54 protein-coding genes and 1 tRNA gene (2 of these 55 running past the window's edge) are annotated in these 57,671 nt (G+C 45.7%); 40 read left to right on the top strand and 15 right to left on the bottom strand.

Going from position 1 to position 57,671, the window contains the following annotated elements:
• On the bottom strand, positions 1 to 555 hold the 5' portion of the coding sequence (gene trmB, locus C805_RS23100) for a tRNA (guanosine(46)-N7)-methyltransferase TrmB (RefSeq protein ID WP_016216461.1). It extends 84 nt beyond the left edge of the window; the window shows 555 of its 639 coding nt (coding positions 1-555); its start codon is at positions 553 to 555; its stop codon lies off the left edge, out of view.
• A 198-nt stretch (positions 556 to 753) separates the two neighbouring features.
• On the opposite strand from trmB, the gene C805_RS23095 reads away from it, so the two are divergent.
• The 4 genes from C805_RS23095 to C805_RS23085 all read left to right on the top strand — a co-directional run bounded on the left by C805_RS23095 (position 754) and on the right by C805_RS23085 (position 6,431).
• Positions 754 to 2,124 carry a D-alanyl-D-alanine carboxypeptidase family protein gene (locus C805_RS23095; protein WP_016216460.1) on the top strand — a complete coding sequence of 457 codons (1,371 nt, stop codon included), beginning with the start codon at positions 754 to 756 and terminating at the stop codon, positions 2,122 to 2,124.
• Between the two features lie 31 nt (positions 2,125 to 2,155).
• Complete coding sequence (locus tag C805_RS25535) at positions 2,156 to 3,754, top strand: leucine-rich repeat protein (RefSeq protein ID WP_022751453.1); 1,599 nt, start codon at positions 2,156 to 2,158, stop codon at positions 3,752 to 3,754.
• Between the two features lie 154 nt (positions 3,755 to 3,908).
• Positions 3,909 to 5,012 (top strand): hypothetical protein, encoded by a 1,104-nt coding sequence (locus C805_RS23090; protein ID WP_016216458.1) that lies wholly within the window; start codon positions 3,909 to 3,911, stop codon positions 5,010 to 5,012.
• A gap of 12 nt (positions 5,013 to 5,024) precedes the next feature.
• Positions 5,025 to 6,431 carry an alanine/glycine:cation symporter family protein gene (locus C805_RS23085; RefSeq protein WP_016216457.1) on the top strand — a complete coding sequence of 469 codons (1,407 nt, stop codon included), beginning with the start codon at positions 5,025 to 5,027 and terminating at the stop codon, positions 6,429 to 6,431.
• A 32-nt stretch (positions 6,432 to 6,463) separates the two neighbouring features.
• Here the strand turns inward: C805_RS23085 and C805_RS23080 are convergent, their stop codons facing one another.
• The gene (locus C805_RS23080; protein ID WP_016216456.1) at positions 6,464 to 6,988 is read right to left on the bottom strand and encodes a spore maturation protein; all 525 of its coding nucleotides are present in this window, start codon (positions 6,986 to 6,988) and stop codon (positions 6,464 to 6,466) included.
• A complete protein-coding gene (locus C805_RS23075) occupies positions 6,985 to 7,647 on the bottom strand; it encodes a hypothetical protein (RefSeq protein WP_016216455.1) in 663 nt (220 codons plus the stop codon). Before C805_RS23075 ends, C805_RS23080 begins: the two co-directional genes overlap by 4 nt.
• Positions 7,648 to 7,932: 285 nt before the next feature.
• On the opposite strand from C805_RS23075, the gene C805_RS23070 reads away from it, so the two are divergent.
• The 3 genes from C805_RS23070 to C805_RS23060 all read left to right on the top strand — a co-directional run bounded on the left by C805_RS23070 (position 7,933) and on the right by C805_RS23060 (position 9,014).
• Positions 7,933 to 8,181, top strand: a complete 249-nt coding sequence (locus C805_RS23070) for a type II toxin-antitoxin system Phd/YefM family antitoxin (RefSeq protein ID WP_016216454.1) — start codon at positions 7,933 to 7,935, stop codon at positions 8,179 to 8,181.
• Positions 8,182 to 8,469: a Txe/YoeB family addiction module toxin gene (locus tag C805_RS23065; protein ID WP_016216453.1), complete on the top strand. Its 288-nt coding sequence runs from the start codon at positions 8,182 to 8,184 to the stop codon at positions 8,467 to 8,469.
• 104 nt (positions 8,470 to 8,573) lie between these two features.
• The gene (locus tag C805_RS23060; RefSeq protein WP_016216452.1) at positions 8,574 to 9,014 is read left to right on the top strand and encodes a MarR family winged helix-turn-helix transcriptional regulator; all 441 of its coding nucleotides are present in this window, start codon (positions 8,574 to 8,576) and stop codon (positions 9,012 to 9,014) included.
• Positions 9,015 to 9,160: 146 nt separating this feature from the next.
• Here C805_RS23060 and mgtE read toward each other — a convergent pair whose 3' ends face one another.
• Positions 9,161 to 10,558: a magnesium transporter gene (gene mgtE, locus C805_RS23055; RefSeq protein WP_016216451.1), complete on the bottom strand. Its 1,398-nt coding sequence runs from the start codon at positions 10,556 to 10,558 to the stop codon at positions 9,161 to 9,163.
• Between the two features lie 157 nt (positions 10,559 to 10,715).
• Between mgtE and C805_RS23050 the strand changes: the two genes are divergently transcribed.
• Entirely contained in the window at positions 10,716 to 12,485 is a 1,770-nt protein-coding gene (locus C805_RS23050; protein WP_016216450.1) for a DUF885 domain-containing protein, read from the top strand.
• 247 nt (positions 12,486 to 12,732) lie between these two features.
• Here C805_RS23050 and rsmI read toward each other — a convergent pair whose 3' ends face one another.
• The 7 genes from rsmI to C805_RS23015 all read right to left on the bottom strand — a co-directional run bounded on the left by rsmI (position 12,733) and on the right by C805_RS23015 (position 19,068).
• The gene (rsmI, locus tag C805_RS23045; protein WP_016216449.1) at positions 12,733 to 13,590 is read right to left on the bottom strand and encodes a 16S rRNA (cytidine(1402)-2'-O)-methyltransferase; all 858 of its coding nucleotides are present in this window, start codon (positions 13,588 to 13,590) and stop codon (positions 12,733 to 12,735) included.
• Between the two features lie 13 nt (positions 13,591 to 13,603).
• A complete protein-coding gene (locus tag C805_RS23040; RefSeq protein WP_016216448.1) occupies positions 13,604 to 14,341 on the bottom strand; it encodes a tRNA1(Val) (adenine(37)-N6)-methyltransferase in 738 nt (245 codons plus the stop codon).
• Positions 14,342 to 14,379: 38 nt separating this feature from the next.
• Entirely contained in the window at positions 14,380 to 15,288 is a 909-nt protein-coding gene (locus tag C805_RS23035) for a PSP1 domain-containing protein (protein WP_016216447.1), read from the bottom strand.
• 2 nt (positions 15,289 to 15,290) lie between these two features.
• Positions 15,291 to 16,280, bottom strand: coding sequence for a DNA polymerase III subunit (locus C805_RS23030; RefSeq protein ID WP_016216446.1), 990 nt, complete (start codon positions 16,278 to 16,280; stop codon positions 15,291 to 15,293).
• Between the two features lie 75 nt (positions 16,281 to 16,355).
• Complete coding sequence (locus C805_RS23025) at positions 16,356 to 16,796, bottom strand: YaaR family protein (RefSeq protein WP_016216445.1); 441 nt, start codon at positions 16,794 to 16,796, stop codon at positions 16,356 to 16,358.
• An 87-nt stretch (positions 16,797 to 16,883) separates the two neighbouring features.
• Entirely contained in the window at positions 16,884 to 17,489 is a 606-nt protein-coding gene (locus C805_RS23020) for a nucleoside/nucleotide kinase family protein (RefSeq protein ID WP_016216444.1), read from the bottom strand.
• A gap of 121 nt (positions 17,490 to 17,610) precedes the next feature.
• Positions 17,611 to 19,068, bottom strand: a complete 1,458-nt coding sequence (locus tag C805_RS23015) for an aminotransferase class I/II-fold pyridoxal phosphate-dependent enzyme (RefSeq protein ID WP_016216443.1) — start codon at positions 19,066 to 19,068, stop codon at positions 17,611 to 17,613.
• Positions 19,069 to 19,219: 151 nt separating this feature from the next.
• Between C805_RS23015 and C805_RS23010 the strand changes: the two genes are divergently transcribed.
• The 7 genes from C805_RS23010 (at position 19,220) to C805_RS22980 (ending at position 25,283) form a co-directional block, all read left to right on the top strand.
• Positions 19,220 to 21,178, top strand: coding sequence for a methyl-accepting chemotaxis protein (locus tag C805_RS23010; protein WP_016216442.1), 1,959 nt, complete (start codon positions 19,220 to 19,222; stop codon positions 21,176 to 21,178).
• Position 21,179: 1 nt separating this feature from the next.
• Positions 21,180 to 21,644 (top strand): FMN-binding protein, encoded by a 465-nt coding sequence (locus C805_RS23005; protein WP_016216441.1) that lies wholly within the window; start codon positions 21,180 to 21,182, stop codon positions 21,642 to 21,644.
• 124 nt (positions 21,645 to 21,768) lie between these two features.
• Entirely contained in the window at positions 21,769 to 22,251 is a 483-nt protein-coding gene (locus C805_RS23000; protein ID WP_016216440.1) for an RNA polymerase sigma factor, read from the top strand.
• Between the two features lies 1 nt (position 22,252).
• Positions 22,253 to 22,990 (top strand): hypothetical protein, encoded by a 738-nt coding sequence (locus C805_RS22995; protein WP_016216439.1) that lies wholly within the window; start codon positions 22,253 to 22,255, stop codon positions 22,988 to 22,990.
• Positions 22,991 to 23,004: 14 nt separating this feature from the next.
• A complete protein-coding gene (locus tag C805_RS22990) occupies positions 23,005 to 23,883 on the top strand; it encodes an ABC transporter ATP-binding protein (protein WP_016216438.1) in 879 nt (292 codons plus the stop codon).
• Positions 23,880 to 25,121, top strand: coding sequence for an ABC transporter permease (locus C805_RS22985; protein WP_016216437.1), 1,242 nt, complete (start codon positions 23,880 to 23,882; stop codon positions 25,119 to 25,121). The genes C805_RS22990 and C805_RS22985 overlap by 4 nt, the downstream gene beginning before the upstream one ends.
• An 88-nt stretch (positions 25,122 to 25,209) precedes the next feature.
• A tRNA-Met gene (locus tag C805_RS22980) sits at positions 25,210 to 25,283 on the top strand.
• Between the two features lie 103 nt (positions 25,284 to 25,386).
• On the opposite strand, the gene C805_RS22975 is transcribed toward C805_RS22980, so the two are convergent.
• Complete coding sequence (locus C805_RS22975; RefSeq protein WP_022751450.1) at positions 25,387 to 26,124, bottom strand: AAA family ATPase; 738 nt, start codon at positions 26,122 to 26,124, stop codon at positions 25,387 to 25,389.
• Positions 26,125 to 26,275: 151 nt separating this feature from the next.
• Here C805_RS22975 and cysK point away from each other — a divergent pair, with 151 nt between their 5' ends.
• Complete coding sequence (gene cysK, locus C805_RS22970) at positions 26,276 to 27,202, top strand: cysteine synthase A (RefSeq protein ID WP_016216435.1); 927 nt, start codon at positions 26,276 to 26,278, stop codon at positions 27,200 to 27,202.
• Positions 27,203 to 27,206: 4 nt separating this feature from the next.
• Here cysK and C805_RS22965 read toward each other — a convergent pair whose 3' ends face one another.
• Together C805_RS22965 and C805_RS22960 are read right to left on the bottom strand one after the other, a co-directional pair.
• On the bottom strand, positions 27,207 to 28,055 hold the full coding sequence (locus C805_RS22965) for a C40 family peptidase (protein ID WP_016216434.1): 849 nt from the start codon (positions 28,053 to 28,055) through the stop codon (positions 27,207 to 27,209).
• Positions 28,056 to 28,079: 24 nt separating this feature from the next.
• Positions 28,080 to 29,054, bottom strand: a complete 975-nt coding sequence (locus C805_RS22960; protein ID WP_016216433.1) for a dipeptidase — start codon at positions 29,052 to 29,054, stop codon at positions 28,080 to 28,082.
• 340 nt (positions 29,055 to 29,394) lie between these two features.
• Here C805_RS22960 and C805_RS22955 point away from each other — a divergent pair, with 340 nt between their 5' ends.
• The 21 genes from C805_RS22955 (at position 29,395) to C805_RS22855 (ending at position 52,491) form a co-directional block, all read left to right on the top strand.
• A complete protein-coding gene (locus C805_RS22955) occupies positions 29,395 to 30,081 on the top strand; it encodes an ABC transporter ATP-binding protein (RefSeq protein WP_196811105.1) in 687 nt (228 codons plus the stop codon).
• On the top strand, positions 30,071 to 31,765 hold the full coding sequence (locus C805_RS22950) for an efflux RND transporter periplasmic adaptor subunit (protein ID WP_016216431.1): 1,695 nt from the start codon (positions 30,071 to 30,073) through the stop codon (positions 31,763 to 31,765). The genes C805_RS22955 and C805_RS22950 overlap by 11 nt, the downstream gene beginning before the upstream one ends.
• Positions 31,766 to 31,784: 19 nt before the next feature.
• Positions 31,785 to 33,020, top strand: a complete 1,236-nt coding sequence (locus C805_RS22945; protein WP_016216430.1) for an ABC transporter permease — start codon at positions 31,785 to 31,787, stop codon at positions 33,018 to 33,020.
• Between the two features lie 123 nt (positions 33,021 to 33,143).
• The gene (locus C805_RS22940; RefSeq protein WP_016216429.1) at positions 33,144 to 33,884 is read left to right on the top strand and encodes an NAD-dependent protein deacylase; all 741 of its coding nucleotides are present in this window, start codon (positions 33,144 to 33,146) and stop codon (positions 33,882 to 33,884) included.
• 18 nt (positions 33,885 to 33,902) lie between these two features.
• Positions 33,903 to 34,097 carry a DUF951 domain-containing protein gene (locus C805_RS22935; RefSeq protein ID WP_016216428.1) on the top strand — a complete coding sequence of 65 codons (195 nt, stop codon included), beginning with the start codon at positions 33,903 to 33,905 and terminating at the stop codon, positions 34,095 to 34,097.
• 84 nt (positions 34,098 to 34,181) lie between these two features.
• The gene (locus tag C805_RS22930) at positions 34,182 to 35,222 is read left to right on the top strand and encodes an alpha/beta hydrolase (protein WP_016216427.1); all 1,041 of its coding nucleotides are present in this window, start codon (positions 34,182 to 34,184) and stop codon (positions 35,220 to 35,222) included.
• A 96-nt stretch (positions 35,223 to 35,318) separates the two neighbouring features.
• On the top strand, positions 35,319 to 35,609 hold the full coding sequence (gene rpsF, locus C805_RS22925) for a 30S ribosomal protein S6 (RefSeq protein WP_016216426.1): 291 nt from the start codon (positions 35,319 to 35,321) through the stop codon (positions 35,607 to 35,609).
• A gap of 17 nt (positions 35,610 to 35,626) precedes the next feature.
• Entirely contained in the window at positions 35,627 to 36,070 is a 444-nt protein-coding gene (locus tag C805_RS22920; RefSeq protein ID WP_016216425.1) for a single-stranded DNA-binding protein, read from the top strand.
• 17 nt (positions 36,071 to 36,087) lie between these two features.
• Positions 36,088 to 36,351, top strand: coding sequence for a 30S ribosomal protein S18 (gene rpsR / locus C805_RS22915; protein WP_016216424.1), 264 nt, complete (start codon positions 36,088 to 36,090; stop codon positions 36,349 to 36,351).
• A 268-nt stretch (positions 36,352 to 36,619) separates the two neighbouring features.
• The gene (locus C805_RS22910; protein ID WP_016216423.1) at positions 36,620 to 36,973 is read left to right on the top strand and encodes a 6-carboxytetrahydropterin synthase; all 354 of its coding nucleotides are present in this window, start codon (positions 36,620 to 36,622) and stop codon (positions 36,971 to 36,973) included.
• A gap of 37 nt (positions 36,974 to 37,010) precedes the next feature.
• Positions 37,011 to 39,242, top strand: coding sequence for a Firmicu-CTERM sorting domain-containing protein (locus C805_RS22905; protein WP_016216422.1), 2,232 nt, complete (start codon positions 37,011 to 37,013; stop codon positions 39,240 to 39,242).
• An 18-nt stretch (positions 39,243 to 39,260) separates the two neighbouring features.
• Positions 39,261 to 41,720, top strand: a complete 2,460-nt coding sequence (locus C805_RS22900; protein WP_016216421.1) for a 6-pyruvoyl-tetrahydropterin synthase-related protein — start codon at positions 39,261 to 39,263, stop codon at positions 41,718 to 41,720.
• Positions 41,721 to 42,320: an exosortase family protein XrtG gene (gene xrtG / locus C805_RS22895; protein WP_016216420.1), complete on the top strand. Its 600-nt coding sequence runs from the start codon at positions 41,721 to 41,723 to the stop codon at positions 42,318 to 42,320.
• Positions 42,304 to 43,668 carry a TIGR03111 family XrtG-associated glycosyltransferase gene (locus C805_RS22890; RefSeq protein ID WP_016216419.1) on the top strand — a complete coding sequence of 455 codons (1,365 nt, stop codon included), beginning with the start codon at positions 42,304 to 42,306 and terminating at the stop codon, positions 43,666 to 43,668. Before xrtG ends, C805_RS22890 begins: the two co-directional genes overlap by 17 nt.
• A gap of 13 nt (positions 43,669 to 43,681) precedes the next feature.
• Positions 43,682 to 44,740, top strand: coding sequence for a hypothetical protein (locus C805_RS22885; RefSeq protein WP_016216418.1), 1,059 nt, complete (start codon positions 43,682 to 43,684; stop codon positions 44,738 to 44,740).
• Entirely contained in the window at positions 44,737 to 45,219 is a 483-nt protein-coding gene (locus tag C805_RS22880) for a 6-carboxytetrahydropterin synthase (RefSeq protein ID WP_016216417.1), read from the top strand. Before C805_RS22885 ends, C805_RS22880 begins: the two co-directional genes overlap by 4 nt.
• A gap of 43 nt (positions 45,220 to 45,262) precedes the next feature.
• Positions 45,263 to 47,413, top strand: a complete 2,151-nt coding sequence (locus tag C805_RS22875) for a hypothetical protein (protein WP_016216416.1) — start codon at positions 45,263 to 45,265, stop codon at positions 47,411 to 47,413.
• 254 nt (positions 47,414 to 47,667) lie between these two features.
• Positions 47,668 to 49,719, top strand: a complete 2,052-nt coding sequence (locus C805_RS22870) for a DHH family phosphoesterase (protein WP_016216415.1) — start codon at positions 47,668 to 47,670, stop codon at positions 49,717 to 49,719.
• Positions 49,716 to 50,165, top strand: a complete 450-nt coding sequence (rplI, locus tag C805_RS22865) for a 50S ribosomal protein L9 (protein ID WP_016216414.1) — start codon at positions 49,716 to 49,718, stop codon at positions 50,163 to 50,165. Before C805_RS22870 ends, rplI begins: the two co-directional genes overlap by 4 nt.
• A 60-nt stretch (positions 50,166 to 50,225) precedes the next feature.
• On the top strand, positions 50,226 to 51,557 hold the full coding sequence (dnaB, locus tag C805_RS22860; protein WP_016216413.1) for a replicative DNA helicase: 1,332 nt from the start codon (positions 50,226 to 50,228) through the stop codon (positions 51,555 to 51,557).
• A 211-nt stretch (positions 51,558 to 51,768) separates the two neighbouring features.
• The gene (locus C805_RS22855; RefSeq protein WP_016216412.1) at positions 51,769 to 52,491 is read left to right on the top strand and encodes a MerR family transcriptional regulator; all 723 of its coding nucleotides are present in this window, start codon (positions 51,769 to 51,771) and stop codon (positions 52,489 to 52,491) included.
• 220 nt (positions 52,492 to 52,711) lie between these two features.
• On the opposite strand, the gene C805_RS22850 is transcribed toward C805_RS22855, so the two are convergent.
• Positions 52,712 to 52,882, bottom strand: coding sequence for a DUF362 domain-containing protein (locus C805_RS22850; RefSeq protein ID WP_016216411.1), 171 nt, complete (start codon positions 52,880 to 52,882; stop codon positions 52,712 to 52,714).
• Positions 52,883 to 53,056: 174 nt separating this feature from the next.
• Here C805_RS22850 and C805_RS22845 point away from each other — a divergent pair, with 174 nt between their 5' ends.
• The 3 genes in view from C805_RS22845 to C805_RS22835 are tightly spaced (at most 19 nt apart) and all read left to right on the top strand, a layout consistent with a single transcriptional unit that may run on beyond the window.
• Entirely contained in the window at positions 53,057 to 56,158 is a 3,102-nt protein-coding gene (locus C805_RS22845; RefSeq protein WP_016216410.1) for a DUF6240 domain-containing protein, read from the top strand.
• A gap of 19 nt (positions 56,159 to 56,177) precedes the next feature.
• Positions 56,178 to 57,644 (top strand): flagellin N-terminal helical domain-containing protein, encoded by a 1,467-nt coding sequence (locus C805_RS22840; protein ID WP_016216409.1) that lies wholly within the window; start codon positions 56,178 to 56,180, stop codon positions 57,642 to 57,644.
• A 12-nt stretch (positions 57,645 to 57,656) separates the two neighbouring features.
• Positions 57,657 to 57,671, top strand: the 5' end (the start) of a protein-coding gene (locus C805_RS22835; RefSeq protein ID WP_016216408.1) for a flagellar export chaperone FliS. Its footprint extends 462 nt past the window's final position; only the first 15 of its 477 coding nucleotides appear in the window; the start codon lies at positions 57,657 to 57,659; its stop codon lies off the right edge, out of view.

Genomic DNA, 57,671 nt, shown 5'->3' with positions numbered 1-57,671 from the left:
CATGATTTCATCCCGGTGCAGATCTCTGGTACAGCCATCCAGTTTCCAGCCGGCTTCTTTTACTTCCTCCAGAGAGAAATCAAATAAATCCTGATTGTCCGTCTTAAATTCCACGCGGCCTTCTTTTTCCAGAATCAGGTTGTAACGGGAAAAAAACTGGCGGGAGGTCAGCCGGCGTTTGGCATGGCGGTCTTTGGGCCATGGGTCGGAAAAATTCAGATAAATCCGTTCCGTTTCTCCCGACTGGAAAATATCGGTAATTGTTTCCGCATCCATACGGATAAAGCGGATATTTTCCAGAGGTTCTTCTTCCATTTTCTGAAGTGCCCGCAGCAGAACGCTGGAGTATTTCTCAATTCCAATATAATTGATCTGTGGATTTTCTCTGGCCAGCGTCATAAGAAATCTGCCTTTTCCCATGCCGATTTCAACATGAATGGGATGGCTGTTTCCGAAAATCTGGTGCCAGTTTCCTCTGAGCTGTTCCGATTCCCGGATACACCAGCGGTTTTTCGCAATGGCTTCCCTGGAGCCGGGTATATTTCGCAATCTCATAAATACCTCCGAAAATAGTCATAATGAATATATCATATCATATTTTTATGAATTTACAACTGCCACTTTTCCATTTCCGGAATTGAACTGTACTCTGCAATATGGTATACTATACTGGAATTGTAATAAAATTGTAAAATAAATGAGATATTTTAGAAATCCCTGTAGAAGAAAAACGGTACTTAAGGAGAAAATTTCATGAAAAGAAGAAGAAAATGGACAGGTCTGGCTCTTGGGATTGTGAGTCTCCTGCAGATAAATCTGTTACCGGTTCAGGCAGAAGAATACTGGCCGGAGGGGCCTCAGATCGAAGGTGAATCAGCTATTGTAATGGAGGCATCCACAGGAACTGTCTTATATGAAAAAAATTCCCATGAGCAGTCCTATCCTGCAAGTATTACAAAAATAATGACGGCTCTGCTGGCGGTGGAAAACAGCAATCTGGATGAAGAGGTTGTATTTTCCAAAAATGCTGTTTATAAAACAGAAGGTTCCGGAATTTCCAGAGATGTGGATGAAGTTATGAGCATGGAAGAGTGTCTGTATGGTCTGATGCTGGCATCGGCCAATGAGTGCGGATATGCCATTGCGGAGCATGTGGGAAAAGATTACGAAGATTTTATCAATATGATGAATACCAGGGCAAAAGAGATGGGATGTAACGATACCCATTTCAACAATCCCCATGGACTGCCGGATGAAGAACATCTGACCAGCGCTTATGACATAGCGACTATTTCAAAAGAGGCTCTGAAAAATGATATTTTCCGTATGATTGTCAGTACAAAACGGCATACCATTCCTCCCACCAACAAGCATGAGGAAGAGACGTATCTGGTGAATCATCACAAAATGCTTACCAATTATCAGGGAGACAGCAGCCATCTGTACGAGTACTGTATCGGAGGAAAAACGGGATATACCAGCGTGGCGGGAAGTACCCTTGCCACATATGCGGAAAAAGACGGTATGACGCTGATTTGTGTGGTGACCAGAGAGCAGGCTCCCAATCATTATCTGGACACCAGAACTTTGTTTGACTATTGTTTTGAAAATTTCCAGCTGTGGAATGTGGCGGAACATGAAAATAGTTATGACAGTGAAATCAGGGAAAATAAGATATTTGAAAATGAGGAATCCTTTGTAGGACTGAACGAGGAAGGCTGTATCGTACTTCCAAAGGCGGCGGCCTTTACGGATGCGGTACCTGAGGTAGAAGAAGTGAAAGATTCCAAAGAGGTAATCGGCAATATCCGTTATACCTATGCAGGCCGTGTGGTGGGAGGCACGGAAATTGAAATTACCGGCGCAAAAGTATCAGAATTTACCTTCCGGAAGCAGAAAGAGCCGGAAACAGAAAAGACCGGAAAAGAAAAAAAAGTACTTAAAATTAATGTAAAGTATATTATTGTCGGAGTTCTCGCAGTGATACTTCTTGCAGGAATCGGATTTGGAATTTACCATTTTGTGGATAATTACTATCTGATTAAGTATAAGCTGGAGTGCAGAAGACAGCAGAAAATGAGTTTTAAGGAGATAAAATTCAGAAAAAGGAAACATCGGAAGTAACTTTCAGGAATAAATGTGATGGTGGATGACAATGAAATATAAAAAATTATGGAAATTTATGTTAATTTTGCTTATGAGTACCGTGTTACTGATTCCGGCGCCGGCAGTGTCTGCTGTGGGCCAGAAGCCTGCAGAATGGGAAAATCAGGAAAGGGCGGCAAATACAGATGGATTTGAAATAGAAAATGGAGTATTGAAAAAATATACCGGAAAAGCGGAACATGTGGAAATTCCAGGGACGGTGACCAGTATCGGAGATCTTGCATTTTCTGAATGCGAAAATCTGAAAAGTGTTGTAATTCCAGGAACGGTAAAAAGTATTGGAAATTCCGCATTTTATGGTTGTGAAACTCTTACTGATGTGGTACTGTCAGAAGGAGTGGAAAGTATCGGGAGTTTCGTTTTTTATGCTTCAGGTATCAAAAGTGTTGCCATTCCGGGAAGTCTGAAAAAAGTAACAGACAGTGCATTTATGGCGTGTAAATCTTTAAAACGGGTTACCATGGCAAAAGGAGTAAAGGAACTGGGATCTGCCGTATTTAACGGTTGCAGCTCGCTGGAGGATGTGGAGATTGCAGAAACTGTTACAGTAATTGGAAGCAAGGCCTTTAGTTCCTGTACCAGTCTGAAAAGTATTACCATTCCAAAGGGAGTCAGAACCATTGGAAACATCGCATTCCAGATGTGTACGAATCTTACGTCTGTATTCATTCCGGAAACAGTAACCGAAATGGGAAATGATGTATTTAAAAACTGCAGCAAACTGACTGTTTATGGGAAAAAGGGCTCCTATATAGAATCCTGGGCAGAAAAAAATAAAATTCCCTTTGGCAATGTAAAAAATATTTCCGGCTGTAAAATTACAGTTAATCCCGACTCCTATATCTTTGACGGGAAAGAAAAAACGCCTGAAGTTACCATAAAGGATGGAAGTGAAACCTTAAAAGAAAAAACAGACTATATGCTGGAATATCGTAATAATATCAATCCGGGGACAGCCAGAGTGATCGTTACCGGAAAAGGAAAATATACGGGTACTGCAGAGGAAACCTTTACAATCAAAGAAAAGGATAAAAAATACCAGACACTGGATTACAGAAAAAGTTATGATAAAACCTATGGAGACAAAGATTTTAAGCTGAATGTAAAAGTGAAAAGAGGAGATGGAAGTCTTACTTATAAAAGCTCCGATAAAAAGGTTGTAACAGTTGACAGCAAAGGAAAAGTTGCTGTCAGAGGAACGGGAATTGCCATCATTACAGTAAAAGCAAAAGAAACAGAAAATTACAGTGCAAAAAGCGTAAAGATTACAGTTAAAGTAAAGCCAGCGAAGGAAAGCATAAAACCTCTGAATGTTCAGAACGGGAAGAAATTAAAAGTTACCTGGAAGAAGGATAAGAGAGCGACAGGTTATGAAATCCAGTACAGTACAGACAGTAAATTCAAAGATAAAAAAGTTACGGAAAGTATTTCTGTCAAAAATAAAAATATTACGTCCAAAACCATTTCAAAGCTGAAAGAGGGCAGAAAATATTATGTAAGAGTACGGTCTTATAAGACAGTTAAAGTAAACGGAAAATCACAGAAACTGTACGGAAAATGGAGTGACAGAAAAAGCGCGAAAATATAATAAGGTAGCTGTTAAGAACAGATTTCAGACTGTGAGGAAAAAGAATCTCATTAATGGAGATTCTTTTTTATTCATAATTGACAGGGAAACTGGATAAGAATATAATAAAAACATACGTTTATCACCAGATAAGAACAGAAACAGGATGGAAAAAATGGACGAAGGAAGCAGAGTTTATCAGGTACCGGAGATGAATCTGGCTGCGGGACACGGAGCGGAAATAATAATACAGAAGATTGCAAATGCTTTACTGGGAGAAAAATTGCTTCTCAGAAATGATATTTATCTGAAAGAAGACTGGTATCAGAAGATTCTGGTGAATCATCTGGAATTTTTTTCTCCGGAGGAAGAAGTTGCAGATATAGTGGAAATACTGGAGAGTCTGTTTACTCTGGAAACTGAGGAGAACCGGCCGGCAGAAAGTGCAGCGGAATCAGAAACCTTTTTGGAATTCCAGGAGAATCTGCAGAAACCGGAGGAAGAATTTTTGGAGCCGGAAAATGGATTTGAGGAGCCGGAAAATGGATTTGGGGAGCCGGAAGAAGAATTACCGGAGTCCGAAAACAGATTTGAGGAACCGGAAGAAGAATTACCGGAGCCGGATTCTGAAATGGCTCAGGAAGAAGAAAACAGTCCGGATCATGAACAGCAGGAAGAACTTCATGTGGTTCTCTGCAGAAAGCAGGAAGAACGCTGGGAAGAAGGGGAAAAAAATCCCCGGATTCATCTGAAAATAAGAAAAAGGCCTTTTCATATTCCCTTTGAAATTGAAATTATTCCCTATAGAGGAAAAGTCAGCCAGTTTCAGGAAAAGGTATTCCAGGGGGTATTGCAGAAAGGGCAGGAAGTTACCTATTACATGTTTACACTGGAAGAATATATATCCAGAAGTTTTTATGAAATTATGGATAACCTGGAGTTAATCGGTAATTTGTCCTGGTACAGGGAAATTTATGATATTCTCATAAGGGAAGTTATCATAGGAAAAAAGGTGTCTCAGACTTTTGGACAGCTTCTGCTGGAATGTCCCATACCCTCGCTGAAGACCCGTCTGGATATCATCAACGAATATGAAGATTATGGGTACATGCAGAAAAGATGGGAAATCCAGAGCAGACGGGAAGGGATAAACTCCCCTCAGTGGAATCAGGTGATACAGCTTCTGGTGAAATTTTTCACACCTGTTCTGGAAATGGTTCTGAGAGATGAAATTTTTATCGGGGACTGGATCCCGCAGTTTGGCAGATATTTGGATTAAAGGGGAGGATTTATGTCAGTAGAGTCAGTGTTAAAAACAGTAGATGATTTGGTGTGGGGAATTCCCCTGATTGTGTTGATTCTGGTGGTGGGAATTTTTCTGACGGTTCGGCTTAAAGGCCTTCAGATCCGCCGCCTTCCTCTTGCAATACGCAACCTGGTTTCCGATGAATCATCGGGACAGGAAGGAGAGGTATCCGGTTTTGGAGCCCTGTGTACAGCTTTATCTGCCACCATTGGAACGGGAAATATTGTGGGAGTTGCCACAGCGCTGGTGGCAGGCGGGCCGGGAGCATTATTTTGGATGGTAGTAGCGGCTGTTCTTGGTACGGTTACCAAATATGCAGAATGTATGCTGGCCATTAAGTACCGTGTAACTGCAGAAGACGGACATGTGGTAGGAGGTCCCTTTTACTATATTGAACGCGGCATGGGAAAAAACTGGAAATGGCTGGGAAAGGTGTTTGCTTTTTTTGGTGTGGGCGCCGGACTTCTGGGAATTGGAACTTTTACCCAGATTAATGGAATTACCGGAGCCGTAAACAGCTTTTTTGACCCCAATAACCAGTGGACGGTATCACTGTTCGGAAGAGAATATTCCTGGACTGTGGTGATTGCAGGAGTGGTTCTGACAGTTTGTGTGGCTCTGGTGGTAATTGGCGGGATCCAAAGGATTTCCGGTGTGGCACAGGTACTGGTGCCTTTGATGGCAGCTACTTATATTACAGCAGCTTTGCTGATACTTGTCTTTCATGCCAGTGAAATTCCGGCAGCTTTTGTGACCATTGTACAGAGTGCTTTTGGAATGAAGGCCGCTGCCGGCGGCGCACTGGGCGCCATGATGACAGCCATGCAGAAAGGTGTTGCCAGAGGAATTTTTTCCAATGAGGCCGGGCTGGGAAGCGCTCCCATTGCCGCCGCCGCGGTACAGACAGAGGAGCCGGCGGCTCAGGGGCTGGTTTCCATGCTGGGCACCGTTATAGACACCGTAATTATCTGTACCATGACGGGGCTGACCATTGTGATCACTGATACATGGAATATCGGACTGGACGGAGTGGATGTCACCACAAAGGCCTTTCAGACAGGGCTGCCTTTTGCACCGGCAGTTTCCTCTTTTATCCTGATGGTATGTCTGGTATGCTTTGCATTTACCACCATTCTGGGATGGAACTATTACAGCGAAAAGTGCCTGGAGTACCTTACGGGCGGAAGCCGGCAGGCAGTGAAAACTTATCGCTGGGTTTACATACTCTGTGTGTTTATCGGACCATTTATGACCGTTTCCGCGGTGTGGACCATCGCAGACATTTTTAACGGACTGATGGCTGTTCCCAATCTGATTGCCATTATTGCCCTGAACGGCGTGGTGGCGGCAGAGACCAGACAGTATCTGAAAAAGGTGGATAAATGGGGGTAGTTTTCCATAATCCGTACAGGAACAGAAAGAGTCTACATAATCTGTGCGAGAATTACGCTGGCAATGGTGCCGATTAAGGTGGCAAACAGCGCTCCTGCCAGAGTATAACGAGTTTTCTGCACTTTGGCTGTCATAAAGTATACGCTCATGGTATAGAAAATCGTTTCGGTACAGCTCATCATAATTGAGGTTATGGTTCCATAGTAGGAATCCGGTCCGTATTCTTTAAAAATATCAATAACCAGTCCGGTAGCGGCAGAGGAAGAAAACATTTTTACCACGGAGACGGGAACAAGGGCTGCAGGAAAATGCAGAGGCTCTGTGAGGAATCCAAGACCTGCGGACAGCAGATCCAGGAACCCTGAGGCCCGCAGAATCCCAACGCCCACCATCAGGCCAATCAGGGTGGGCATAATGCCGATAACAGTCTGGAATCCGTCTTTTGCACCTTTGATAAAATCATCATATACATGGTGATGGTTTAAAATGCCGTATCCCACAATCAGAAAAATAAGAAGTGGAATCATGGCGTCTGACAGAAAAAGGAGAATTTTCAATGGAAGATTCCTCCTTTTTTCTTTTTGTGGGGAACAATTTGTTCCCGGCGGGGCGGACTGCTGTTATATGCAGAAGGCCGTTTTTCCGGCAGCAGATACATGAATTTTGCAAACACTATACCGGCCAGAGTGGAAAAACAGGTGGCGATTATGGCAGGCCCCAGGATAGCCGCAGGGTTAGTGGAACCGTACTGGCTGCGGTAGGCAATCATGTTGACGGGAATTAACTGAAAGGAAGAAACGTTCAGGATCAGAAAGGTGCACATGTCTTTACTGGCAATTTTGCTGTGATGGTTCAGTTCCCCCATTTCTTCCATGGCTTTCAGTCCCGCAGGAGTGGCGGCCCAGCCAAGTCCGAACACATTGGCAATAATATTTGTGGATATGTACTCATTTGCTTTGTGGCCCTTTGGAATTCTCGGAAACATAAAGCGAAGCAGCGGATTCAGCATACGGGTGGCGCCGGAGATAATGCCGCAGCTTTCTGCAATTCGCATCAGGCCTACCCACAGGGACATTACACCCAGCATGGTGATGCAGAGAGCCACGGCCTCTTTGGAAGAATCCAGTGCGGCATTGGTGACGTCCGGGAGATTTCCGGTGAATGCGGCATAGAGAATGCCAATGATAATCATAAAGCCCCATAAATAATTCAGCATAGTATCAGTTCTCCAGAAAATACAGTTGTTTATATCTTATGCATGGAAAAGAAAAATGTGCTGGTCCTGGGAAAATATATGAAATGGCCGGAGTTTCTATTGACGTACGCATAAACGTACGTTATAATAAATGTGACATGTAAAATCTCGTCATTACAGATAAAGTATACAATTTATATGATAAAATAAAGACATTACTTATACGAAAATGAACGAGAGATAATTAATATACAAAGGAACAATATAAAAGATTACACTGCAAAAATCAGAAAAGGAGATTTTATAATGTCAACAATAAATATTACAACAGCAAGAAAGGATCTTTATAATCTGGTAGAGAACGTGAACCTTTACAGTGAACCTGCGTTAATTGTTGGAAAAAAAGGAAATGCAGTTCTGTTATCAGAGGACGACTGGAATGCAATACAGGAGACGTTGTATCTGAATTCTGTAGAAGGTATGGCGGAATCCATTGTGAATGGAGCAAAAACGCCTGTGGAAGAATGCATTTCAGAAGATATGGTAGAATGGTAAATGTATAAGATTGTTTTTGAGAAGCAGGCATTGAAAGATCTGGAAAAATTAAAAATTTCCGGTCTTTCGGAAAAGGCCAGAAAACTGGTGGATATTATCAGAGAGAATCCATATCAGAAGCCGCCTCGATATGAAAAGCTGGTTGGAAATCTGGATGGATTATATTCCAGACGTATCAATATACAACACCGCCTGGTATATCAGGTATACAAGGGGCCAATAACAGTTGATGGTTTACAGTACCAGGGGCTTATAAAAATAATTCGTATGTGGACACATTATCAATAGGAAAACATCTGATTCCCAGTCTTAAAAAGCTGCAGGTTCTTATAATTTATACACCGGGGAGAGGCCTGTTTATACGGAATAAATCAGTTCAAAGGAGGTATCCTGTGGATAACTATAATACAATCAATGAAGTTCTGGTAAAACTTTTTAATGAAATCATGGATATAGAGGAAAAAGCAATTATCACAGAGGAATACAGGGATATCTCCAATAACGACATGCATGTGATAGAGGCCATTGGCAAAGGTGAAGCAAAAAGTATGTCCACAGTGGCCAGAGCTCTGTCGGTAACGGTGGGTACGCTGACCATTGCCATCAATAATCTGGTGAAAAAGGGATATGTCAGCCGGGTGCGCAGCGAGGAGGATCGCCGGGTTGTTCTGATTTCACTTTCCAGGAAAGGTGAAAAGGCATTTGATCATCATAAAAAATTTCATGAGGAGATGGTTCAGGCAACTTTAAAGGGTATGAAAGAGGAGCAGATTGAAGTTCTGGTGCAGGCGCTTAAGAATTTGAGCGGGTTTTTCCGGGGATATGGGAAGTAAAAAAATTTTCAAGATGCCATCCTGAAAATAAATCCATTACAGGAAAATTTCATGTAATATGATTTCCTGTAATGGATTTATATCATTATACGGATTAGGGTGTCAAAAGGGTGCGCCGCACCAAAGGTGCTTTTGACACCCTAATCTTATACGGAAATGTGCAGTACAATCGTTGCAATTTTAAAATAAATCAGGATAGAGCAGATATCCACAATGGTGGAAATCAGAGGCGCCGCCATCAGCGCAGGGTCCAGATGGATATGTTCTGCAATCAGAGGCAGGGAACAGCCAATGAATTTTGACAAAATAACAATGGCGATCAGTGCAAAAGCAATGACAAAAGCCATTTCCAGATCTCCATACTGAATGTAAATCCGCAGTCCGTTTACCACTGCCAGAACGGTACTTACCAGAATGGCAATCCGGAATTCCTTGAAGATAACTTTTGCAATATCTTTGAATTTAATCTCATCCAGCGCCAGTCCGCGGATCATCAGAGTAGAACTCTGAGAGCCGCAGTTTCCCCCTGTTCCGGTAAGCATGGGGATGAAAGAGACAAGCAGTGGATAAAGTTTGAAGGATTCCTGATAATGGGTGATAATAGAACCGCTTACGGTGGCAGACAGCATCAGCACCAGCAGCCAGGCAATACGGCTCCTGGCATGGGAAAAAGCAGAGGTGTTGAAATAACTGTCTTCCGTAGGAGTCATAGCTGCCATTTTGGTAATATCCTCGGTATTTTCTTCCTGCATAACATCCATGGCATCGTCAAAGGTGACGATGCCCACCAGACGTTCTTCTTTATCTACCACAGGGATGGCCAGAAAATCATATTTGTTGAATATTTTGGCTACGTCCTCTTTATCTTCGTGGGTGTCCACAGAAATGACGTTTGTTTCCATAATGTCCTCAATCTGCATGGAATCTTCTGCCATCAGCAGATCTTTTACGGAAACCATACCGATTAATCTGCGGTGTTCCGTAACGTAGCAGGTATAAATGGTTTCTTTGTTTACAGCTGTGTGGCGAATCCGGCTGATGGCAGCTCCCACGGTCATTTCTTTTTTGATATTTACATACTCAATGGTCATCAGGCTGCCGGCGCTGTCTTTTGGGTAGTTGAGCACCTGATTAATCATTTTCCTGGTTTCTTCATCGGTGTTGCGCAGGATTCTGGCCACCACGTTTGCAGGCATTTCTTCGATCATGTCTACGGTGTCATCCAGAAAAATATCGTCCATAACAGCCCGCAGTTCCCGGTCTGTCAGGGTGTTAATCAGCGTTTTCTGCATTTCCCGGCTCATATAGGAAAAACTGTCTGCAGCCTCCTCTTTGGGGAGCAGACGGTAGAGCAGAGGAATTTCCTTTTTGTCCATTTCGTCGAACAAAAGGGCAATATCGGCAGAATTCAGATTATCCAGCATCTGCCGCAGCAGGGAATACTTTCGTTCTTCCAGCAGCCGTTCCGCCAGGCTGTGGATTTCTTCTGTTTCCATTTCCACAAAATCCAGCTTTTCCAGGTTGATGTTATCCGTAGTTCCCATAAAAATCCCTCCTTTGCTCTGTGTGATTTTCTGTAGTATGCTTCGCTTTTCGCATATTATAACATACTCTTTTAGCGATTACCAGGCAGTTATTTGCATAACCGGGGAAATGTCCACATAAGATGAAAAGAATATACCGCAGAAAGCGTGTTTTTCTATGGAAAAAAATTTTTTCAGAAAAAAGTCTGCTGTTACGAAAACCGGAAAAAGAATACTTCTTTTTCTGCTGTCTGCTGTGTTCCTGTGTCTGCAGACAGGATGCCAGGGAGCACAGGGAACCAGAGAGGATTTTTCGGCATATCTGGAACAGATTTTTCAGTCGGAAATGACAGCAAGTACCCTGAATATGCATTACAATCTGGCCCACCCGGAAAATTATGGTATTTCCGACTATAAAGTTACATACGGCAGTGTTTCTGCGGATGACCGGGAAGAAACAGGGGCTGTGCTGGAAAACTGGAAGAAAAATCTCAAAAAATTCCGGAAAAAGGATTTGTCCGTTTCCCAGCAGATGACATACGATATTATGATGGATTATATTGAGGATGAACTTCCGGCAGGAAAATTCAGTCTGTATCGGGAAATTTTAAAACCTTCTACCGGATTTCAGTCTCAGCTTCCGGTACTGCTGGCAGAATATACTTTTTACGACGAAAAAGATGTGCAGGACTATCTGGAACTGATGTCTGCTACCCCGGATCTGTTTTTGCAGATTATGGAAGTGGAGCGCAGAAAAGCCGCACAGGGACTGTTTATGGCAGATTTTGCGGTGGAAGATATTGTAAGCCAGTGCAGGAATTTTATTCAGGAACCGGAAAACAATTATCTTCTTTCTACTTTTGACGACCGGGTGGATGAGGCAGAATTTCTGACGCCGGAGCAGGCGGAAACTTATAAAGCTGAAAATCGTCAGATTGTGACGGGAGAGCTGATACCCGCCTATGAAAAACTGGCAGAAGATTTGCTGAAATTAAAAGGTTCCGGCAAAAATACCGGCGGTTTGTGCGGCCTGGATGGGGGAAAGGAGTTTTATGAATATCTGGTAAAAGATACCACAGGGTCAGATATGTCCGTACAGGAAATGCAGGCTCAGACAAAGGCTCAAAGAAAACAGGACCTGGAAGCACTGGCGCAGATATCCGTAAAGTATCCGGATATCGGAAAAAAATGTACCAGTTATCAGCTTCCCACGGAAGATCCGGAACTGATCCTGAAAGATTTACAGAGTAAAATGCAGCAGGATTTTCCGGCTCCTCCCCAGGTTTCTTTCACCATAAAGGAGGTGCATCCATCTCTGGAGGAATATACAGCGCCGGCTTTTTACCTGACGCCTCCTATTGATGATATTTCTCAAAACTGTATTTATATCAATAAATCAAAGGGTGATGAAAAAATGCAGCTCTATACCACCCTTGCCCATGAGGGATTTCCGGGCCATCTCTATCAGAATGTGATGGAGAGAAGCTGCGGTCTGGAGCCGGTCCGCAGCCTGTTCGGGAGCAGCGGTTATGCGGAAGGATGGGCCACCTATGTGGAAATGCAGTTTTATTATTACGCAGATGTTTCTCCGGAGGTGGCGGCATTTCTTCAGAAAAATCAGTCCGCGCTGCTGAGTCTTTATGCCAGTGCGGATTTGGGAATTCACTATGACGGATGGACTCTGCGGGATACCATTGACTTTTTTGCAGGATACCAGATTACGAATAAAAATGTGATTCAGGAAATCTATCAGCTGATTGTGGAGGAACCGGCTCACTATCTGAAATATTATATTGGCTATCTGGAATTTCTGAATCTGAAAGAGTATGCCATGAAGCAGTATGGAGAAAATTACAGTGATTATAAATTTCACAGCGCTCTGATGAAAATGGGAACAGCACCTTTTGAGATTTTGAAAAAATATCTGACGGTATACTGGAATGCATAAAACTTTCGGAAGGTATAACCTGCGGGCCATGCAGATGATATGGCTTCTGTCTGTCAGAAGAATAACTGGAACAAAATAAAACGGGATGTTGCAAACTGACCTGCAAAGGACTGTCTGCAATATCCCACTCTCTTTCCCACTCCGTTAATAAAAATCTTTTTCAATTATCTTAACTAAAAATAAAAAGAATAAAGAATTTATAAACTATAATAATTATGCTACAAATTTCAAATTTTGTCAAGTTTTTTTATTTTTCGGTATTCTTTTGTTCTAACAGCATTCCATACACATCACGTTTGGAAATACCCCGGTCTTTTGCCACCATCTTCATGGCTTCTTTTCGGGAGATACCCTGGCTTTCATACTTCTGCATGTGTTCTTCAAGAGGGATGGATTCCCAGCTTAACTGCTGTTCTCTGAGAATCTGCTGCTGATTTTTTCCCTGAATAACCAGGACAAATTCCCCCCGGGGTTCCTGTTCTCTGTAATAAGAAACTGCTCCGGAAATGGTGGTGGAAAAAATGGTTTCGTATTTCTTGGTAAGCTCCCTGCAGAGGGTAACAGCCCGGTCTCCCAGCGTTTCGTACAGCTCTTCCAGTGTTTTCACCAGATGATGGGGCGCTTCATAAAGGATAATGGTGCGGGTTTCCTGCCGGAGGGAATCCAGGATGGCGGCCCGTTCTTTTTTCTCTCTGGGCAGAAAGGCTTCAAAGGCAAAGCGTCTGGTGGAAAGGCCGGACACAGTAAGGGCTGTAATACAGGCGGCCGGCCCCGGCAGAGAGGTAACGGAAATACCGGATTCATGACAGATACGCACCAGATCTTCTCCTGGATCAGAGATGGCCGGAGTTCCCGCATCGGTAATCAGAGCGATATTCTGTCCCTGCCGCATTTTTTCCACAAGCTGATATGCTTTTTCTGTTTTATTGTATTCATGATAGCTGGTCATGGGGGTTTTTATGTGGAAGTGGTTCAGGAGCTTTATGGAATTGCGGGTGTCTTCCGCTGCAATCAGGTCCACTTCCCGTAATGTTCTTAAAACCCTTATGGTAATGTCCTCCAGATTTCCAATGGGAGTTGCGCATAGATATAATTTGCCCTGCATGGTGAGTTCCTTTCTAATAGCCGTAAATATCATAGATTTCGTCGGTGTATACACCAGGTTCCCGGTAGACGATTAAAGGTTTTTCCACTGTAATCCTGGGCTTTCCGCCCCGCAGCCCTTCGATAAGTACCATGTTGGGCTCTTTATCCACAAAGGGATGTACCATCTGCATCCGTTTTGGCTCCAGTCCGTATTGGTGCATCAGCACCATGATTTCTGTCAGGCGAAAAGGGCGGTGCACCATGTAGAAACGTCCCTGGGGCTTTAAAATGCAGGCGCTTTCCCGGATCACGTCCTCCAGATTGCAGAGAAGTTCGTGACGGGCAATGGCTTTGGCCTCGTTGGGATTGGTCAGGCCATGGTGATCTGTCATATAGGGGGGATTGGTGGTTATCACATGAAAAGAAGATGCTCCAAACTGTTTTGAAGCATCTTTGATATTGCCGGTTTCTATGGTGATTTTATCTTCCAGATGGTTGTATTCTACGCTGCGCCTGGCCATATCCGCACTTTCCGGCTGAATTTCCAGTCCGGTAAAATGTTCCCCCTGGGTTTTGGCCTCTAACAGGATAGGGATGATGCCCGTTCCGGTGCCCAGATCCAGAACGCTTTCCCTGGGCCTGACTCTGGCAAAACCGGACAGGAGTACCGCGTCCATGCCGAAGCAGAACTTCCGGGGATTCTGGATAATAAAATATCCGTTTCGGTGCAGCTCGTCCAACCGTTCATGTTCCAGTAATGTTACAGACATAGTGTTCTCCACAGATTATGTTCCAGCAGTGCTGCAGATTAATGGGTGTCGTCAATTTTGGATTTGCCTTTATCCTCCAGTGCGGAAAGCTCCTTTAACTCTTCAGCGGAAAGTTTCAGATGTTCTTTTCTGCGTTTCGGCCTGAAGCGAAGCTGTTCCACTTTGTATTCCCGGATTTCCTTTTCATCTTCGGTTTCCACAATTACTTTGACAGTCTGGCGCAGGACGCTGACACTGTGAACCTCTCCCTTTAATTTGTCGTCGGTGGTAACATAATCACCCACATTGGGAAGACGGCTGTTAAGGTATTCGTAAGTTTCCTCTTCATTTTTCAGGCAGCACATAAGCCTGCCGCAGACTCCGGATATTTTGGAAGGATTCAGGGAAAGATTCTGTTCCTTGGCCATTTTAATGGATACCGGCGCAAATTCCGAGAGAAAGGTATTGCAGCAGAGGGGCCTGCCGCAGATGCCGATTCCGCCTAAAATCTTGGTTTCATCCCGGACCCCGATCTGGCGGAGCTCAATGCGGGTACGGAATACAGAAGCCAGGTCCTTGACCAGTTCCCGGAAATCAATTCTTCCGTCGGCAGTAAAATAGAACAGCAGTTTGTTATTGTCAAAGGTGTACTCTGCGTCTACCAGTTTCATTTCCATTTTGTGTTTCTGTATTTTTTCCAGGCAGATTTTAAATGCATCCTTTTCCTTCTGCCGGTTTTTTGCTTCAATTTTTTCATCCTCGGCGGTGGCCACCCGGATTACGGGCTTTAAGGGCTGAACTACCCTGTCCGGTTCCAGCTCCCTGGGAGGAATCATTACCGTGCCGAATTCCACGCCTCTGGCTGTCTCTACGATGACATGGTCGCCTTCGGCTATGGTATAATTTTTGGGGTCAAAATAATATATTTTTCCGGCTGTGCGGAATCTGACTCCAACTACTTTTATCATATTTAATTCTCCTTTATGGTCAATAGCAGCAATTCCATTACCAGTTCAAAACTGACATTGGCGTTCAGGCGGATTTTTGCCTTATCCAACGCTTTGATAATGAGTTCAATTCCTTCATAGGAACTTTTGCTTGCCTGTTTTTTTATGTCATAAACTTCATCCTTAAAGATCAGATGATTGGCGTCTGAAGTAGCTTTATAGAAAAGAACATCCCGATACCATATGGTCATAATATCGAAATAATCGTTGATTTCCAGTTTGTAATTGCCGATATGTTTTACCGCTTCCATCATTTCGTACAGGTCTATTTCCCGCACCCGTTTTAAAAGCTGGAGGGCGGCATTTTTTATCTCGTTAAAATCTTCTGATTCTGCAAGCTGAATGGCCTTCCCCACATTCCCCTGGGCAAAAGCGGTGCAGATGTCGGCTTTGTAATCCGGCAGTTCGTACTTTTCCATAAGAAAGGCACGGATTTTCCTATCCGGAACCACTTTCAGATTCAGAGTAATACAGCGTGACTGAATGGTGGGTAGAAAAGAGGCCGTATTGGTGGTCAGAAGCAGGATGATACCGTAAGCAGGGGGCTCTTCGATGGTTTTCAGCAGAGCATTCTGGGCCTGCAGATTCATTTTTTCCGCTTCATCCACAATGTATATTTTATAGGGAGAAGCATAAGGCTTTACGGAAATATCGCTGTTAATCTGCCTGCGGATATCGTCTACGGAAATGGTATTGGGCTTTTCGTGCTGCAGATAAATAATATCCGGCTGGCTGCCGGAAAGAGCCTGTTTGCAGGAATGACATTCCATGCATCCTTCCCCGGTGTGTTTTTCACATTGCAGAGCCATGGCAAAACTTTTCGCCAGAGCCATTTTCCCGGATTTGTCCGGTCCATGGAAAATCCAGGCATGGGAAACTTTGTCTTTGGAAATTACATTCTGCAAATGTTCTATAATCTGTTCATGTCCGATGATACTTGAAAAGCCTGCCATAAAAATTCCTCATTTCGGTTGAAGGTTAATGTGTATCAAAATGTATATGCTCTGTTCTTCTTCTGTGGGTTTTCGTCAGGTGGAAATGTCCAGAAGCAGACCGCGGATTTCTCCCACTTTGCTTAAAATGGCAAGATGGTCTTTTTCGTCTTTTACCAGTTCGCTGGCAAGGTCATCCAGATTTTTGTCCACCAGCTTGACAATTCCGTAAACCCGGTGTCTGCCCCGGCGGTCCAGAAAGTTTTCTCTGGAAAATTTGTGGGAACGGTTTACCACTTCATTCAGGAAATCTTTGACCAGTTCCCTGTATTTTTTCATATCCCGGATATCCATGTGTTCGGAGAGCTTTTCTCCCTGAGCGGTAATATCACTCATGAGACCGTTCAGTTTTTCCTGCAGTTCTGCTTCCTCCACCTGGCTTGCCAGGGTAAATTTAAAGCTGCCGTCGCCTTTTTCCACCGGCTGCGAAGGTTCTGCCGGCTGAACAGCAGTGACAGAATCTACTTTGAGTGCCATGGAATCACCTGCCTTTCTGTGTTGTATTATAATATATTATCGGTTTTTTCTCTGTAGTTGTAAAGTGAAAAATATTTCTTTTGGGGCTCAGGATGAAGTAACTTTATCCATATTTGCCTTTATAAAGGAAATGATGTTTTCTGTACAGATTTCCAGATCGTGATTGGAAAAGGAAAGAGTGATTCCGGCTTTCTGCAGATTTTCCTGGGAAAAGTCTTTTTCATCAGCCAGAAACCGGCGGCACAGTTCTGTGTATCCGGGCACTGTCTGGAGACGTTCCCGGTTCAGGGCCCGTTGAAGGCGTTCTCCGTCTTCCAGTTCAATATAAATGGGAACCAGAGTATCCGGGCCGAAATATGACCGGAGTTTTTTGAAAGATTCCAGTGTGCCGATCAGCAGATAGTTATGGCGTTCCAGATGAATCTGGTGGTCGTTTACCGTAAAATATTTCCAGATACCGTGCACGGTTTCATAGGAGCGAAGTTCAATGATTTTTCCCTGGCGTTCCAGTTCCTGCTGCTGTGATTCTGTCCGAAAATAATATTCCACGCCTTCTGTCTCTCCGTCCCGCATGGGCCTTGTGGTGTAAGGCACAAGGGTATGCAGAGGGAGAGAGGGGTCTGACAGAATCCGTTTGTACAAAGTATCTTTCCCGCATGAGCTTTTTCCCATTAAGCAAAATATTTTTCCCATGGCTGTCCTCTGATTTTGATTACTGAGATAAATTTGTGCTGCAGATACAGTATAGTATATTCCGTTGAAAAATGCAAAAGAAATCAGCGCCTGCAGGGGCAGAACAGCAGAATGGCTTCTGCTACAGTTTCACCACCCGTATGTTTTCATTTTTCATATCTGTTGGTCCGGTAATGGAAAGTCCCTGTTTCCGGCACTGGGAAATGGTGGAAAGGAGCTTTCCGGTGAGAATTTCTCCGGGAGCCACCAGAGGGATTCCGGGGGGATACAGATAAATATATTCCTGGCTGGTATGGCCGGTGGAGGCTTTCAGCGGCAGGATATCGCTGTTCTGGTCAATGGCCGCAGAAATGGACATACCAGGTTTTGGAATCTGGTAAATCATTTCCGCAGTCAGAAGCCTGTCTGGCCGGACAGGTTCGGAAGGACGTGTTTTGCGGTCAGTTTCTTCCAGCGCTGAAATCAGGCGCTGGAATCCCTGGGGCCGGTCCATAAGGGAGGTCAGGGCTGTCACATAATGGCCGGAGGACATTTCCATCTGCAGATGATAATTCTGCAGTAGCATATGGTATAACTGTATTCCGGTCAGCCCGGTGTTCCCTGTGGAAATCAGAATTTTGGAAAAATCATGGTCAAAACAGGTTTCATCGGAGCAGGAATCTCTGTGAAAAACCTTAAGGCGGCGGAGATTTTCTGCGTTTTTATAAAACTGATCCAGCAGTTCTGTAAATTGCTCCATCCGTTCGGCCCCCTCTTCCTGCATAAAGCGGGTACACTGTTCCATGGAGGCCATCAGCAGATAGGAGGGGGAACTGGTCTGATAAATATTCAGAAAACGTTTCAGCAGTCCTGTATCCACCCGGCTGGAATTCACATGGAGCAGAGCTGTCTGTGTCAGGCAGGGGAGAGTTTTGTGCAGGCTCTGTATTACGATATCTGCACCGCATTTGAGCGCAGGCCTGGGAAATCTGTCGGAAAAGCTAAAATGAGCCCCATGGGCTTCATCCACAATCAGAGGCAGATTCCGGGCGTGCACAAGGTCTGCAATGGCCTGAATGTCAGATACAATGCCGTCATAAGTGGGGGAGGTAATAAACACACCGTTTATCTGAGGAAAATCATTGAGAGCCTGTTCCACAAAAACCGGGGGAATGGAACCGGAAATACCGAATTTTGCAGCCATCGGCAGCAGGTAAATGGTCTCTAACTCCATCAGATAGGCGGCGTGATAAGCGGATTTATGACTGTTTCGGGACATCAGAAGGGTGCCCTTCCGAGGAAGGGCAGCACTGATGGCGCTTAAAATACCGCTGGTGCTTCCGTTTATCAGATAAAAGGTCTCGTTGGCCCCAAAGGCTTCTGCCGCCCGTGATTGGGCGTCCTGCAGAATACCTTCCGGGTGGTGAAGATTGTCAAATCCTTCAATTTCCGTTATGTCAATGGAATAAGGGTTGGGAAGTTCCAGATTCCCGCGTTTATGGCCCGGCATATGGAAGGGATAACAGTCGCTTTCTGTGTAAGACTGAAGTTTCTGGTCCAGAAAACATGATTTCTGCATGGTGTAAAACAGATCAGGCATAAAGTTCTCCTTTCAAAGGGTTCTGTATATCAGTATACCGGAAAAATCCGGAAATGGCTATAGGGGGAATGGAAAAATGCGGAATTGAAATATGGAAGATAATGTAGTAAAATAGTTAGAAAAATTAAGAACGGAAACAGGAGGAACTAAGGTGAAAGCAAAGAGAAGCATCAGTGGAAAAATTCTGTTTAACACGATTATTATGATGGTTTTCCTGGCGGCAGTATTTATTGTATTGATGACCCGTTCCATGAAGTCTCTGACAGACAGCGTGTTGTCCAATGCGCTTCCCTCTATTGTAAAGACTGCGTCTCAGAGCGTGGAAGGAAGCATGCACATGCTGGCGGACCGAATTTTTATGATTGGAGATAATGAGGTGATGATTTCGCCAGGCAGCACACAGGAACAGAAAATGCAGGTTCTTGATAAGGCACAGTCCGGAATAGAATTTGTATGGCTGGGTCTTTATGACAGGGAAGGAAATCTGTACCTGGGAGAAGAAGCATGTCCGGAATCCATACAGGGGCGGAAGATGTTTGCCCTTATGGAGGAAACTCAGAATCTGGTGGTAGATGATGTTTTTTCAGAGGATGACAGTCTGGAGCTTGCGGTAGGTCTGCCCATTACCGACAGTGAAGGAGAATTCCTGTATTATCTTGTGGGAAGTTACAGTTATGATATTTTAAAGGACGTGCTGAACAGTATCAATATCAGCGCCAACGGAGAGGCCCTGATTGTAAATGCAGAGGGCCTGATTATGGGCCATCGGAATACAGAACTGGTGAAAAGTAAAACAGATATGGAAGCGTATGTGGGCTCCCGTGATATGGAGGAAAAAGCAGTTTCAGGAGAAACAGGTGTTCTTGTACTGGAAGATCCCAGAGATACGAAGCTCATCAGCTATGTTCCCATTAATGGAACCAGCTGGTTTCTCACTATTATTGTTCCAAGAAATGATTTTATGGGGCCTGCCAATGACAGTATTTTCATGGGAATCTGCATTACTCTGGGGCTTCTGGTTCTGGCCGGGATTTTTACGATACGTTTTTCATCTCTTATCCGCAAATCTCTGAAAAGTGTTACAGGCCGGATTGAGCTTCTGGCAAACGGAGATTTGAAAACGCCTGCGGACGTTATTCGGACAAAGGATGAAACTCAGGTGCTTTCTGCATCTTTAAATAATACCATTACCAGTATCAACGGGTATATTTCCGAACTGTCCGAAATTCTTTCCAGTATTTCCGAGGGGAATTTTGACGTGTCGGCGGAAGGTGATTTTAACGGTGATTTTGTGGTTATGAAAGAATCCCTGAACCGGATTATTGTTTCCCTGAATCAGATGCTGACTTCCGTGCAGGATTCCTCCGGAGAGGTTCTGGAGACAGCAGGTATTGTGTCAGAAAGTGCGATTCAGGTACATACGGGTTCCAGTGAACAGTCCAATTCCCTGATGGTGCTTACAGAGGAAACCAGAGCCATTGAAGAAAATATTTATGAGGTGGACAATAATACCAGACGTGCGGGAGAACTGATGGAAAAAGCCATAGCCAGCATGGACGCCGGCGATAAGAATATGAAGAATCTGTTACAGGCCATGGAGGATATTAACGCCAATTCCATTGAAATCACCAAGGTGAACAGAATTCTGGAAAATATAGCTTCTCAGACCAATATGCTGGCGTTGAATGCTTCTGTGGAAGCCAGCCGTGCAGGAGAGGCAGGAAAAGGCTTTGCTGTGGTTGCCCAGGAAGTGCGTATGCTGGCGGCTCAGAGTACGGAATCGGCACAACATGCTTCTGAAATTATCACAGGCTCTCTGGAAGCCATTAAAAATGGTGTCGCTTATGCAAATCAGGTGGCAGAATCTTTTGAGAATATCGGAGATGTGTCCGGTCAGATGTCGGAAATCACCAGACAGCTTGAGAAATCTGTGAAGATTCAGAAAGAATCCCTGGAAAATATGGCAGAGCAGATTGCTCAGATTAATGATGTGGCTCAGAAAAATCTGAATGCAAGTTATGAAAGCACCACTGCCAGCCAGAAACTCCACAAACAGGCAGAGAAACTGCAGTATATTTCCGGACAGTTTCGGTTAAGGAGGGACAGATAACATGAGGAAAAAGAAATTTTATATTGTGATTTGCCTTATTCTGACGCTGGCGTTCTTCTGTTCGGGATGCGGCAGAAAATCGTCTTCCCGGTGGCAGGACGGATATTATACTGCAACTATGGAAGAATATAGTTTCGGATGGAAGGAGTTTGTCACGATCTGCGTGATGAATAACAAAATTGTCAGTGTGGAATATAATGCGAAAAATCCTGCGGGCTTTATCAAATCCTGGGATATTGCTTATATGCGGAATATGAATGCTGATCAGGGTACTTATCCTAATCGGTATACACGAGTTTATGGGGCTCAGCTGCTGGAGAAGCAGAGTGCAGATGAGATTGATACTGTTGCAGGTGCTTCTTCTTCCGGGGGGAATTTCCGGAAGCTGGCCGCAGCAGTGCTGGAACACGCTGAAACAGGGGATACGGAAATTGCGGTAATTCCGGTGGAAAAAGAAGAGGAATGAGGAAACGGGTGAAAGGTTGGCAGCTTTATAAATTCGGGAGAAAAAGAGTTCAGAACAGAACTCTTTTTTTTCTGGCACATTTCACCTGTGGAAAACGTTAATCATTATGAAAGGAGGGTTTTCGGTGTCTGTAAATCTCAGTGAACAGTACGATAAAATATACCGTTATTGTTACTTTAAAGTGAAAAATGCCTGTCTGGCAGAAGATCTGACACAGGAAACTTTTCTGCGGTATTTTGCTCAGACTTCTTATGTGCATCGGGGAAAGGAACTGGCTTATCTCTATACCATTGCCCGGAATCTGTGTGCGGATTTCTACCGAAAGCCGCAGAAAGCAGGGGCAGAGGGAGATTTTTTCCGGAACGGACACCGGCAGCTGACGGAAAAATGTTCGGAAAATCCCATGGAGCATGTGGAGACAGCCCTTCATTTGCAGATGGCTGTGGAAAAACTTTCGCCAAAACAGCAGGAAGTGATTCTGCTTCGCTATGTGAACCAGCTTTCTGTAAAAGAAATCTGCAAAATCACAGGTTTATCCAGAAGCAGTGAATATCGGATGGAAAAAGAAGCTCTGGGGCGATTAAAAAAAATGCTGGAGGAGGGATAGCATGTCAAAGTATTCAATGTCTCAGTTAAAGAGAGAGCTGAAAGGGGTATATCCGGCGCCGGCTCCTGAGAAAAAAGAAGAATTTCTGAAAGGATTACCTTTTCCCGGAACCAGTCCTGTGGAAATCCTGGCGGTACAGATTGGCTATATCCGTAAATCAGTCTGGCTCCTGTCACTGCTGCTGGTAATTGCGACCTCCTGGGCAGGAGAGTATCTTCTGCAGGGGAACAGCCAGGAAAAGCTCTGGTTTCTGTCCGGGGTTATGCCTCTTCTGGCTGTACTGGCGGTAACGGAAACCTTTCGCTCCGGTACTTATGGAATGGCGGAACTGGAAATGGCTGCCAGATATAATCTGCCCGGAATTCTTCTGATTCGGATGGGCGCCCTGGGAGGAGGAAATCTCCTGATGATAATTCCAGGGCTTTTGTTTCTTGTACGGCAGGAAAATAGCAGTCTGCTTCGGGGAGCAGTGTATTTGCTGGTACCCTGGACCTGTACCTGTGTGCTGGCTCTTCAGATTGAAAAGTATGTGAGAGGCCGGGAAAGCATGTGGTATTGCTGCAGCTGCGGGTGTTTTCTGTGCGGATTTATGCTTCTTTGCAGAGAAATTTATTTTGACAGCGAAAAATTTTATCTCTGGCCCATTGTGTTGTCTGCGGCAGTGATATTTTTAATCAGGCAGATTTATCAGATCCGGCATGAAACAGAAGTCTGGAAGCAGAACCTGTATTCTGTTTAGAAATGGAGGAAGAAATGGAACTTGTATTTGACCGGGTGACAAAACAGTATAAAAATAAAATTGCGGTGGACCGTGTTTCTTTTACCCTGAAAAAGGGGGTATACGGACTTCTGGGAGCAAACGGTGCAGGAAAAACCACCCTGATGCGTATGATGTGCGGCGTTCTGAAACCGGACAGCGGCGAGATTTTCTATGACGGAAAAAGGGCGGGAGAGGAAGCCTTCCGCAACGTTCTGGGGTATCTGCCTCAGGAATTCGGATATTATCCTGAGTTTTCCGCCATGGATTTTCTGATGTATCTTGCGGCGCTGAAAGGCATTCCAAAAAGGCAGGCCAGAGAAAAGGTGCGGGAGCTGCTGAATCTGACAGATCTGACTCCTGTGGCCCGAAAAAAAGTCAAAACTTTTTCCGGAGGCATGAAGCAGCGTCTTGGCATTGCTCAGTCCCTTCTGAATGACCCGGAGGTACTGGTGCTGGATGAGCCCACCGCCGGGCTGGACCCCAAAGAGCGTGTAAAATTCCGGAACCTGATTTCAGAACTTGGAAATGACAGGATTGTACTCCTCTCCACCCATATCGTATCGGATGTGGAGCATATTGCAGATGTAATTCTGGTGATGAAAGACGGCGCTGTCATTCATCAGGGAAACCTGGAAGAAATTATTCAGGTGATTCAGGGAAAGGTCTGGGAATGTACCCTGGAGAGTCAGGAGGCGGAAAATCTGACCGGGAAATATCCGGTTCTGAATATGCGCCGGGAGAAAGAAGGAATCCTGCTGCGCCTGGTATGCGGGAAGAAACCGGCGGAATCGGCCCGGTTGGCGGAAGCTACACTGGAAGACCTGTACCTTTATTATTTCAGTGAAAAAGGACAGGAAGGAGGAACATTATGAGAGAAATCATGTATCTGACAGGATATGAATATCAGAAAATTTTCCGGAAACACTCCACCTGGATTGCTCTGATACTGGTTTTTGTGTGGGCGGTGATTTCCGGTTTTGGCGGTATCATCGGGGGTTACTATGTAGATGGAGAAAAAACAGCCAGTCATTACCAGAGGATCAGAACACAGCGGGAAGCTCTGGAGCACCTGGAAATCAGAGAGCTGAACGAAGAGTTTTTCCGCAAAGAGAAAGAAATATCAAAATCCCTGCTGCAGCCCCAGGAGGAGCTGCTTTACAGTGAACAGGCAAAGGGAAACAGGGCAGAATACTGGATGAGGTATTATGAAAATTATGCTCCCTATGATAATTTTTACATGCTGCTGAATATGATGGAAATGCAGGTGGGCAAAATTGACCAGGAAAAAATGACGGCAGAAGATTTTTACAGAATCCGTAAAATCATGATGGAATATACAGGCAAAGACCAGAAGCTCTCTGAGGGAGAACAGGCATTTCACATGAAACAGAATGAGCAGATAAAAACACCCTACGCTTATGGAAATATGCTGGGATATGACAGTTATTTCCAGATACTGGCCTCAGACTTTATTTTACTGGCTTTTGCGGCAGCTGTTATCCTGGCCCCCATGTTTGCGGGAGAATATACGTCTCATATGGACGGACTGGTACTGTCTTCCCGCTATGGAAAAAATAAGCTGATTTATGCAAAGCTCCTGACCGGAATTTCCTTTGCGTTTTTTTCGTCTGTAATTTTAAGCGGTATCCTGTTACTGGAAATTCAGGCAATATACGGGCTCGGAGACTGGAATCTTCCCATACAGGTGAGTCTTACGGGATGTTATCTGAGCCTTCCGGTAAACCTGCTGGAATTTCTGGGAATTATCACAGGCTGTTGTGTGATTTCCACCTGCATGACCTCCATGTTTGTCCTGTTCTGCTCCGTAAATATGAAATCTCCCTTTGGTGTGATTATTGTAAGTTTTGCTTTTATCTTTGTACCTGTGGTTCTGATTTATGCGGTAAATGGACATCGTCTGTTGTTTATGATTATAAATAGTATGCCTTCTTCCATGGTATTTCCAGGAAGCGTGGCGGCTCATCAGCTTATTTCTGTGGGGAATCATTATTTTTACTTTTTTCAGTGGGTGCCGGCGGTATATCTGTGTCTGATGGGGCTGCTGTCCTGGTGGATTTTCCGCAGTTTTCGGAATCATCAGGTCCGGTAATATTTGATAAGAACAGATATTTAGGAAAAAAGTATCGGAAAAAATTTGACATTTACCATATTATGGGGTATAATATGAAAAGTGTTGACGCGGGGTGGAGCAGTCTGGAAGCTCGTCGGGCTCATAACCCGAAGGTCGCAGGTTCAAATCCTGCCCCCGCAATTTTAAAAAGGATGCCTTTGAAGCAGTGGAGAGAATTGCTTCAGAGGCTTTTTTATTCTGCAGGAAAACACTTTCATGCTTTAGCGTGAAAGTTCATTTTGTTCTATTCATCCAGCAGACGTTTTACCAGTGTATCTCTGTGGTTGATAAACATTTCCATCACCTGGTAGCTTTCTGTATCTTCATAACTGCAGCGTTTTACTTCCCCCTCATCAAAAGAAAGGATGTCTGCTTTAGGTATGCCCAGAAGTATGGGGGAGTGGGAGGCCATGATAAACTGAGAACCGGCTTCCGCCATTTTACTGATTTGCAGAAACAGGCTGAGCTGGCATTGAGGCGACAAGGCGGCTTCCGGTTCATCCATCAGGTAGAGTCCTGCTTCCTGAAAAGACTGGAAATATGCCAGGAAACTCTCGCCATGGGACTGTTCGTGAAGGGATTTTCCGCCATACCGGGCATAATAAATTTCTTTTGGAGTGAAACCCCGGTAATCTTCCGCTTTGGCTGCCACATTAAAAAAACTTTCCGCACGGAAAAAACAGCCGAAGGAAGCCCGTCGGAATCCTTTCATCAGGAGGATGCTCTGATTTAATTCAGAAACATCGTCAAAGGTGCTGAACCGATAGTTTAAAGTTCCCCCTTCCGGATTGAATCCGTAAGCTGTGGCAATGGCCTCCAGAAGGGTGGATTTGCCGGTCCCGTTTTCTCCTGCGAAAATGGTGATGTTTTTCCGGAATTCCAGCGTGTGAATCTGCCGCAGAGCCGGAATGTTCTGCAGCCAGGAATCAGGATCCGTTTTGTTCCAGTCAATCTTAAGACTTCGGATAAATTTATCGTTCATGGGTGTCACAGCCTTTCCTGTCTGGTTTAACTGTGATAAGTATAAGGGAAATAATATTAAAAATCAACGGAATGGTTGTTGTATTTCCAGAGAATACATATTATAATTTGAAAGATATTTTGTTGCAGGAGTACAGAAAGGATCTGAGATTATGATTTATGATAATATACTGGAAGCAATGGGCAATACGCCTTTAATTCGTCTGAACCACATGACAGAGCCGGAAAGCGCTCAGGTGCTGGTGAAATTTGAAGGGCTGAATGTGGGAGGTTCCATCAAGACAAGAACCGCTTACAATATGATAAAGGATGCGGAAGAAAAAGGCCTGATTAAAGAAGATACCATTATTGTGGAGCCCACCAGCGGCAATCAGGGCATTGGCCTGGCGCTGGTAGGAGCAGTACGGGGATATGAGACAAAAATTATTATGCCGGATTCTGTCAGTGAAGAAAGACGTAAGCTGGTGGAACATTACGGAGCAGAGGTGATTCTGATTCATGACGCCGGGAATATTGGCGCATGTATCGAAGAGTGCCTCCAGAAAGCTCTCACCATGGCCAGAGAAAATCCACGGGTGTTTGTACCTCAGCAGTTTGAAAATCCCGCCAATCCGGCAGTGCACCGTTCCCGGACCGGAATTGAGATTCTGGAGCAGACAGACGGCCCCATCCATGGATTCTGTTCCGGCATCGGCACCGGCGGTACCATTACCGGAGTAGGAGAAACCATCAAAGAGAAGAATCCGGATATGGAAATCTGGGCGGTAGAGCCGGAACATGCGGCCATTCTCTCCGGCGGCTCCATCGGTACCCACCTGCAGATGGGAATCGGGGACGGTCTGATTCCGGAGATTCTCAACCAGGAAATTTATGATGAGGTCTGCATTATAACCGATGAAGAAGCCCTTTCCACTTCCAGGCGTCTGGCCGCAGAAGAAGGTATTATGTGCGGTATTTCCAGCGGAACCAATGTGGCAGCTGCCTTAAAGCTGGCCGAAAAACTCGGAAAAGGCAAAACAGTAGTGACCATTCTGCCGGATACGGCAGAGCGGTATTTTTCCACTCCTCTGTTCAGATAAAACATCATGGAAACACGCTTCCCGCAGCAGTCAGGCTGCATGCCAGGTCTTCCCGGTAATTTTTATCCTCAGGGTTCAGGCTGTTGATTACGCAGCCAAAGCTGGCGGGATTGCCGGTGGAATGGATGTATTTATCATTTCCTGTATAGAGGGCTATGTGGCCGGGAAAATAGAGAAGGTCCCCAGGCTGTATCTGAGACAGGGGAATTTCATGAACGGGATAGCCTTCCACAATGGCGGCGTCCCGGTAAATGAGAATTCCGCACATATAGTAACTCATAAAGGTAAGACCGGAACAGTCAAGGCCTTCATGGGTTTTTCCGCCCCAGCGGTACTGGGTTCCAAGATAGGAGCAGGCATAACGGATAACGGCAGCGCGGAGTTTTTGCTGTTCAGAGGCGGAAAGGCAGCAGACAGGAACGGGAACAGGACAGGGCTGCAGGGAACAGAAAGGAAGATACCCGCAGATTCCTGCAGCTGTTTTTACGGGCCGCCAGCCCCCTTCGGGGGCTCCCAGGGACAGCAGAGAGCTTCCCATAAACAGAGTACACAGAACAGAAGCCTGCACCTTTGGTTCTTTCAGAATATCTGTGGTACCCCGGCAGAGAAGAAGGGTTTTGCAGGTATTCTGATTTTGTATATCCCAGACAGAAGATTCTTTCGGGGAAATCTGCCGGACAGCCCAGGACTTCAGCCATCCGGTGTATCCGTACTGTGTGGTGATTTTCAGAAAATCTCCCCGTTGTTCCCGTACCGTTACCAGCCATCCGGACAAAAGTTCATCGGTGATACTTCCGCCAGCAGGATAGCTGAAAAGAAAAGCAGATGGAGCGGTGACAATGGCTGTGTACATATAACCCTCCTGTATTTGATAAAATTATAACACTTCTTTATAAAAGGCCAGTACATTCTGATAAAAAATCCTGTCAATTTCACTCTCATGGAATCCGCATTTTTTCAGCTCCTGTTCCAGAAGTCCCAGATAAGTGCAGTTTTTCATTTCCAGATTGTTGTCAATTCCGTCGAAATCAGAACCAAGCCCCATACAGTTTATGCCTCCCACATCTGTGATATGCCGGATATGTGCCGCAATATCCCTGACATAGCCGTAATAGCACCCCAGAACATTAGGTGTGTTGGAAAGGAAAGGCCCGTAGTAATTGGCGCCGATTACGCCTCCCTTTTCTGCGATGGCCCGGATAAATTCATCCGGCAGGTTCCGTCCCCGCCGGCAGAGGGAACGGGCATTGGAGTGGCTGGCACAGAAAGGTTTTCGGGCAAGACGGCATACGTCCCGGATTCCGGCGTCTGAAAGATGGGACACATCAGGAATTATGCCAAGACGTTCCATTTCCTCCAGAAATTCCATGCCTCTGGGCGTCAGGCCCTGAGACTGGGAAAGATGGCTGGCGGCAGGTTCGCCGGGAAAACCCAGGCTGTTGGGATAATTCCAGGTAAAAGTCATCATCCGCACGCCAAGCCGGTAAAATTCCCGGAGTTTATCAAGACTTCCTTCACAGGCCTCCCCTTCCTCCAGAGTCATCAACGCTGACATTTTTCCCTGTTTCTGATTTTCCATAATATCATTGTAATTTGTGACCATTCTGATGATATCCTGATTTTTTTCCATTTCCTCCAGAAACAGACGGATTTGTTCCTTACAGTTCTGATAAGGAACGGAGGTCTGCCCGATGTCCAGAAACATGGCGAAATTCTGAAGCAGGTATCCGGCCTGTTTCATTTTTTCCAGATCTGTCTGAAAAGAATTGCTGCGCAGAACCGGATGTTTTCCCTGTCTGCGTTCCTGATATATGCGGGAAATGGTGTCACAGTGCATATCTGTTATTTTCATGGGCAATCGTCTCCTTTTATCAATCTATAAACCGTTCGGTTCCGTCATTCCGGTCTGAAGCCTGAGTGTTTACAGATATTATACTACATTAATGGAAAAATTTTGAAGAAATTCCTGAAAATAATTCGTTTATATGATCAGGGTGTCAAAAGCACCTTTGGTTTTATATGTAAGGAATATCAGACGCAAAAATACAGTGCAAGTAAGGTAATTGTAAGAAAACCTTAAGTTTCTTTTCAGTAATATAGTATAAAATGAATTTAAAACATCCGTATTACATTTTTATACAGAAAAAGAAAAAGGAGGAAGCAGGTTGGAAAGTTTAATCAAAATTCAGGACATGTGCAAAGTTTACAATCCTGGTGAGAATGAAGTCCGGGCTCTGGATCATGTGAATCTGGAAATCAGCAAAGGCGAATTTGTGGCCATTATCGGTCATTCCGGTTCCGGAAAATCCACACTTATGAACATGCTGGGGTGTCTGGATGTTCCCACTTCCGGTTCCTGTTATCTGAATGGCCGGGATGTATCTGCTCTGAAGGATAATCAGCTGTCAGAAATCCGTAATCAGGAGATAGGATTTATTTTTCAGGGATTTAACCTGATTGCAAATCTGAATGCCCTGGAAAATGTGGAACTTCCCCTGATTTACCGGGGAATCGGGAAAAGCGAACGCCGCAGGCTTGCAAAGGAAGCTCTGGTAAAGGTGGGACTGGAAAAACGCATGACCCACAGGCCCGCAGAAATGTCAGGAGGACAGCAGCAGAGAGTAGCCATTGCAAGGGCCATTGCAGCGGAGCCTCCGGTGATACTGGCCGATGAGCCCACGGGAAATCTGGATTCTGCATCCACACAGGAGATTATGGAAATTTTAAAAGGGCTGCATGGAGCGGGAAGAAGCGTGATTCTCATTACCCATGACAACGAAATTGCGGAGCAGGCAAAACGGGTGGTACGGATTCTGGATGGCAGAATAGTGGAAGATTATTGGAATGAGGAGCGGACAGGAGGAGACAATGAAAAATAAAGTGATGAAAAATAAAAAAGTGTGGAAAATTGTGATTCCCGTTGTAATCGGAGGGGTGCTTTTCGGGGTGATGGTAATAAATAATGCGGGACGCACAAAGGAAGCGGCGGCAGAAGCCATGAAGGTGGAGGCTGTAACTGTAGAACGGGGAGATGTGTCAGAAACCGTGGAAACCAATGGAACAGTGGTCAGCGGAGAACAGAAAACCATTTTTTCCCCGGTGAATGCCCAGGTGGAAACAGCAGAATTTCAGACGGGAGACCTGGTAAAAGAAGGCCGGAAACTGGTGACCTTTGATGTGGGAGATCTGGAAGCCCAGAACCAGAAAGCAGAACTCACGGTAAGGGCAAACCAGCTTGGGTATCAGGATTCTGTGAACAAATCCAATGAAGCAGCGATAAAACAGGCTCAGGCCAGGGCTCAGGCTGATGCTCTGCAGGCCCAGGTAAATGCAAAAAAGCAGGAACTGGAGAATCTGCAGGCTGAAATTGCTGGAGAAGCCCGGTCTCAGATGGAAGAGCAGGAACAGAAGAGGGAAGAACTGGAGGCCCGGCTGAAATCACTGCAAAAAGAATTAAAGAAAGCCCAAAAGGCGCTGGAAAAGTCAGAAACAGAATATGAAAAAGCTCAGATGGAGCAGCAGACTGCACAGGTAAATTTTGAAGCGGCAGCCGCAGCAGGAAATCCTCAGGAGCTGGAAGCCGCACGGGAAACTCTCAATTCAGCCAATGAGAAGCTGGCTCAGACAAAGGGAGCTTATGAAACCAGCCAGGAGTCAGTCAGCAATCTGAATGACCAGATTGAGGCGCTGCAGTCCGCTCTGACAGATTCCGGAGCAGAAGTTTCTGCAAAGGGAGAACTGCAGCAGAAGCTGGAAGCAGCTCAGGCAGAACTGGCTTCGCTGGAGACAGAACTGGAAAGCCGGAAATCCATGGCAGAAATGGACGGAGGAACTTTAAGCGGTGAGGCAAGGGCGCAGATGCAGGCCAACAACAATCTGGCAGAGCTTGAGAGCAAGTCATTAGAAGAGCTGATTCTGGAAGGCCGGCAGGGGATTTCAGCGGAATTTAACGGTGTGATTTCAAATAAACAGGTAGTGGAGGGAGCCACGGTTTCTCAGGGTATGGAATTGTTTACCCTGCAGAGTATAGATAATGTAAATGTGGAAGTGACTCTGTCCAAAAACGTGTACGACAAAGTAAAAGAGGGGCAGAAGGCAGAAATTACCCTTGCGGGCCAGACGTATCAGGGGACAGTCAGCCGGATCAGCCGGATTGCCGAAATGGGGACTGCCGGCGCCAATCAGGCGGCTGTGGCTTCCGCCGGAATCCAGGCCACGATACATCTGGATAACCCGGATGAAAATATATTTCTGGGTGTGGATGCCAAAGTGAAAATTCTGGCGGCAGAAGCAAAAGAGGTGGTTATTCTTCCAACAGAAGCGGTGAATATCGGAAAAGACGGAACGTTCTGCTGGGTGTGTGAGGATGGTATTCTGATGAAACGAAAGATAACCACCGGAGTGACTTCAAATGAATGTGCGGAGATTACAGAGGGACTGGAAGAAGGAGAGCAGGTGATTACAGATCCGGGAAATCATGAGGAGGGCGAACAGGTTCTTCTGAAAGAAAAAGCAGGCGGAGATGTCCAGGAAGAACAGGAAGCTCCCGCAGGGGAGAAATAGAAAGTTTTGAGGTATCATTATGGGAAATATGATGGAATATATTAAAATGGCATTTAAAAATATTACTGCCAACAAAGGACGTTCTTTTCTGACCATGCTGGGCATTATTATCGGGATTGCCTCAGTCATTATGGTCATGGCTGTGGGAGACGGAGCTGCCAACGCCATGAATTCTGAGGTGGCTGCCCTTGGCTCTGGTCAGATCAGCGTATACTGCAGCGGGGACGCAGAGGAGGCAGAAGAATGGATTACGCCGGAGGATTTAAAAGCCATTCAGGAACAGACAGAGGGGGTAGAAGGAGTAACCCCCTATGACAGTGCGCTGGGAACCACCATAACCGGAAAAGGGGAATTTACCGTACAGTTAAAGGGTGGATCCGAAGCCCTGCAGAAATCTGTGAACTATAATATAAAGCGAGGCGCCTATTTTACGGAGTCGGATGTGGAAGAAGGCAGCCGGGTCTGTGCTATTACAGACAGCGATGCGAAACGTCTTTTTGGATCTGACGATGTGGTGGGCATGGACATTGAGCTGACAGTCAACGGAATAACAGGCAGTTACCGTATTGTGGGCGTAATGCAGCAGAAAGAAAACAGCGGATTTGTCAGTTATACTTATGAGGGGATGCCTGTGTCTCTGGATGTGCCCTACACATCATTTGAAAATTTCGGCTGGAAGAGTGATTCCTTTTATTCCGCCACCGTGTTTGCAGGAGAAGAAGCCAGCGGAGAAAAAGTGGCAAAAGATATCATTCATCTGCTGGAAACCAGGCATCAGTGTGCCGGAGAGGATTATTACCAGATTGAGAGTTTTCAGGATATGATAGCAGAATTAAACGGAGTCCTTGGGATTGTAACCGCATTTATTTCCTGTGTGGCAGCCATCTCTCTGATTGTAGGGGGAATCGGCGTTATGAATATTATGCTGGTGTCTGTAACGGAGCGCACCAGAGAAATCGGAATCCGCAAATCCCTTGGCGCAAAAACATCTTCCATTCTGATGCAGTTTCTGGCGGAGGCGGCAATTCTTACGATTACGGGCGGCATAATCGGCATTCTTCTGGGACTTCTTGGCGCTGTGGGAGCCTGCGCTCTGATGAGCTCCTCCATGGGCAGTGTTATCCATCCCGGCCTGAAGGTCAGTACCATTCTGGGAGCAACGCTGTTTTCCTGCGGAATCGGTGTATTCTTTGGCATTTACCCTGCCAGAAAAGCGGCAAAGCTGAGCCCCATTGAGGCTCTGCGGAGGAATTAGAGAGGAAAAAAACTGACAGATAAATTCAGTTACTCTGGGTAAAACGGTTTTAATGGGAAAGAGGATGTGGTACAATAAATACATTGCAGACAGGAAAAAGGACAGGAAAAAGGAGGAACCAGCATGGCAAATCAGGACAGAGAAGAAAAAACAGCAAAATTTCTGGATATGACAGCCCGGTCAGACAACATTGTATTTTTCGGCGGCGCAGGCGTTTCCACAGAGAGCGGAATTCCGGATTTCCGCAGTGTGGACGGACTTTACAACCAGCAGTATGACTATCCTCCGGAAACCATATTAAGCCATACTTTTTACCGGCAGAATCCGGAGGAATTTTATCGGTTTTACCGGGATAAAATGCTGTGCCTGAATGCAGAGCCGAATATGGCTCATAAAAAGCTGGCTGAGCTGGAGGCGGCAGGTAAGGTGAAAGCTGTGATTACCCAGAACATTGACGGTCTTCATCAGCTTGCCGGGAGCAGAAAAGTGTTGGAGCTCCACGGAAGCGTACATCGCAATTACTGTGAATCCTGCCATCATCTCTATGATGCGGCATACATGCTGAACAGCCAGGGCGTGCCCCATTGCCAGGAGTGCGGCGGGGAAATCAAGCCGGATGTGGTGCTGTACGAAGAAGGGCTGGACAATCAGACCATACAGGAGGCAGTTTACTATATCAGCCAGGCTGATATGCTGATAATCGGCGGGACTTCTCTGGCCGTATATCCTGCAGCAGGACTGGTGGATTACTATCAGGGAAATAAACTGGTGCTGGTGAACAAAACCCCCACCCCCAGAGACAGTATGGCAGATCTTGTTTTGCAGGAGAGCATTGGCGAACTGTTTGGAAAAATTACAGTCTGAGAATCAGGAGGAAATCGTATGCCAGTACCATTTGAAGTGGGAGATATCGTCCGTCTGAAAAAGCAGCACCCCTGCGGCAGCCAGGAATGGGAGGTTCTGCGGATCGGAGCAGATTTTCGTCTGAAATGCCTGGGCTGCGGCCATCAGGTGATGATGGCCAGAAAACTGGTGGAGAAGAATACCAGAGGAATCCGGAAACAGTCAGACGAATAGAAACAGGTATTTTTTTCCGGATGTAAATTGCGGTAAGATACCGTATAATATGTATTGAAAACACATAATCTGGAACGGAAAAACATGAGAAAATTTGCGAAAGAAAAGAAAAACAGGAAAAAAACTGTCATAGCGGCAGGCCTTATCATAATCCTGCTGCTGTTCCTTTATATCCTTATGGTTAATTTTCTGGTGAGCGCCGCTCTGGTTCCCTCTTTTATGGAAAAACTGGAAGCCTTTGAACGGATTACGGAAGAAAGTTACGCGGCTCAGGTACAGACGTCGGACATTCAGGGAAACCGTCAGGCAGCGCTGGCAGACACCAGAGCATGGCTTCAGACAGCAGAGCACAGAAAAATTTCTGTGGAAACAGAAGATGGTTACAGGCTGATTGCGGAAGAATTTCCGGCAGAGGAAAAGTCTCATTCGCCGGAAAGGACCGGACAGGAGAGCCATAACTGGGTACTTCTGCTTCACGGCTATACGGGCTGGAAAGAAGAAATGTATCCCTTTGCCTTCTGGTATCACCAACAGGGCTATCATGTGGTGGTGCCGGATTTGCGGTGTCAGGGGGAAAGCCAGGGAGACTTTATCGGTATGGGCTGGACAGACCATTTTGACTGTATGCTCTGGCTGGAGCATATAATTGCCCAGGACAGTCAGGCACAGATTATACTTCACGGCCAGTCCATGGGAGCAGCGGCTGCTCTGATGATGGCAGGAGAAAAAGATCTGCCCAGACATGTCCGGGCTGTGGTTTCTGATTCTTCCTATACAGATGCTTACAGTATGTTCGGGGAGAAAATCAGAGAATGGTTCGGCCTGCCGCCATTTCCTCTGGTGGATTCGGCCTGTCTGATGCTTTGGCTGCGGGGCGGCTACAATCTGAAAGACGCTTCTGCTCTGGAAGCAGTTCGGAAAAGCCGAATAGCCATTTTGTTTATTCATGGAAGTTCCGATGCCATGATATCCGTTCAGATGGCAGAAGATTTATATGAAGGGGCAGAATGCCCGAAAGAGCTGCTGATTGTGGAGGATGCGGGACACGGACAGACACAGGATAAGGACCCGGATACATATTATGGAACAATCGAAAGATTTTTGGACAAAGTTCTTGAAAATTAAGTTTGGTTGTGTTATGATATTAATTCGTGATATAACAGTTTATCCTTGCTCTCAGCGCAGACTGAGGGCCGGAGACCAAAAGGAGGTACGATGAGCATGAACAAATACGAATTAGCGCTTGTTGTTAATGCAAAAATCGAAGATGAAGAGAGAGCCGCAGTGGTAGAGAAAGCAAAAGAATACATTACCAGATTCGGCGGTACGATAACCAACGTGGATGAATGGGGTAAGAAAAGATTAGCTTACGAAATTCAGAAAATGAGAGAAGGTTTCTACTACTTTATTCAGTTCGATGCAAACGCAGATTGTCCGGCAGAGATCGAAAAACGTGTGCGTATTCTGGACAATGTACTTCGTTTCTTATGCGTTAGACAGGATGAAGCGTAATACAAAGAGGAGATCAGATGAATAAAGTGATACTGATGGGCAGACTGACCAGAGATCCGGAAGTCCGTTACTCACAGGGTGAGCAGGCAACGGCAGTTGCAAGATATACACTGGCTGTAGACAGAAGATTTAAGCGTGATAATGACCAGCAGACCGCAGATTTTATCAATTGTGTTGCCTTTGGCAGAAGCGGCGAATTTGCAGAAAAATATTTTCATAAGGGAACCAAAATTGCCATAACCGGAAGGATTCAGACCGGAAGCTATACCAATCAGGACGGACAGAAAGTATATACCACAGATGTGGTGGTGGAGGAGCAGGAATTTGCAGAGAGCAAAGCTGCGTCCGAAGGACAGGCAGGCGGATATCAGCCGGCCGCAAGACCCGCCCCCAGTGCGGCTGTGGGAGATGGTTTTATGAATATTCCTGACGGGATAGATGAAGAGCTGCCATTTAATTAGAACAGGAGGTAATGAAAATGGCTTATAATAAAACAGACAGAGGCGATGCTCCCATGAAGCGGAGAGGCGGAATGCGCAGAAGAAAGAAAGTTTGCGTGTTCTGTGGAAAAGATAACGTGATTGATTATAAAGATACCAACAAGTTAAAGAGATATATTTCTGAGAGAGGAAAAATCCTTCCCAGAAGAATTACCGGCAACTGTGCAAAGCATCAGAGAGCCCTTACCGTTGCCATCAAGAGAGCAAGGCATATCTCCTTAATGCCTTATGTTACAGATTAAGTTTCGGAAAATCGGAATTTTGTCTGAATACAGGATTTGCGGAAATGACCAGTCATCGTGGGATGGCTGGTTTTTTATTTTACAGGAAAATCCTGTGGCGTTATACGCATTCTTTTTTTACAAAAGGCAGGAAATGTCTGACTAATATTGAAAAAACAGGAAAGATTTGAGTCATATTGGGATTGAAAAATTTTGCTTGCGTATGATATAATATAGTCCAGAACATATGACAGAAGGCAGAACTACGAGTATGGGCAGGTAGAATCGGATGAAATACCATCGTTTAAAGTATCGTTTATGTATGCAGCATAGTTTTGACGGGAAGATAGAGCACAAACATCAGCATCTGATTGAGATTGAGATTGTTGCAAGGCAGATGGAGGAAGACTTTCTGGAGTTTGCCAGTATGAACTCCATTCTGGAAGAGGTGTTTGGGCCTTATCAGTACAAATATTTAAACGAATATCCGGAATTTGAAGGAGATACCAGCATTGAGCATTTAGGCGAGGTGTTTTATGGAAAAGTGAAACACGCATTGGAAGAGCAGCATTGGAAATTTGCCCGTTTTGAAATCAGCGAAACGCCTCTGCGCATTTATGCGATAGTTGAAGAAACATTTTAACACGGAGTCAATGATCATTTGCAAGGGAGGATTTTTTATGAAAGCCAGAAGGATTTTCAGAGGTACGGTGGCAGGTCTGATGTCTTTGTCACTTCTCTTATCAGGAATGCCGGTTTCGGCAGCGGAAGTGAGCGGTACGGTACCTCAGCAGAAAGAAGAAGTAAGCGGAACCGCCAATAATGAGACGGACAGTAAAACCGGAACGGAAAATACAGGAACAGAAAACGGAGATACCGGGGCGGCAGATGGAAAGGTAAATGACCAGACGCCGCCGGCAGACAGTACGGATTCTGATGGAACCACAGGCGGACAGGGAAATGAGCAGACACCGCCGGCAGACAGTACGGATTCCAATGGAGCCACAGGCGGACAGGGAAATGAGCAGACACCGCCGGCGGGCAGTACGGATTCCGACGGAACCACAGGCGGACAGGGAAATGAGCAGACACCGCCGGCAGACAGTACGGATTCCGAACAGAATCCTGCGGAAGGACAGCCGGAAGAGGGTCAGGAACAGCCCGGAGAAAATCAGGATGATGATAAAAAAGATGATGTAAAAGATAAGGATGATAAAAAAGTTACCCCGGAAGAAAAGGATGAACCCCAGGAAGATCTGGAAGCTGTTGCAGCCCACAGCCTGACTACGGTAGGCGGCAGGATTGAGATTGACGGAGATTTATCTGACTGGGCAGAAGTAACTTCACGTTCCTCCGGTGCATCCGGTGTGGATTCCTGGAAGGTTGCATATTCTCCTGATGGAAATACCCTTTACTTCAGCTATACCGGAACAGCATCAACGGAATGGGATTATGGATTTGCCGGCAGCGGCAACGTTTTCCAGTTTGAATATCCGGATGGTTCCACAGGTGAGAACAGCGCTCTTTCCGTAACGGCAGGCAACGGCGAAACATTGGTGAAAAATGCTTACTGGGGGAATGTGGCTGCAGATGTTGCAGTGAAAAACAGTGCTCATGGAAATAACCCCGGACCTTATGTAGTGGAATTTGCAGTACCGCTCAGTTATTTCCAGAGTCCGGAATTTACCCTTACGTTTGGCGGAACTTCTGTGGCTGCCGGCGATATTGAACAGGTAGACGGTAATTCTGTGGTGGTGGATGTTCCGGCAGTTTATGGAGGAATAACCATTGATGGCAGTTATTCTGACTGGGCAGCGGTGGCAAAGACAGAGGTTTCCTGTCCCAATGATGCTCATAAGGAATGTCTGTCTCAGGTTGCAGCAGTTTATGATGGTGACTGGTTTTACATTTATATTAAAGACGGTAAGGGCAGCAATGCTTCCGGCGCAGGTACCCATTCCAATGGTAAATTTGCTATTACCTCGGATTTGGGTTATGAAACGGATATTCAGCTGACAACTGCGCCGGCAGTCAATGGCGTCAACGGTGCACAGGTATCTTATGTGGGAGATGAATGGGAACTGGCTATTCCGAAAGATCAGCTTCCGAAATATGAAGAAAGCCTTTCCTTCGGCCTTTACCTGGGTGAACCGTTCATCAGTGGAATTATGAACTTACAGGAAGACAGCGGAAATAATCTGGAAAATCTTTTTGACGGAATTAATTATGATGGTAATTATGAAGACTGGGAAGATTACGGACACAGCACCATTGAGTATGCTACTGCAGGATCTCAGGAAGATCAGATTGACGCAAAAGGCGCTCTTTATTCCAGCGATGGAAAATTATACGGTCATGTAGTGACAACCATGCCTCAGCATCTGGAAGAGGCAGGCGGAGAATTTACGGCGGCTGTTACCATAGCATTTAACCAGAGCCGCAGCGATTTACAGAATGGAAGCTATGATCAGAAGATGGCATTTTATCCCATGTGCGTGACAGTGGACGGAGGCGGAAATATTAACTGGAATCCTCAGCTGATGGGTCTTCCGGAAGGTACATATGAATTCCATATTGCTTCCAGAGATGCATGGCATACTTCAGCCAATATCAACAACCTTCACGAGATGGATCTGATGTATGGAAAAATGATTATGACAGTGGGAAAAGATGGAAAGGATGAAATGGAGTTTTATCTGGATCTGCCCATGGTTGCTCAGAAGCTGGGTGTTGACGAAACAGATTTAAAGGAAATTTCAGCACAGTTTGGAAGAATCGGACAGCAGTGGATTTTTACCGCAGGTACTTCTACCGGACCGATTGCAGGTGTAATTCTCTGTATCTCCACAGTAGGAATAGTACTCTGGTATAAAAAAAGAAAAAAAAATGAATTGCAGCCCGCAGCTGCATAAATATGGGAGGAATGGGCATTGAAAGACAGTAGAAAGTCATATTATCTGATTGTATTAATGCCCATTCTTTATGCGTTACTGGCATATGGTGTGGCAAATATAGTTCAAAACAGCGGTATCTCTCCCAGTGGGATGGATACCCTGAGTTATCTCTACAAGGGAGATGTATTGTACCAGGCTGTTCGTGAGGGGAATTTCTGGCCTCTGTTTGATCCCCTCTGGTATAATGGTGTGGAGCTGATGCGCTATCTGGCGCCCATCCCGGTATATCTTCTGGCAGCCTGCGAATTTTTCGGCGGCAGTCCCATAGGAGGATATCCTGTTTTTGTCATGTTTATCTGCGTTCTGGGCGCAGTTTCATGGCTTTATGTTGGTTTTAAGGTAAAAAGACCTTATTTTGGAGCATTTTTAGGGGCATTGTGGTTTTTTATGCCCAACAATCTGATTGGATTATTTTATGAGGGTAACCTGCCCCATTCTGTCTGTATTGCAGTTCTGCCCCTTTTGCTATATTGGGTTTATGATTATCTCCAGTGGAGGCACTGGTATACCCTGCCAAAACTGTCATTGATATTTGCGTTTATTTCTCTGTGCCATGTTCAGTATGGAGGAATCCTTCTGGCAGCATTTCTGATTTATTTTGTAATTGACGGAATGATTCGTCATGACTGGCACAGAGGTGTTGAAATATTTATAGCACTTGCACTTGGAATTCTTCTCACCGGCGTATGGCTGATTCCCTCCAGAACAGGAGGAGTGGCTTCTGAGAGCAGCCTGGAGGTTATGGAGGAATTTTTCCAGAGCATGTTTCTGTCCATTAATCCTGCGGCGCGTTTTCAGAGAGGGTGCGTGGACGTGTATTTCGGGCTGGCAGTTTTACTGCTGGCAGTTTTTGGAGGCTTTTTAAGTAAGAAGAAATCTATGCCTGGTTTCTGGACGGGTATTATTATATTAATCTGTACGTCTGAGACTCTGTATCTGCTTTTTGTAAGGGTGCCGGGAGGACATGTTCTGCTGATGCTGCGGCTGGTGTCCATGGCATTGTGTATGGTGCTGTTCAGTTTTCTGGTCTGGGATACTCTGAAAAAGGGCTGGATTGTATTTTTTTCAGTACTGCTGATTCTGGATGCACTGCCTTCTCTGCCTTTGATTCTGGGCAGTCAGAACGGGCTGCTGCCGGAAATAATTCTGGCTGATCAGTCAGATAAGACACTGGTGGGAGAGGCAAAGGAAATCACAGAGCAGCGTCTGGCTCTGGTGGACGAAAGCAGCCTGGGAGCCATGAGCACATTTCTGGTAACCGGATATGGAGAACCGGTGGCAGGGATGTATGGGGCGGCAGACGAATCTGCGGCCACCATAACCAATATAAAGCAGATTGATCGTGCTCTGGAGGAGGGAAATTATCTCTACCTGTTCGACCGATGCCTGGAAATGGGAAACGATACCGTGATTGTTCAGCTGGATATTATAGGAGATACGTCAAAAGCACCTTTCCAGAAAATGGATCATGCGGCAGAACGGGTGGGCTATCAGATGGCGGCCCATAACGACAGTTACCGTCTGTATAAGCTGAATGCAGAAGGAAACTGGGGCACCATAACGAAATACAGAGCCATCGGTATCGGCAGTGCGGCTCCTTCCATTGTCAGACAGTTTCCGGTGATGGAAGAGACGGAACGGGTTAATCTGAATGAATTTACCTTTGAAGAATTGAAAGATTATGAGCTGATTTATCTGGCGGGTTTTACTTATGACGATAAGGCTTCGGCGGAAAAACTGATTACGGATTTAAGTGAGGCAGGAGTGCATATTGTCATAGCCGCGGACGGAATCCCGGATGACAGAGGCAGCCAGAACCAGAGTTTTCTGGGCGCCATCTGCAACAGTGTTTCCTTTTCTCAGGGCTATCCGGATCTGGATACCATAGAGGGGGTACTGGAAACGGACTTATTTCCCAATGGATACCGGGAGTGGAGCACGGTGTATCTGGACGGCCTGGATGAAGTATGGGGAACTGTAAAGGATGAAGGGTGGGAGCTGCCCTTTTACGGAACCGTAAAAAATGAAAATATTGTAATGATTGGCCTGAATCTTACTTATTATTATGGGCTGACAGAGGATGAAGGCGTAGGAAGACTGTTAAGCCATGCCATGGATTTGAGTTCGGACGAGCTGCCGGAGCGGGAAATTGTACCTTATACGGTTCAGTATGGGTCGGACCGCATTACCGTTACTGCAGACAGAGATGATGTGAACACCGGGCTGGCATATCATGACAGTTTTACCTCAGATCAGGATATTTATTCGAAAAACCATCTGACTTATGTAAAGTCGGGGACTACGGTGATTTCACTGAAATATCCTTATCTGAACCGGGGGATTGCTGTTACAGTGACAGCAGCTCTTTTTATTCTGATTTATACAGTACACAAACGCCGGCTGCAGACAGAACAGCCGGAGAAGGAAGTGGGATAAATGATAAAATATGCGGTGGGACTGACCGGTCTGATAATCTGGCTGTTTATTTTACACATACTGAAAAAAAGCAAACTGAATTTCTGGCACTTTCTTTTTGGAAGTGCGGGAGCCTTTATTCTGATGCTGATCTTTTTACAGCCGGTGCTGACTCAGCCTCTGGCCCGGATTGTGGCCCTGCTGGCCAGTATTCCGGGAAAAATTGCCGGGGTTTACAGCGCCCATTATAAATACGGTGTTATTTTTGTGGAATCTTCCGCAGGCGCCATTTCACTGAAAATAGATTTCGAGTGCTCCGGAATCATTGAGATTATCGCTTACCTGTCACTGCTGATGTTTTATCAGGTCTATACTGTTTATGAACGGATTTATGTCGGGGTGCTGGGCGTGATTGGGATGGTACTGGCGAATGCTCTGCGTATTACTGTAATCTGCCTGATTATTTATTTTGGCGGAATTGATATGTACTATATCGCCCATACCTTTGTGGGAAGGTTTGTATTCTACGGATTATCGGTGATGCTGTATTTTTATGTGTTCACGAAACCGCAGATTATCAAGCAGAAAGTGGGAAGTTTCAGTTATGACAGTGATAAATAATTTTTTGAATTCAATTTTATTCTGGGCGGCCTGGATTATCATTCCGCTGGTGATGGAAATTATTCCTTCACTGGGAAGTTTTCTGATTCTGATTAAGAAAACACTGTTTCCCAGACATTATGAGGATCCGGTAATCTGGCCGGAAATCACGCTGATTATTCCGGTATATAATTCCCAGGATTCCCTGGAGGAATGTATCAGATCCATCAGCGAGAGTGATTATCCCAATGATAAAATGCGGATTTTTCTGGTCAATAACCAGGGAAAAGACAATTCCTTTCAGGTGTATACCAAATGTCAGGAGCTGTATCCGGATTTGCTGATGCAGTGGCTGAATGCCAGACAGGGAAAGTCCCGCGCTCTGAATCTGGCCCTGTTTAACGCCGATGGAAAATATATTATCCATGTGGACAGTGACGGGCAGTTTGAGCCTCATGCCATTACCAACATGGTACGCAAGTTTGAGGCCAGCCCCGATGTGGACTGTATGACGGGAGCCATTCTTACCATGCCGGAGATGATTGAGGAATACAGGGGGATTTTTTCCCGGCTGCTGCGGAAAATGGAATTTATGGAGTATGCCCAGGCATTTCTGGCGGGACGGAATTACGCCTCTGAGACAAATTCTATTTACACCCTGTCCGGCGCTTTTTCTGCTTTCCGGAAATCAGCTGTGCTGAAATCCCAGCTTTACAATACGGATACCATCTGTGAGGATACCAATATTACGTTTCAGATGCGTTATCTGCAGCATATAAAGGTGCATATCTGTGAGAATGCCATATTCTGTGTGGATCCAATTGAAGGGGTAAATAAACTTTATACCCAGCGGCAGCGGTGGCAGAGGGGAAGCCTTGAGGTATCCCATCAGTTTCTGGAAAAAGATCTCAGAGTCCACAAAATGTTTACCAATGTAATGGTCCGTACACTGATGTATGACCATACTTTTGCCTTTCCCAGACTGATCTGGTATCTGGCGCTGATTTGCCTGATGTGCATGAATTATTCACCGACAGTAATTCTGGTTTCCACAGGAATTATTTTCCTGCTTTATATTATCAGCGGATATTTATATTATTTTTCCACCGTGGGATTCCTGAAAGAATTTGACAATCTGAAGAAATATTATCGAAAGCACTGGTATGTGGTGCCGCTTCTTCCATTTTTCAATTTCATTATCTTCTTCATCCGCTTTGCAGGTGTGATTAACAGCATCAATACGGACAGTGCATGGAAAACACGGACCCTGACGGATGAGCGGAAGGATTTTGAGGAAGAATTAAAGACAGAGGCCCGGAAACCCCTGAATTTATTACAGAAAATGCGGAAAGCAGTAAATTATGAGTAGGTGAGCGGAGCTTATGAAACATAAATTTAATTTTTTCATTCTGACGGTGATTGTGGTGTTTTTTGCCATGGCGGCGGATGTGTTTATTGTTTATCAGCTTAATAATTATGAGACCAGATTTCTGGAGATTTACGGCGGGGAACAGGACGGATATGTGAAGATTATTCTGGAGCAGATTAATCGTCTGGATAATGAGGGAACGGATGAGGACATTACAGATATTATCAGTTCTCTGGATTCCACAGCCAGCAGATACTGGACACTGAGCAAGGGGGATTCCATTCTCTTTGTAAAGAGCGCTACGGAAACAAATCGTTACAAGGGCTTTCATGACGGTACTTACTATGCCACGGAGACTGCTTCTGCATTTATGAACAGTCTGGGCGTTAATCAGGTGGGACACCGGATTATTTATCTGGACAATGATCGTTTTATTGCGTCAGGTATGATTTTTGAATGGCAGGGAGAACAGTACCGGATCTGCCTGCTGACTTATGACCGGGTAATTCTGGAGGATAATGTTTTACTGGAGTGCAGAAATGCCATTATTATCATTCTGTCTATCGTGCTGGCTCTTCTGATTATCCTGAGTATGATTATGTCAAAGAGAATTACCAGACAGAGCCTCTACATTGACCGGCAGGAGGAACGGGTGGTCTGGCAGAATCAGCAGATTGAACTTCTGGATGAACAGCTGAAGCGGGAATATGCCTTCAGCGCCAGCAAGCATGTATTTAAAAGCAGCGTGCTGGATGAATTTCTGGAAACTCTGGATAAAAAAGGCGCTTATCCTCTGCATTTTGCAGCGTTTGAGACAGAGTCCAGGGAAGCCAGAGATGAATTTTTTGAACATATGCAGATTGTGCTGGACAATAATGTGCTGCGTTTTTCCATGGGTGAGAATCAGGTGCTGCTGATTTTTGTCCAGTATGAGAAAAGCGTCAGCAGCAGGATTATAGAGTCTCTGGAAAACTGGGATGTACATGGCCTGGCAGAGCATTATTGCGAAGACAATATGAACAGTTATAAATCACAGTTTGATACATTCTGGAAGGCGGTGACTGGTGCGTGAGGAAAGAAAGGTTATACCGGGAATATCGTTTAAAATCTTATCTGAATATGAACCATTACATTATTATCAACGGGAAACAGGGGCAGACGCATCCTCATACCTGGGAATTTGTGATTACCATTGTGGTTGCCGGCGATGAATTTGTGGAGTTCCGCACCTTTGAAAATCTGATTGAACAGTATCTGGAAAAGTATCAGAATCAGATTTTAAATACCATTGAACCTTTTGATATTATTGTCCCCACTATTGAAAATGTGACGGATCACTTTAATGATGATCTGCAGGCCCTGCTGCGGGAGCATGGAGGCGAACTGGTTTCCCTGGAGGGCAGCGAGACGCCTACCCGAAGTTATATTGTCAGTCATCGAAATGAACCGGAATTTATTGATCAGATAGGAAAAATGCAGAATCAGCAGATTTCCGGGGTGGTGGAATATGTGGTGGACCGGATTATGGGTGAAAACAGCAGAAAGTGGTAATTCTGTACCGAAACAGCGATATGGTGAAAGGACAGATTGGAAAATGAAAAAATTTAAAAACTGGCTGTCTGCGGCTCTGATTGCTGCGATGGCAGCAGGAGTGTGCTCCGGGTGTACGTTGGACAGACAGCAGGAGCCTGTTGAGACAGAGCCTTTGCAGGAAGAAAATCAGACGCCGGAAGCAGAAACCCGGAAAGCGGATACCCCGGTGCTGCCTGTGTATACGGAAGAGGGCATAAGCTATCTGTTTCAGACAAATGAGAAAAAATTTCAGATATACGGTGCGGACGGTACCTGGCAGGATATTTTTCCGGTGGGTGTAAACGTGGGAGCAGGAAAGCCGGGAGCATTTCCAGGGGAATTTGCCATTACAAAAGACGATTATAAGAGATGGTTCCGGCAAATCAGTGAGATGCATGCAGATATGATTCGTGTCTATACGATTCTCATGCCGGAATTCTATGAGGCTCTGGCAGAATACAATGCTGGGGCAGAGAAACCTCTTTACTTTATGCAGGGAGTGTACAATAACGAAGAGGACATCAGCAATATCTGTGATGCATACGGGGAAAATGAGAAAATTGCCAGGGACTGGGTGGAAATGTGCAGAACCATTGTGGACGTGGTGCATGGAAATGCAGTAATTGACCCGGTTCCGGGAAATGCCAGCGGTACTTATACAGCAGATGTGTCACAGTATTTGTGCGGATGGATTCTGGGGATTGAGTGGCAGCCGGATTTTGTTATTGATACAAATGAAAATCATCCGGATAAAAATGTTTTTGACGGAACATACCTCTATACGGAAGCAGCCACGCCCTTTGAAGTATTTCTGGCGTCAGGAATGGAAGCCTGCATCGCTTATGAAACAGAGAATTATAAAATGCAGCATCCCACAGCCTTTGCAAACTGGGTGACCACGGACCCTCTTTCTCATCCGGGTGAGCCGAATCCGGAAATGGAGGATGCGGTTCCGGTGGATGCTGAGCATATTAAAGCAAAACCGGAATTTAAGGCAGGACTGTTTACTTCTTATCACGTATATCCCTATTATCCGGAAATGATGCGGTATGCGCCGGAGCTTCTGGCGGACGAACCTCAGAACCCGTATAAGCATTATCTCACTGATCTGAATACATATCATACCATGCCGGTGGTGATTTCCGAGTTTGGTGTGCCGGCTTCCCGCGGAATCACTCATCTGGCCCGTGATGCAGGTTTTAATCAGGGAGGTCTGACAGAGGTGGAACAGGGCAATGCCATTGTGTCCATGCTGAAAGATATTACAGATACGGGATGTGCCGGGGCCTGTGTGTTTATCTGGCAGGACGAGTGGTTTAAGAGAACCTGGAATACCATGGATTATACGGATGGAGAGGCAAGGCCTTACTGGTGTGACGTTCAGACCAGCGAACAGTTTTTCGGTCTTCTTTCCTTTGATCCGGGGCAGGCGCCTGTCTGCACCGTAGACGGGGATGACGGAGAATGGGCCAGCGAGCGGCCTCTTCTGGAAAGCGGAGGCACGGAACTGTTTGTGAGAAGCGACGAAGCATATGTTTATCTGATGATCCGGGGCAATAATGATAATATTCGTATTACCATGGATACCATTGACAATCAGGGAAATGGAGAATACGATGGAGCGGATTTTGCCCTTGATATTAAAGGGGAGGAGGAAAGCCGCCTTCAGGTAGATCCTTATTATGATGTGAACTACTGGCTGTATACCACCGGTTTATATGCTTCCAGCGAGGTGCTTAAAGTGCAGGAAGGCTATGCTGCGCCGGATACCAACCGCTTTGTGCCCATTAACCTTATGCTGAACCGTCCGGTGCTTTTAACAGACGGAACTCTGGTAGATACAGAGCAGACAGAGACAGGAAAGCTGCGGCATGGAAATGCAGACCCAAAATCTCCGGATTACAACTCCCGTGCGGATTTCTGCATAAAAGGGAACGTGACGGAGGTGCGGATTCCCTGGCTGATGCTGAATATTTCAAAGCCAAACAGCAAGATGCGCATTGCGAATCTCTATGCAAATGATGAAATCACCTATGAACATATTTCAGATATTAAATTTGCCATTGACGGAGTAAAGGAGTCTTATTTCTGGGAGGAGTGGGTAATGCCCACATATCGGGAAAGGCTGAAGAAGTCTTATTATATTCTGCAGGAATATCTGGCTAATCGGTAAAAAATGTATTGGAAAGGGCTGCCAAAGGGCAGCTCTTTTATTTCGGTAAATTGCCAAAGCGCCGCAGGTTCGGCATGCTGCGTAAGCTGCCCTGACCCACCGCAAATGAAAAGTGTTGTAACAACTCCTGCAGATGTGGTATAATGTCCAGGGAGGAGGAGACCTGAGTGTAAATAGAAATATACTGTACCGTGCACATCAGCTGCTGTACAGGAAGAAAACTCTATTTTAAATCATAAAAGGCAGGAAATCAGATGAAGAAAAAAAATCACCCCGGAGGTCAGTTAAATTACATGTACTGGCCGCTGGTATTGACCATATTAATTGTATTGATGAATATACCGCTGTATTTTATTGACCGGAAAGCAGGTTTTTGCGTGTCCGTATTTGCAGTGATATATTTTCTGGTGGTACTTGGAATCTACATGGTGAACAAATCCATGATTCGCAATGAGGTCATCAGCTTTGCCACCCAGTACGGAACCGTACAGAAAAGGCTGCTGGACGAGTTTGAGATTCCCTATGCGCTGCTGGATTACAACAGCAAGATTCTGTGGATGAATGAAACATTTTCCCGTATCACAGAAAAGGACAAGGATTACCACAAGTCCATAACCACTATTTTCCCGTCCATAACGCGAGAACTTCTGGACAGGGAAGAACATAACGACAGTATACAGGTAAAATGGAAAGAGCGGATTTATCGGGTAAGCGTGGGAAAAATGTATTTCGATGCCCCGGAAGACGGGAATAGCCTGATTGAAGTGGAGGAGGCCAGTCAGTTCCTGATACCTTTCTATCTCTTTGATGAGACAGAGCTCCATCAGCACATTCAGGAAAATCGGGAACAGCAGCTTGTATCTGCTCTGATTTATATTGATAATTATGAAGAAGCCCTGGAGAGTATTGAAGAAGTAAAGAGGTCCCTTCTGGTGGCGCTGGTAGACCGGAAAGTCAGCAAATATTTTTCCGAGCGGGACAGCATCATCAAAAAAATTGAAAAAGATAAATATTTTGTGGCATTCAAGCAAAAATATCTGGAAGAACTAACAGAAGACAAATTCAGTATTCTGGAGGATGTGAAGACCATTAAGGTAGGAAATGAAATGGCGGTGACCCTGAGTATCGGTGTGGGCGTCAGCGGCAACAGCTACAACCAGAAGTACGAATATTCCCGTATGGCCATAGATCTGGCTCTGGGCCGGGGCGGCGACCAGGTTGTGGTGAAAGAAGGGGAAAAGATTTCCTATTTTGGCGGCAAATCCAGACAGGTGGAAAAAATGACCCGTGTAAAAGCCAGGGTAAAGGCCCATGCACTGCGGGAAATTTTTGAAAGCAGAGAAGAAGTCTTTATTATGGGGCACAGTATCAGCGATATGGATGCGTTCGGAGCAGCCATCGGTATTTACTGTGCGGCACAGGTTCTGGGGAAAAAGGCCCATATTGTGTTAGATGACGTGACCTCATCCCTGCGTCCCATGAAGGAGTGCTTCGGAGAGGACAAAGGCTACCCTGCAGATATGTTTGTGAGAAGTGAGAGAGCTCTGGAGCTTGTAAATTACCGGAGCGTGGTGGTGGTAGTGGATACCAACCGGCCCAATTACACCGAATGTCCGGAACTTCTGACGCGGACCAGAACAATTGTGGTATTTGACCATCACAGGCAGAGCCGGGAAGTAATTGACAATGCAGTGCTTTCCTATATTGAAACCTATGCGTCGTCCACCTGTGAAATGGTGGCGGAGGTGCTGCAGTATTTTAACGAAAATATTCACCTGAAGCCCAATGAGGCAGACAGTATTTATGCAGGCATTCTGATTGATACCAATAATTTTATGACAAAAACGGGAGTGAGAACCTTTGAAGCGGCAGCCTATCTGCGCCGGTGCGGTGCGGAGGTAACCAGAGTCCGCAAACTGCTGCGGGATGATATGGCAGCTTATAAGGCAAGGGCAGAAGCAGTCCGCCATGCGGAAGTTTACCGGAAAGCATTTGCCATTTCCATCTGCCCGGCCAATCCTGATGTGGAAAGTCCCACAATCGCAGGTGCCCAGGCGGCAAATGAACTTCTGAATATTGTGGGAATCAAAGCGTCATTTGTACTGACAGAATATAATGGGAAGATTTATATCAGTTCCCGTTCCATAGATGAAATTAACGTGCAGCTGATTATGGAACGGCTGGGCGGCGGCGGCCATCTGAATGTGGCAGGCGCCCAGCTGACAGACTGTACCGTAAAGACAGCCAAACGGAAAATAGAGGAAACACTGGACAAAATGCTGGAAGAAGGAGACATAGAAGTATGAAAATAATTTTACTGGAAGATGTGAAATCACTGGGAAAAAAGGGAGATATTGTCAATGTCAGCGACGGTTATGCCAGAAACATGATTCTTCCCAAAAAACTTGGGGTAGAGGCTACCGGGAAAAACCTGAATGATTTGAAGCTGAAAAATCAGCATGCAGAAAAAGTGGCCCAGGAAAACCTTGACGCGGCAAAGGAACTGGCGGCAGCAATTTCAGATAAGGAAGTAACGGTAAGCCTTAAAACAGGAGAGGGCGGAAAAACCTTTGGTTCTGTTTCCACCAAAGAAATTGCGGCAGCAGCAAAAGAACAGCTTCAGATGGAGCTGGATAAGAAAAAAATGCAGCTTCCGGAGGGAGGACTGAAATCGCTGGGGGTACATGAAGTGACCATTAAATTCCACCCGAAGGTAACAGGAACCCTGAAGGTAAAAGTAACAGAAGAGTAAATCTGCACAGAGGAAAATTTTTCCGGACTTACAGGATATGAACAGGAAACAGGAGGCTTTATGGAAGAAGCTCTTATCAGGCGGATAATGCCCAATAATCTGGAAGCGGAGCAGTCTGTGATTGGTTCCATGATTATGGACCGGGATGCCATCGTTATGGCCTCAGAACTGCTGATACGAGAGGACTTTTATCATCAGCAGTATGGGGTTTTGTTTGAAACCATGGTGGAACTTTACAATGAAGAACAGCCTGTGGATGTGATTACGCTCCAGAACCGACTGCGGGAAAAAGACGTGCCGGCAGAACTGAGCAGCCTGGAATTTGTGGGAGAACTGGTAACTTCCGTGCCGACTTCCGCCAATATAAAATACTATGCCGGTATTGTAAAAGAAAAATCCATGCTGCGCAGGCTGATTAAAGTAAATGAAGAGATTGCCAGCCAGTGTTATCTGGGCAGAGAAAGCCTGGAAAACATTATGGCGGATACGGAAAAAAAGATATTTGATCTGCTCCAGAACAAAAGCGGCGGCGACTACGTTCCCATCAAACAGGTGGTTATCAATGCACTGGAAAAAATCGAACAGGCCTCCAGAACAAAGGGAAACGTGACAGGAATTGCCACAGGATTTGTGGATCTGGACTACCGCATGTCTGGGCTTCAGCCATCGGATCTGGTTCTGATTGCTGCAAGGCCTTCCATGGGAAAAACCGCATTTGTACTGAATATTGCCCAGTATGTGGCGTTTCACAGTAATCTGTGCACGGCCATATTCAGTCTGGAAATGTCAAAGGAGCAGCTGGTAAACCGTCTTTTTTCCCTGGAATCCCGTGTGGATGCCCAGCTTCTTCGTTCCGGAAACCTGGCAGATGCCGACTGGGAGAAGCTGATAGAAGGAGCCGGAGTGATTGGACGCTCCCAGCTGATTATCGACGATACCCCCGGCATTTCCATTTCAGAGCTTCGCTCCAAATGCAGAAAATATAAACTGGAGCAGGATCTGAAGCTGATTATCATTGACTATCTCCAGCTTATGTCAGGTTCCGGCAGAACCGATTCCAGGCAGCAGGAAATATCGGATATTTCCCGTTCCCTGAAAGGGCTGGCCCGTGAACTGAATGTTCCGGTGATCGCATTGTCTCAGCTGAGCCGGCAGGTGGAGCAGCGGCCGGACCACAGACCCATGCTTTCCGATTTGAGAGAATCCGGGGCCATTGAGCAGGACGCGGATGTGGTAATGTTTATTTACCGTGATGATTACTATAATAAAGATACTCCCGATAAAAATATTGCGGAGATTATCATTGCGAAACAGAGGAACGGCCCCATTGGAACGGTGAACCTGGTGTGGCTGCCTCAGTATACAAAATTTGTAAATATGGAAAAAAGATAGGGATGGAAACTGTCAGATTTTGATAGCACAGGCAGATATTTTTCTGAAAAGAAAAGTATCTGTTTTTTGCTGTCGTTATTTCACGATGAAAAAAGATTGTAACAGAAGAAAAAAATCGGTAAAATAGAATCAGTAAAAAGGGACAGGCTGACAGTTTCAGAGGTCTGAGGCATCTGAAAAACAGTGTATCCCCGGAAAAGGAGGTTAAAATGTGGAAAATGTACGCTATATGATTTCGGACGCGGCAAACATTGTGAATGTTGAGTCCCATGTATTGCGTTACTGGGAAGAAGAACTGGAACTCCAGATTCCCCGCAATGAAATGGGACACCGCTATTACACAGAAGAAAATATAGCGCAGTTCCAAAAGATAAAGGAATGGAAAGAACAGGGATACCAGTTAAAAGCCATTCGTATGATGATACATAGCAGCAATCCGGAACAGGAACTGGAAAATTATGCGGCAGCAGCTTTGAAGCAGAAACCGGAAAATTACAGTGAGAACCTTTCCGGTCAGAGACCGGAGAATTATGGTGCAAATAATGTTATCCGGATGAACCGTGAATACATGGAAACCGTACCCGGAGCCATGATGGACAGGCATGAAAATCCCGTCTCCAACACGGTGAAGCTGGAACAGTTCCAGTCCATGATGCTTACCATTGTGAAACAGGCAGTGGAAGAGAATAATCAGGCCCTGGGCAAGGAAGTGGGTGTGCAGGTAGGAGACCGTGTGCTGAAGGAAATGAACTATCTGATGCGGGAACAGGACGAGGCCGAGGAAGAACGGTTCCGCAAGCTGGATGCAGCCATCCGTACCCACCAGAAAGGCAGAAGATTCCACCGGGAGAAAAAGGAAAAAAAGGAGAAGGAGACAGCTTCCCGGAAGTTACTGGAGAAAGACAAAAATCTGAATCCCAATCCAACGGTATAGCAGTGAGACACTCCGGCAGGGGAAACACTTCACAGGAAGATGTTTCCCCTGTTTTAACAAAGGGTTTCTTTTCCCATGAGCGCATATATTTTTATTCTGCAGGAAAGATACTTTCGTGCTTTTGCGTGACAAAGCCTTTTCTGTAAAATAAAAAATACTCAGGTCTTCCCTGTAAGGAGTACCTGAGTATTTTTAAGTGCATGGAATTCCTATGTAGAAATTAACCCTGCTCAATAGCGCCTGTAGGGCAGCAACCTGCGCATGTTCCGCAATCAATACAGGTATCTGCATCGATTTCATATTTTCCATCGCCAGCGGAGATAGCGCCAACCGGACATTCACCTTCACATGTTCCACAGCTTACACAAGAATCTGTAATCACGTATGCCATAATAATTTTCCTCCTTATAAATGAATATACATCTCAGCTACATAGCGGTAGCTTTGAACCTTATTTTAATACAAATGCCCGCTGATTACAAGTAAAAATTACTAAAGTTTCATTGTTTTCTAACCGAAATACTTATTGTCATAAATCAGAAGATTAAAATAATGAGGCGTGGATATGAATATAAACGTAGAAAACAGTAATCTGCCGGAAATTACCAGGTCCAACAGTAAAACGGAAAACAGAGGAACCCTGGCAGCGGGAGCCCAGGAGACCAGGGGCTGTCAGGCAGTGGATGAGGCAGGTAAAATCACATCGGTACAGCAGACTGCAAAAGTGACCTATCATCCGGGAGAATCCCAGACAGAGAAAATACAGCAGGATGCGCAGCAGATCATGGAGGAAGAGATTTTCCGGAAACAAATGGAAATCATATCCAATACCATGTCAGGAAAAGACAGTGAGAAGCTGAACGAAGACGGATTTTCCGTGAACGGCACTGACGTGGAGACCATTGTAACAGAAATTGACAAGATTAAAATGGAGCTGGCGAAAGCCGGCGTTGATATTACCACATTCGGAGACGGACTGAGTGGAGAACAGCTGGCGAAACTGGCGGGAAATCCGGAACTGGCAGGACAGCTGGAAGCAGTGATAAAGCAGGCGGATCTTCCGGCTACACAGGAAACGGTTTCCGGCTGTGAAGAAGCCATAGAGCAGGCCTCCGGGCTGACAGGCTGCAGTGATGAAGTGGTGAAATACATGGTGGAGCATGAACTGGAGCCCACTGTGGAGAATTTATACAGGGCGCAGCACAGCACCGCAGCCGCAGGCAGTAAACCTGCTCCGGTAGCTCTGGATGACCATCTGAAAGCACAGGTGGAAGGAATTATTGCACAGGCAGGCCTGACTGTAAATGATGAGACAATGGCCTGCAGCCAGTGGATGCTGGAAAATCAGCTTCCCCTGACCGAAGAAAATTTAAGATATGCCATGGATTTAAAGCATATGCAGCTTCCGCCGGATACAGAACTGCTTGTGGGCGCCATGGTGGAGGCCGTTGCAGAAGGAAACCGGCCTGTGGATGCGGTGATTCTGGAGGGATACAGCAACAGAGACCGGGCAGAACAGGCAGTGCAGGCAGTGAATCAGGCCACAGACGCAGAGGTCTGGAATGTGGTGGAAAAAGGACTGCCGCTTACGATAGAAAATCTGCAGGCAGAGCAGAACGGGGCGCAGCAGGAAAATGCTCAGGCCGGACGGAATGCACAGCAGCAGAACCTTCCGGAGTATGCCAGAGAGGAACTCAGCTTTCTGACTGCAAAGAGACAGCTGGAAGAAACACGGCTGATGATGACGGTTCAGGCCAGTTATGCATTGCTGAAACAGGGAATTTCCATTGAGACTCAGCCCCTGGAAGAGCTGGTGGCTCACCTGAAGTCACTGGAGGATGAATATTACAGAAATCTGCTGGCCCAGAACGGAATTTCGGCCACAGAAGAAAATACAGCAGTTTTTGCAGAAACCATAACAAAAAGTCAGGAGCTGGCAGGTACGCCTGCTTACATACTGGGTACCATACGGACAGGGGAAGATACCGTAACCACCATGCACCAGGCAGGAACTGCAAGACAGGCAGAACTGGAGCGGGCAGGAGAGGCGTATGAAACCCTTCGGACAGCTCCCAGAGCAGATATGGGGGATTCCATCCGGAAGGCATTCCGGAATGTGGATGATATTTTACAGGATCTTGATCTGGAAACCACAGAACAGAACCGGAGGGCAGTGCGTATTCTGGCGTATAATCAGATGGAAATCAATGAGGAATCCATTGCCGGCATTAAGGCGGCGGATCAGAAAGTCCAGAATCTGTTTCAGAACCTTTCTCCGTCGGTAGTTATGGAAATGATCCGTGAAGGGGTAAATCCTCTGGAAATGAACGTGGAACAGTTAAACAGCAAGGCTCAGGAAATCAAAAACCGGATGGAAGATGCCGGAGAAGAAAAATTCAGCAAATATCTCTGGAAATTAGACCAGCGGCAGGAAATCAGTCCCCAGGAACGGGACAGCTACATCGGTATTTACCGGCTGCTGAATCAGATTGATAAAACAGACGGAGCAGTCATCGGCGCACTGGTTCACCAGGGAGCAGAACTTAGTATAAAAAATCTGCTGTCGGCTGTGCGTACACACCGGAATTCCGGTATCAATGTATCCGTGGATGACAGTTTCGGAGAGGCAGATGTGGCTGAGAGCCAGGAATTAAGCATTTCTCAGCAGATTGAGGCTGCTTATCAGACCGACTGTGCCAGGGAGGCTTTTGGAAAGATAACCCCGGAAGGCATGCAGCAGGCCATGGCAGACGGATCCATGGAGCAGATGACTCCGGAAGAACTGTTATGGCAGCTTAGAGAAGCCCCTGTGGATCAGGAGGCGGAAGAAGCCTGGTATCAGGAACAGATGCGGGAATTTTCCAGTGCCAGACAGGCAGAAGACCAGGTATTACAGCTGCTGAAAGGCCATGATATGCCCATGACAGCCTATAATATCATGGCGGCCGGCCAGATGATACACAATCGAAACGGAATATTCAAAACCCTTTTCGATTATAAAAATCTGGATAAAGAAGTGGATTTTGAGGAAATAAAAGAAGGAATTCTGGAAGACTTTGCCGAGGCGGTGAAAACGCCGGAAGAGATGGCAAAAGCGCAGGAGAAACTGGCGGATCTGGCAGAAAATGTGATGAAAACCATGATTGAGTCAGAGCCTGTGGGCAGCATGGATATCCGGGATATGAAAATCCTGCGGCAGCAGATTGAACTGGGCGCCAGAATGTCCAAAGAAGAAAATTATGCCATTCCGGTACTGGTGGCAGACGAACTTACCAACGTACAGCTAAAGATTGTCCGTGGTAAAGAAGAACGGGGCCGGGTGGATATTATGTTTGAATCACCCGCACTGGGGAATGTGGCTGCGAAATTCCAGGTGCAGCAGGATTCCGTAAAAGGATATGTGGTATCGGATTCTCACCGGACCATAGAAGAATTAAAGAACCGGCAGGAGGAGCTGCGGGAGCAGATAATTCCTGGCGGGGAAGGCGCATGGAAACTGGATCTGATATACAGCGAACAGGTAGAACTTTCCCGTTTTTCCACGGAGGAAAAGGGAGTGACAAAGGCAGAACAGTCAGAAGAAGCATGGCAGGTACAGACAGGGACGTTATACGGCATTGCAAAGACTTTTCTGGAAGAAGTAAAACAAATGGGACAGAAAATGTAAAACAGGAGAGGTGTGTAAAATGAAAATCAATCATAACATGTCAGCAACCATTGCCAACAAAAGATTATTAGCGTCCGACAGGAGCCTGTCAGCTTCTGTGGAGCGTCTGTCTACAGGCCTTAAAATTAACCGTGCCTCTGATGACGCGGCAGGAATGGCAATTTCAAGTAAGATGAAAACCCAGATCAGAGGCCTGAATCAGGCGTCTCAGAATGCTTCCGACGGAATATCCGTACTGGATACGGCAGACGGTGCGCTGACAGAGGTTCATTCCATGCTTCAGAGAATGCGGGAATTGTCCGTACAGGCGGCGAATAATGCAACTTATACGCCGGAAGATCTGGAGGCGATTCAGGCGGAAATTTCTTCTCTGCGGGATGAAATTGACCGTATTTCCAAAGATACGGAATTTAACAAGAAGAAGCTGCTGGACGGTTCACTGGACCAGAGAATTTATCCCGATAACCGGGGAATTACCAGAATGGACATTTCTGATGCGGTCAGCCCCAATAAGTATGTGATTGATATCGGAGCAGATGCCACCCATGCTCAGGTGGCAGGAACCAGAAAAATTCCGGCAGGCGCTGTTATCACTGCGGCAGAAGAAGGAACCGTAAGCATTAACGGAGTGGACGTGAAGGTCAGCGAAGGCCAGACCTTTGATGAAGTATATGAGAAAATGCGGGAAGCTGCGGAACTTGGGGAGGTAAACCTGCTGGTTGTGGGAGATATGACTGACCAGACCGGAACGCCGGAAAATGAAGGATATGTACCCACACCGGTAGCCAATGGCGGGAATCTGGTATTTCTGTCAGACGAATACGGAAGCTCCACAGAGATGAAGATTAACTGTGACAATCCGGATCTTGCAGCATTTCTTGGAATCGCCGCCGGCGATAACATGTCTGTGGGAACAGATGTGGAGGTTACGATTCCCGATGATACGGCAACTTTTTCCAGTGGATTTGACAGCCAGCGGACCATACTCACCGACGGAAATTATGTGACCATTACCAGCAGAAACGGATTTGAAATGAAATTTGAGGTGACACCCGACACGAATGGAAGGGTAAATCTGGAAGTTACCGATATCGGAACCATGACGCTTCAGATCGGCGCAAATGAGAACCAGACCGTGGATGTGCGTATTCCGGAAGTTTCTGCCAGAACGCTTTATATTGATAAGGTAAATGTATGCACCATTACGGGAGCCGGACGGGCAATTACCAGCTTTGACAAAGCCATTGCCAAAGTAAGTGAGGTTCGTTCCAGTATTGGAGCTTATCAGAATCGTATGGATTATGCGGTCAGCAGTCTGGACGGAACAGAGCTCAATATGACCCAGGCTTTGTCCCGTATTGAAGATCTGGATATGGCGGAAGAAATGACAGAATACACCAAATATAATGTGTTGACCCAGGCGGCTACTTCCGTACTGGCACAGGCCAATGACCTTCCTCAGCAGGTACTGCAGCTTATGCAATAGGGGGACTGACGGATGACGCAGGAAAAA

Source organism: Eubacterium sp. 14-2 (genome assembly GCF_000403845.2).
Lineage (GTDB): Bacteria > Bacillota > Clostridia > Lachnospirales > Lachnospiraceae > Petralouisia.
Note: the sequence above shows the minus strand (reverse complement) of the source record. Positions and strands in the feature narration are given on the sequence as shown.

Excerpts from the sequence above, each read along its gene's own strand:
- C805_RS22955 (WP_196811105.1), top strand. The coding sequence starts at position 29,395 with ATGTGCAAAGTTTACAATCCTGGTGAGAATGAAGTCCGGGCTCTGGAT.
- C805_RS22935 (WP_016216428.1), top strand. The coding sequence starts at position 33,903 with ATGCCAGTACCATTTGAAGTGGGAGATATCGTCCGTCTGAAAAAGCAG.
- C805_RS23030 (WP_016216446.1), bottom strand. The coding sequence starts at position 16,280 with ATGGCAGGCTTTTCAAGTATCATCGGACATGAACAGATTATAGAACAT.
- C805_RS23065 (WP_016216453.1), top strand. The coding sequence starts at position 8,182 with ATGTATAAGATTGTTTTTGAGAAGCAGGCATTGAAAGATCTGGAAAAA.
- C805_RS23090 (WP_016216458.1), top strand. The coding sequence starts at position 3,909 with ATGGACGAAGGAAGCAGAGTTTATCAGGTACCGGAGATGAATCTGGCT.
- C805_RS22950 (WP_016216431.1), top strand. The coding sequence starts at position 30,071 with ATGAAAAATAAAGTGATGAAAAATAAAAAAGTGTGGAAAATTGTGATT.
- C805_RS22960 (WP_016216433.1), bottom strand. The coding sequence starts at position 29,054 with ATGAAAATAACAGATATGCACTGTGACACCATTTCCCGCATATATCAG.
- C805_RS22845 (WP_016216410.1), top strand. The coding sequence starts at position 53,057 with ATGAATATAAACGTAGAAAACAGTAATCTGCCGGAAATTACCAGGTCC.
- C805_RS23075 (WP_016216455.1), bottom strand. The coding sequence starts at position 7,647 with ATGCTGAATTATTTATGGGGCTTTATGATTATCATTGGCATTCTCTAT.
- C805_RS22920 (WP_016216425.1), top strand. The coding sequence starts at position 35,627 with ATGAATAAAGTGATACTGATGGGCAGACTGACCAGAGATCCGGAAGTC.
- C805_RS22850 (WP_016216411.1), bottom strand. The coding sequence starts at position 52,882 with ATGGCATACGTGATTACAGATTCTTGTGTAAGCTGTGGAACATGTGAA.
- C805_RS22905 (WP_016216422.1), top strand. The coding sequence starts at position 37,011 with ATGAAAGCCAGAAGGATTTTCAGAGGTACGGTGGCAGGTCTGATGTCT.
- C805_RS22885 (WP_016216418.1), top strand. The coding sequence starts at position 43,682 with ATGAAACATAAATTTAATTTTTTCATTCTGACGGTGATTGTGGTGTTT.
- C805_RS23095 (WP_016216460.1), top strand. The coding sequence starts at position 754 with ATGAAAAGAAGAAGAAAATGGACAGGTCTGGCTCTTGGGATTGTGAGT.
- C805_RS22975 (WP_022751450.1), bottom strand. The coding sequence starts at position 26,124 with ATGAACGATAAATTTATCCGAAGTCTTAAGATTGACTGGAACAAAACG.
- rpsF (WP_016216426.1), top strand. The coding sequence starts at position 35,319 with ATGAACAAATACGAATTAGCGCTTGTTGTTAATGCAAAAATCGAAGAT.
- C805_RS22985 (WP_016216437.1), top strand. The coding sequence starts at position 23,880 with ATGAGAGAAATCATGTATCTGACAGGATATGAATATCAGAAAATTTTC.
- C805_RS22945 (WP_016216430.1), top strand. The coding sequence starts at position 31,785 with ATGGGAAATATGATGGAATATATTAAAATGGCATTTAAAAATATTACT.
- C805_RS23040 (WP_016216448.1), bottom strand. The coding sequence starts at position 14,341 with ATGTCTGTAACATTACTGGAACATGAACGGTTGGACGAGCTGCACCGA.
- C805_RS22840 (WP_016216409.1), top strand. The coding sequence starts at position 56,178 with ATGAAAATCAATCATAACATGTCAGCAACCATTGCCAACAAAAGATTA.
- xrtG (WP_016216420.1), top strand. The coding sequence starts at position 41,721 with ATGATAAAATATGCGGTGGGACTGACCGGTCTGATAATCTGGCTGTTT.
- C805_RS22930 (WP_016216427.1), top strand. The coding sequence starts at position 34,182 with ATGAGAAAATTTGCGAAAGAAAAGAAAAACAGGAAAAAAACTGTCATA.
- C805_RS22990 (WP_016216438.1), top strand. The coding sequence starts at position 23,005 with ATGGAACTTGTATTTGACCGGGTGACAAAACAGTATAAAAATAAAATT.
- mgtE (WP_016216451.1), bottom strand. The coding sequence starts at position 10,558 with ATGGGAACTACGGATAACATCAACCTGGAAAAGCTGGATTTTGTGGAA.
- C805_RS22965 (WP_016216434.1), bottom strand. The coding sequence starts at position 28,055 with ATGTACACAGCCATTGTCACCGCTCCATCTGCTTTTCTTTTCAGCTAT.
- dnaB (WP_016216413.1), top strand. The coding sequence starts at position 50,226 with ATGGAAGAAGCTCTTATCAGGCGGATAATGCCCAATAATCTGGAAGCG.
- C805_RS25535 (WP_022751453.1), top strand. The coding sequence starts at position 2,156 with ATGAAATATAAAAAATTATGGAAATTTATGTTAATTTTGCTTATGAGT.
- rpsR (WP_016216424.1), top strand. The coding sequence starts at position 36,088 with ATGGCTTATAATAAAACAGACAGAGGCGATGCTCCCATGAAGCGGAGA.
- C805_RS23050 (WP_016216450.1), top strand. The coding sequence starts at position 10,716 with ATGGAAAAAAATTTTTTCAGAAAAAAGTCTGCTGTTACGAAAACCGGA.
- cysK (WP_016216435.1), top strand. The coding sequence starts at position 26,276 with ATGATTTATGATAATATACTGGAAGCAATGGGCAATACGCCTTTAATT.
- C805_RS22875 (WP_016216416.1), top strand. The coding sequence starts at position 45,263 with ATGAAAAAATTTAAAAACTGGCTGTCTGCGGCTCTGATTGCTGCGATG.
- C805_RS22995 (WP_016216439.1), top strand. The coding sequence starts at position 22,253 with ATGTCAAAGTATTCAATGTCTCAGTTAAAGAGAGAGCTGAAAGGGGTA.
- C805_RS22890 (WP_016216419.1), top strand. The coding sequence starts at position 42,304 with ATGACAGTGATAAATAATTTTTTGAATTCAATTTTATTCTGGGCGGCC.
- C805_RS22940 (WP_016216429.1), top strand. The coding sequence starts at position 33,144 with ATGGCAAATCAGGACAGAGAAGAAAAAACAGCAAAATTTCTGGATATG.
- rsmI (WP_016216449.1), bottom strand. The coding sequence starts at position 13,590 with ATGCAGGGCAAATTATATCTATGCGCAACTCCCATTGGAAATCTGGAG.
- C805_RS22910 (WP_016216423.1), top strand. The coding sequence starts at position 36,620 with ATGAAATACCATCGTTTAAAGTATCGTTTATGTATGCAGCATAGTTTT.
- C805_RS23015 (WP_016216443.1), bottom strand. The coding sequence starts at position 19,068 with ATGCCTGATCTGTTTTACACCATGCAGAAATCATGTTTTCTGGACCAG.
- C805_RS23025 (WP_016216445.1), bottom strand. The coding sequence starts at position 16,796 with ATGGCACTCAAAGTAGATTCTGTCACTGCTGTTCAGCCGGCAGAACCT.
- C805_RS22870 (WP_016216415.1), top strand. The coding sequence starts at position 47,668 with ATGAAGAAAAAAAATCACCCCGGAGGTCAGTTAAATTACATGTACTGG.
- rplI (WP_016216414.1), top strand. The coding sequence starts at position 49,716 with ATGAAAATAATTTTACTGGAAGATGTGAAATCACTGGGAAAAAAGGGA.
- C805_RS23035 (WP_016216447.1), bottom strand. The coding sequence starts at position 15,288 with ATGATAAAAGTAGTTGGAGTCAGATTCCGCACAGCCGGAAAAATATAT.
- C805_RS23020 (WP_016216444.1), bottom strand. The coding sequence starts at position 17,489 with ATGGGAAAAATATTTTGCTTAATGGGAAAAAGCTCATGCGGGAAAGAT.
- C805_RS23085 (WP_016216457.1), top strand. The coding sequence starts at position 5,025 with ATGTCAGTAGAGTCAGTGTTAAAAACAGTAGATGATTTGGTGTGGGGA.
- C805_RS23005 (WP_016216441.1), top strand. The coding sequence starts at position 21,180 with ATGAGGAAAAAGAAATTTTATATTGTGATTTGCCTTATTCTGACGCTG.
- C805_RS23070 (WP_016216454.1), top strand. The coding sequence starts at position 7,933 with ATGTCAACAATAAATATTACAACAGCAAGAAAGGATCTTTATAATCTG.